Genomic DNA, 57,671 nt, shown 5'->3' on the forward strand with positions numbered 1-57,671 from the left:
ACAGGAAAAAATAAAGAAGCAATTGATTTTTTAAATAAAGAAGTTCACAAAAAAATAGACAGACTCAATTTAGCTCTTGATAATCTCGTAAAATTTCAGGTTGAAAACACAAAAACAAGTATTAAGGATATAGAATCATTCCTGAGTATTCAGTTGATTTCACTGGCCGCTATTTCTGCAGTGAGTATCGGCGTTGCATTATTTTTTGCAATTTTCATTTCAAAGTTAATTAAAAAATGTCTTAATGAACTCAAAACAACCCTTGAGAAGGTAGCACAAGGAGACCTATCAGTAGAGGCAAAAGTAGAAAGCAGAGACGAACTTGGCATGATAAGCCAGTCAGTAAACGAAGCAATAAGAAGCATTAAACGCCTCATAGCAGAGTCAAAAACCATCTCAAGCTCCCTTGCCTCCTCCTCAGAACAACTCTCAGCAACAACAGAAGAGATATCGAGGAATCTCAAATCCCAGACAGAGAGAGCAAGCCAGATAGCCTCTGCAGCAGAAGAGATGAGCCAGACAGTAGTAGACATAGCAAAGAATGCATCAAACATAGCAGAAGTAAGCGTAACAACAGCCAGTGTAGCAAAAGAAGGAAAAGACATGACCACAAACACAGCGAAAGAGATAAAAGTAATAGAGGGAGCAATAGGGAAACTATCAGAAGTAATCAACGTACTTGGTGAGCGTTCAAGGCAGATAGGTGAAATTGTCACAGTGATAAAAGACATAGCAGACCAGACGAATCTACTTGCATTGAATGCAGCCATAGAGGCAGCCCGAGCAGGAGAGCAGGGAAGAGGCTTTGCAGTAGTAGCCGATGAAGTAAGGAAACTTGCAGAAAGAACAACAAAGGCAACCGATGAGATAGCAGAGATGATAAGGGGAATACAGACAGAGGTAGATGTAGCAGAAGGTTCGATGGAAGATGCCACAAAGAAAGTGGCAAGCGGAGTAGAGTTAAGCAACAGGTCAGCGGAGATACTTGGGCAGATACTGAGCAAAGCGCAGGAGCTACAGGGGATGATACAGCAGATAGCCTCTGCGACAGAAGAGATGTCTTCAGTGACAGACCACATAACGCAGGACATAGGAAGCATAGCAGAGGGTTCAAAGGAGATATCCCTTGCAGTGGATCAGTCAGCGCAGACAGCCAGTGATATAGCAAGACTTGGCGGAGAACTCCAGACAGCTATAGGAAGGTTTAGGGTATAAGGAGAGGGGGTATATCCCCCCTCTCCCACAATAATAGAGAATTTTAAAAAACTTGGTAACTTATTGAAATTCAATAAATTACAAGCCCTAAAATTTTTTAAGCACTTCCATCTGTCATTCCAATTAATTTTACCCGATAATTTTGGTATTGCTATTTTAATTTTATCGTATTAAAATAGAAGTATGATAAAAAGAAAGCTTATGGAAGACATAAGAAAACATCTTGCAAAGCCAGAGATTACTCTTATTGTCGGTCCAAGACAGGCAGGAAAAACGACTATAATGAAAGCCCTTGAAGAAGAGCTAAAAAGAAAAGGCGAAAGAACTCTTTATCTTAATCTTGATATTGAACATGACAAGGAACATTTTCACTCTCAAACATCGCTTCTTAGACGTATTGAGCTTGAGTTTGGCAAAAATAAAGGATATGTTTTTATTGATGAAATTCAGCGAAAGGAAGATGCTGGTTTATTTCTTAAGGGAATTTATGATATGAACTTTCCCTATAAATTTATTGTTTCAGGTTCTGGAAGTGTAGAGTTAAAGGAGAGGATTCACGAGTCTTTAGTGGGCAGAAAAAGAGTTTTTGAGCTTTTAACTTTGAGTTTTGACGAGTTTATTAATTATAAAACAGGCTATAAATATGAAGAAAGACTTGCTGATTTCTTTGAGATAGAGCAAACAAAGGCTTTTACATTATTTGAGGAGTATATGAACTTCGGAGGTTATCCGAGAATTACTCTTGAAGAGGAACTATCAGAAAAGCTGAGTCTGATGAATGAGATTTATCAAAGTTACATTGAAAGGGACATTTACTATTTACTTAAAATTCAAAAACTGCCTGAATTTAGCAAACTTGTTAAATTTCTCGCTGATTCGGTAGGCAAAACAATAAATCTAAGTGAAATATCAACAACCATAGGAGTTTCATTAAAAACGCTCAAGGAGTATCTTTGGTATCTTGAAAAGACTTTCATAGTTTCAAAAATTACTCCTTTTTTTAGAAATCTAAGAAAAGAATTAAGTAAATCTCCTGTTTACTACTTTTATGACATCGGATTGAGAAACTTCTCCATTGGAGAATTTGGTAAAGTAAGAGATTATAGCTTTATTTTTCAGAACTTCGTTTATTTAGTTTTGCTTGAAAAAATTAAGAATACCGCTTTTCAGATTCACTTTTGGAGGACGAAGGACAAAGCAGAGATAGATTTTGTTCTTGATACAGGAGTTTCCTTGCTACCTGTAGAGGTAAAATATAAGAGATTAAAACATCCCGAGATACCCCGAGCATTAAGAAGCTTTATGGAAAGATACAATCCCCCAGAGGCTTTGATTGTCAATCTATCTCTTTATGAAAAGAGCTTAATAAATAACACGGAGGTTATAACAATACCATTTTATAAACTTATCGATTATAGGCTTCAAACAGTTATATAAACAAACGAATTTAAAACTTTTTTCTTGACTTAAAGGCTAAAAATGTAGTTTAATATCCTTTATGATACCGAAGACAGAAAAAATCTGGATGGATGGTAAATTCGTAAATTGGGATGATGCTAAGGTTCATGTCCTCACTCATTCGCTGCATTACGGACTTGCTGTATTTGAAGGAATAAGGTGCTACAAAACAGACAAAGGCCCCGCTGTTTTCAGATTAAAAGAACACGTAGAGAGACTCTTTAAATCTGCCCACATTTTTACTCTAAAAATTCCTTTTTCTGAAGAAGAGATTTTCGAGGCAATAAAAGAAACCATAAGGGTTAATAAAATAGATTCATGCTACATAAGACCCATTGTTTACGTAGGTTACGGTAACATGGGGCTTTATCCTAAAAACAATCCTGTGCAGGTTGCCATAGCTGTATGGAGCTGGGGAGCATATCTGGGTGAAGAGGGTCTTCAGAAGGGCATAAGAGTTAAAACATCGTCTTTTATCAGAAATCATGTAAATTCAAATATGTCCAGAGGAAAAGTTGCAGGCTACTATGTAAACAGCCAGCTTGCAAAAATTGAAGCCATATCTTGCGGATTTGACGAAGCAGTTCTTCTTGACACGGAGGGATATGTTTCGGAGGGAAGTGGTGAAAATATTTTTCTCGTTAGAAAGGGATATTTAAAGACAACTCCTCTGACTTCTATTCTTGAGGGAATAACAAGAGACTCGGTCATTACAATCGCAAAAGATTTAGGGATAGAGGTTAAAGAAGAACGGTTTACAAGAGATGAACTTTATATCTGCGACGAAGCATTTTTCACCGGAACTGCAGCAGAGATTACGCCTATAAGAGAGGTAGATGGTAGAGTCGTAGGACAGGGAAGCAGAGGGCCTGTAACAGAGAAAATTCAGAGTTTATTTTTTGATATAGTAAAGGGTAAGTCTCCGAAGTATATTCACTGGCTTGATTTTGTCTAATCTATTTTAAGTTCAGTATTTTTGATGCTTCAGAAATTTCTTGGTCGGTTAGATTCTTATGAAGTTTAGAAAATTTCCCTTTTCTCAAGAGATAAAACAACTCTTCTTTTGTCTTAATCTCTCTTTCTTGAATGAGTTTGCCGAGAGCTTTGTCATCTCTGTGGCATTTATCACATTTAAAGGCATAAACATCTCCTGCAATAATCAAAAGGACAACTAAAATTGCCATAAAACGCAAATTCTTACTCCTTAAGGGCTTTTAAAACCAGTTCATTCACCATCTTAGGATTGGCCTTTCCTTTGGTTATTTTCATAACCTGTCCTACGAAAAATCCTATTAGCTTTTCTTCTCCCTGTTTGAATCTTTCAACCTCTTTGGGATTTTTAGCAATAACTTCTTTTATGGCCTCCATTAGAATCGAATCATCAGATATCTGAGTGAGTCCCTTTTCTTGAACAATGGCAGTGGCAGACTTTCCTGTTTTGTATACTTCCTCAAAAACTTCTTTTGCCGTATTTCTGTTTATTGTTCCTTTTTCAACAAGTTCCAAGAGTTCAACAAGTTGTTGAGGTTTTAGAGAAGATTCGGTAATTTCTTTGCCTTCTTCATTGAGAATCCTTAGTAGTTCCACCATTATCCAGTTTGCTACTTCCTTTGGCTTTCCTCCAAGCCTCACTGCTTCTTCAAACCATTCAGAGAGAGCTTTCTCTTCTGTTAGGATTTCTGCATCGTAAAGAGGAAGACCATAGTCTTTCATAAGTCTATCAATCTTAGAGTCTGGAAGTTCGGGCATTTCGGTCTTTATTTTTTCTATCCATTCTTCTGAAACACTAACTGGCACAAGGTCTGGCTCTGGAAAATATCTGTAGTCGTGAGCTTCTTCTTTAGAACGCATTGATTGAGTTGTACCTGTTACAGCATCCCAGAGTCTCGTCTCCTGTATTATCTTCTCCCCCCTTTCAATTAGCTTTATTTGTCTTTTTATCTCATACTCAAGTGCTTTTTCAACAAATCGGAAGGAGTTGATGTTTTTAATCTCTGTTTTAACTCCGAATTCTTTTGAACCTACAGGTCTTACTGAGACATTGGCATCGCAGCGTAATGAGCCTTGTTCAAGATTGCCATCACATACCCCGAGATATCTTAATATAGTTCTAAGCTTTTTCATGTAAAGGGATGCTTCTTTTGGTGACCGTATATCTGGTTCTGACACTATCTCCATTAGAGGCACACCAGTGCGGTTAAAATCGACAAAACTGTATCCGGAGGCATCGTGAATGTTCTTGCCTGCATCTTCCTCGAGGTGTATTCTTTTTATTCTGATTTTTCTTTTCTCTCCATCAACATTTATCTCAAGAAAACCGTCTTCGCAGAGAGGAAGCTCATACTGGCTTATTTGATAGCCTTTGGGAAGGTCTGGATAGAAGTAGTTTTTTCTGGCAAATCTGCTGTAGGGAGTAATTTTACAGTTCATTGCAAGACCTGTTTTTATTGTGTATTCTACAGCTTTTTTATTGAGAACAGGCAGCACACCTGGCATTCCAAGACAAACTGGACAGACTTGTGTATTTGGCTCTGAGCCAAATTGAGTTGAACAACTGCAAAATATTTTGCTTTCTGTTAAGAGTTGAGCATGAACTTCAAGTCCAATTACTGCTTCGTATTGCATCTGTCTCTCTCCTATAAATTTGGTTTCATTTTATGCCACGGAGTTGATTGTTCATAGGCATATGCTAACTGAAGTAAGCCTGCCTCGTCAAAGGGTTTACCGATTATCTGAAGGCCGATGGGGAGTCCCTGATTATTAAAACCACATGGTATTGATATAGCCGGCACTCCTGCAAGATTAACGGAAATCGTAAATATGTCTGACAGATACATCTGAAGGGGGTCGTCTATCTTCTCTCCAATTTTGAATGCCGGAGAGGGTGCTGTGGGAGTTACAATATAGTCAACATCTTCAAAGGCTTTTTCAAAGTCTCTCTTTATGAGAGTTCTTACCTGTAATGCCTTCTTGTAATAGGCATCGTAATAACCTGCTGATAGGGAATAAGTGCCGAGCATGATTCTTCTTTTTACTTCGTGACCAAAGCCTTTGGAGCGAGTTTTCAAATACATATCAAGGAGGTCGTTACCCCTTGCTCTTAAACCGTACTTAACGCCGTCATATCTCGCAAGATTTGAAGAGGCTTCAGAGGTTGCAACTATGTAGTAAGTGGCTACAGCATACTCTGTATGGGGCAGTGAAACTTCAACAGGAATACATCCAAGAGTTTCTAACTGCTTTATAGCTTCTTTAATTCGCTCTTGAACTTCTTCATCCATTCCTTCTATGAAGTATTCCTTTGGAATCCCTATTTTCAAGCCTCTTACTTCCTGGCCAATATACTCTGTAAAATTCGTTGCCTCAATGGGTGCAGAGGTAGAGTCCATCGGGTCATGACCTGAGATAACATTCATCATCAAGGCTGCATCAGCTACACACTTTGTGATAGGACCTATCTGGTCAAGAGATGAGGCAAATGCAACAAGACCAAAACGGGATACTCTACCATAAGTTGGTTTTAATCCTACTACTCCACAAAAAGATGCAGGCTGTCTTATGGAGCCTCCTGTGTCAGAGCCAAGAGCGGCTATACATTCATCGGCTGCCACTGCTGCGGCACTTCCACCGGAGCTACCACCGGGAACTCTATCTAAGTCCCAAGGATTTTTTGTTATGTGAAATCCAGAGTTTTCAGTGGATGAACCCATTGCAAATTCATCCATGTTTGTTTTCCCAGTTAGGATGTATTTTTGCCTGAGAAGTTTTGAAGTAACGGTGCTTTCGTATGGTGGATAGAAGTTGTAGAGAATTTTTGATGCACAAGTAGTAAGAATGCCTTTTGTGCAGATGTTGTCTTTTACAGCTATTGGTATGCCAGTGAGTAAGCTTTTCTTACCGGTAAAAATTGCATTTTCCGCTTCTCTGGCCATTTCGTATGCCTTATCGGTGGTTAAGGTGATGTATGCCCTTACTTTAGGCTCAACTTGTTGAATCCGTTTAAACACGTCGATTATAACTTCATGAGGTCTTACCTCATCCTTACTAATCATTTTTGATATCTCAGTCAGTGTTAATTTATGGAGTTCCAAAATCAACCTCCTTTGATTTTATCAGAGACTGTTCAAAAACCTGTAACCTATTGAGATTCAATAAATTACAAGCTCTAAAATTTTTCAATTACCTCCATCTGTCATTCCGAGCTCTTCTTCTCTGTCATTCCGAGCCGAAGGCGAGGAATCTCCTCTTTCCGATTTAAGGAGAAGACCCTTCGGCTTCGCCTCAGGGTGACCCTAAGGGTCAGATTCCTCGCACCCATTGAGGGTGCTCGGAATGACCTTTAATAATTGACCAGCCTCTTTTATCAAATAAAATATAGCAATTTATCTCTTTTTTTCAAGTTGTGTGCATTTAACATATTCTAATTTCATAAATCGCATACAACCATTACAATAAATGCAATCGGCTGTGTCTTTGCCTTTTTCCCACTTTTTAGGTAAATCGGGTTCTCTAATTAGCGACCTTGAAAGAGATATCAAATCTGCCTCATTTTTCTCGAGAATATCCTCTGCGGTGCTTCTTGAACGAATTCCTCCGACAAGCATAATAGGAACTTTTATTGTCTTTTTGAACTCCTTTGAAAATTCTCTAAAATAAGCCTCTTTCTCTTTCGAATCTATTTTCGGTCTCACAGGTCTTTCATCTGGTTTTGACTCAACTATACCGCCACTTACCTCTATTGCATCAATTCCGAGATTTTCAAGCCTTTTTGCTATTCTGAGACTTTCCTCAAGAGTGAGGCCTCCTTCAATAAAATCGGAGGCGTTTAGCTTTATCATTAAAGGATAATCGTATCCTACGTTTTCTCTTATGCTGTTGTAAACTTCTTCAAGAAAGTGAAATCTCCTTTCTTCATCTCCTCCCCAATAGTCATTCCGTCTGTTCGTATAGGGCGAAAGAAATTGATTGACAAGATATCCGTGGGCACCGTGAATTTGAACGCCGTCAAAGCCTGCCTCCTTTGCTCTTCTTGCAGCTTTTCCAAAGGATTCGACTATCTCCCAGATTTCCTCTTGGGTCATTTCTTTTGGAGTAACCTTGTATACAGGTTCATATACGGCTGATGGTGCGAGAGGCTGTCTGCCATGAAGGAAAATGGAGGCACACTGCCTTCCACCGTGACTTAGTTGAATTACAATCTTACCACCTTCATCGTGCACAGCATCTGTCAGTTTTTTTAATCCTTCAATGTAAAAATCATTGTGCAAACAAAGCATTTTGGGTGCACTTCTGCCAGATATATGCACCAGGACATTTCCTGTGATTATTAAACCTACACCACCTTTTGCCAGATTTACATAGAGATTTATCAGTTTATCTGTAACAAAACCATCTTCATCTGCCATCTTTTCATAGGTTGCAGAACGAACAATTCTGTTAGAGATTTTAATTGATTTAATCTCAAAAGGCGAGAAAAGTTTCATTCCTTCACCATCCTTGCTGCAAGTTTAATAGCCTCAATGAGGCTCGTCGGAGAGGCTTTACCCTGCCATGCTATGTCATAGGCTGTTCCGTGGTCTGGAGATGTTCTGATAAATGGAAGTCCCATTGTAAAGTTTACACCTTTTTCAAAGGCTACGAGTTTAAAGGGTGCAAGTGCTTGGTCGTGATACATGGCTACGACAATGTCAAACTCGCCATTGTATGCCCTCCAGAAAATTGAGTCTGCAGGATAAGGCCCCGAGACATTTATGCCCAGTGCTTTTGCTTCTTTTATTGCTGGCGCTATTTCTTCAATCTCTTCCCTTCCTAACATACCCTCTTCACCAGCATGCGGATTAAGCCCACAGACAGCTATATGGGGATTTTCAATCTGAAGCATGGCGCAGGCTTTATTTGCAAAGAATATGGAATTTATTACTTTCTCCTTCTTTATGAGATAGGGCACATCTTTTAGGGGAACATGAATTGTTGCAAGAACTATTTTTAAGGCTTCACTGTAAAACGCCATAGCGTAATTTTCTGTCTCCGTTAACTCAGCAAGCATATCTGTATGTCCATTCCATGGAAGGCCAGCCATTTTAATTGCCCATTTTGATATGGGACAGGTTACAATTGTCTCAATTACACCAAGATTGTAAAGTTCAACAGCTTTTTTTATGTAAGAGTAAGCTGCTTTTCCGCTTTCTTCGGAGGGCATACCTTTTTTTAGTTTTGATGGATTTTTTATGGCGTTTAGATTTAGAATTTCTATGTTGTCAGGGTCAAAGTCTATTCCTATAGAGTTTATAACTTCTTTAATTATAGCCTTATCTCCTATAACCAGAGGAGCACAGATTTTATATATGTCTTCCTGAGCAAAAGCTTTAACAATTATCTCCGGTCCTACTCCTGCGGGGTCACCCATTGTTATGGCAATTCTTTTCTTGGCCATGTTGTCCTCCCTTTGTGCGAATGATTGAAGGTTTTTAATGTGTTAGAATAGTGTCATCTTTTTTGGGAATAAATTTAAATATTGAGTCCTTCAAATTTGTGTTAATTTTTACTGAATTAAATTCAATTTTTAATGAATTGTCACTGCTGTCAGTAACTTTCATTGATTTTATTGGAAACGGTTCTTCTTGAATGAGTATCTCAATTGTTTTTATATTTCCCATTTTTGTCTTTGGAATAAGCAGAAGATTGTCTTCAGATTTCTGCTTAATTTCAAAATCTCTATCAATCACTGCCATTCTTGTTAAAAGAGCAATCGGCAGTTGTCCGTATTTCTGGCTATTAAAGCTTGTTTTAATGGCTTGGTGTCTGGCTCTATCGTAAATGACAAGGGTGTCTTTATCGAGATACACTGTCTGGCTGAAATCTCCTGTGTACTGCCACCTAACTTTGTCTTCTTTAATGAAAAATCTTCCTCTGAATTTTTGCACTTTGTCCAACTCTTTTATGTAACTTGTCTGAATGAAACTACCATTGGCATCTTTAATGTTTTTATAGGCAGACTCAAGTCTGGCCAATGTATCTTCTTGGGCATAGAGAAGCCCTGTGAATAGAAAAGCAGTTAATAGCACTATCCCCATTATTAGCTTAGCATAAAAATTACGAACCATAAATTTAATTATACCAGTCCAGCCTATTTTTTGGCACGTACCAGTGGATATAGTTATACCAGATTCCTGCTGGTGCGGGCTCTATTCCTTTTATTCGCTTGTTGACCGCTATTATTGCGTCGGGAACATACAGAAATGTGTAAGGTTGGTCTTCAGTAATGAGGCTGTGAACTTTCCAGTAGAGCTTTTTTCTTTCCTCTTTATTTAATGTTTCCCTGGCTTTTTCAATCAATCTGTCCACTTCTGGATTAGTGTAACCTACAAAATTAAACTCTCCTGGTCGTGTTTTTGACGAATGGAAGATATCATAGAGGTCGGGGTCACGGGAGAGTGACCAGCCAAGAAGGACAGCCTGAAACTGTCTTTTAGTGACAAGTTCAAGAAAACTTTGCCATTCGAGAACTCTTATTTTCAGCTCTATTCCTACTTGCCTTAGTTGTTCTTTTATGATTTGAGCAGTTTTTAATCTTGCTTCATTTCCCTGATTTACAAGGAGCACGAAAGAAAACTTCAGGCCATTTTTTACCAGTATTCCATCATCACCAGCTTTCCACCCCAAATCTTCAAGTATCCTTTTAGCCAGCGTAGGAGAGTATTCAAAATCTTTCACATTAGGATTATAAGCCCACGATGCCGGAGGAAAAGGACCGGTGCAGGGTGTGCCATAGCCAAGTAGTACTCCTTCGATAATTTCTTTTTTATTTACAGCATGGGCAATGGCCTGCCTTACTTTTTTATCGGTAAATAGAGGATTTTTCAGATTATAGCCTATGTATGTGTATCCAAAAGAAGGATATCTATAGACATTGAAATATTTTTTAAAATCAGACTTTTCTCCATAGTGTTTATACTGAGCTGGAGCAAGTCCCATAAAATCAATACCTCCAAATCTCAACTCAAGAAACATCGTCGCCGGGTCAGGTATTATTCGGGATATGAATTTTTCAAAAAATGGAGTGCCTTCAAAGTAATTAACATTCCTCTCAAGAATAATCCTCTGTCCTGTAACCCATTCTTTAAACTTGTACGGTCCTGTGCCTACAGGATGTCTGTTCAAAGAGGAGCTAAAAAGTTCTTTGCCTTCAAGTAAGTGTCTTGGTAAAATTCCCATCCCCCATGATTCTAAAGCAGGAGCAAAGGGTTTTTCATAGGATACTTTCACCGTGTATTTGTCAAGAGCCTTAACTTCTTTTACAGGTCCGTAATTACTGCTGTAGGGTGTGGGATTTTTGGGATTAGTGATTGCCTTAAATGTAAATACCACATCCTCAGCGGTGAACTCCTCTCCATCGTGCCACTTTATTCCCTTTCTCAGATGAAAGACTATCTCTTTTCCATCCTTTGAAATACTCCAGCTTTCTGCGAGGTCACCGACTATGTTTAAGTCTTTATCATACTTAGTAAGACCGTTGAAAATTCTTCCACTTATGTCAGCACTTGCACTGTCGGAGGCAAAAAGAGGCAGAAGTCTCTTTGCATCTGCTGAAGAAGCGCCAGTGAGCGAAAAAGGTTCCTTTATGTCTGGCTGTCGTTGGCAGGATATTAATAGAAGGACGGCAAAGACAAGTAATCTAACATATTTTATAGACATCTATTTTTGTTGCGGTTGCTCACCTGATGGTTGTTGCGCTGGTTTTAGTGGCTGCGTTTGGGCAGGAACATTTATATCGCTTATGACAGATTTTGTTCTCGTTGTCATGTAAGTAAGAAAAAATGAAGAAAGCATAAATAGAACTGCTACTACGGTAGCAAGTTTGTTTAAAAATGTTGCTGCGCCTCTTGGTCCGAAAAGTGTCTGAGAAGAGCCTCCTCCAAAAGCAGCACCTAACTCTGCTCCTTTTCCTCTGTGAAGAAGCACAACCGCAATCATTACAAAACATAGAATTATGTGAAATACTAAAAGCAAAGTTTTCATTTTTTCCTCCTGTCTATCTCATTTTTGGTCATACTTTACAATTTTTGCAAAACTTAAAGGGTCTAAGCTTGCTCCACCAACTAAAACGCCATCAACATTGTCTAATGTTATGATACTTTTAATGTTTTCAGGGCTTACGCTTCCTCCATAAAGAATTCTTATCTCATTGGCTATTTCACCATAAATATCTCTTAGTTTTTCTCTAATAAAAAGATGGGATTCTTTTATCTGTTCTTCGGTAGCTACAACACCTGTTCCGATTGCCCATACAGGCTCATAGGCTATTGTTAAAGCCTCGACATGTTCTATATTTTTCAATCCACCTTTTATTTGAGTCTCTAAAATCTCCTTCGTCTTTTCGAGCTTTCTTTCCTCAAGGGTTTCTCCAATGCAGAGAATTATTTTTAGCTTTTCTTTAAGGGAAGCTTGAACTTTCTTGTTGATTATCTCATCTGTTTCATGAAAGTATTTTCTTCTCTCCGAATGGCCAATTATGACGTATTCAACTTCTGCATCTTTAAGCATCGATGGAGATACCTCTCCTGTATATGCCCCTTTGTTTTCATAAAAAACATTTTGTGCGCAGAGTTTTATGTTGGTATTTTTTAAGGCCTTTCCAACGGTTTCAATGCATAGAAATGTTGGAGCTATTCCAATCTCTCTGTCTTTTGTGCCTTCCACAGAGGGAATAAATTGACTTAGAAAGTTGACTGCTTCCCTGATTGTCTTGTTCATTTTCCAGTTAGCAACTATGAATTTTTGAAGCATAATTAAACAGTTTAATTAAAAAATTAGTTTTTAGTCAAATTATTCTATCCTTTTCTTCTATCTACAGCGTATCTTTTGTCTTTCTGTTTTTTAGCAAAAGATTTCATGATAGAAGCAGTCTCTGCCATTTCACTGAAGTGAGCAAAGTTTCTATGCTGATTTGATGTTATCCCTACTGACACAGTCATTATAGGAAAGGTTTGTTTAATTCCCTCTCGATTTATTGATTCAATCTGTCCCTTTCTTACGTCTTCCTCATCATAAAAATTTATTACGAGGTTGTCGAACATATCTATGATTTTCTGAGTTGTTGCTTCAATTTTGTCAGGAGACATGATGAAAACAAAGTCATCTCCTCCTATGTGTCCTACGAAACTTCCAGAAGGCTGGTCAGAACGAACAATATTTAGAATGAGTCTGCCGAGCATTTTAATTACTTCGTCCCCCCTTGAGAATCCATACTTATCGTTGAAGGGCTTGAAATTATCGAGGTCTGCATATGCTAAGGCAAATATATCTCCTCTGTCAAGCCGTTTCTGAATTTCTCTTTGTATTACCAAATTGCCGGGAAGTTTTGTAAGAGGACTTGTGGCAATTACTCTTTCCACTCTTTCAAAGGAAAGGTTCACCCGCATTAAAAGGTCTAATTCAAGGTCGTCTACTCGTATATAGTCATCAATCAGAAAATTTTTCCAGTCATTTGTATTAAAATCGGAGGATACTATGGCAATTACATTCATGGAGACAAAGAGAGGGTCACTTTTTAAGCTGTTTATGATAGATATTTCAATTAATGGATTTTGCAGAGCCTCCACAAGCACAAGCTCAGGAATTTCATCGTATATTATCTGTAGAGCTTCTCTTTCATCTTCAAATAAATATAAATCGTAGGGAGCTTGAAGAAAATTTTTCTTTATAGTTTTTTTTATTTTGGTATCTTTGCCTATAGCTATTATTTTTTTATTCATCAGATGAAAAAATGTCACCGGAACTATTGAGGGGTTCCTCTGCTTCTTTGAAGATTTCTAAAAGGTCTTTTTCTTTTAAATCTAATATTTCCCATGCAGAAGGATTTACCGCAGGAACGTACACTTCACCGGAGTAACCTATGCCCCTTGCAAGGGCAAGTATATTTGACACATGAACGATTGCTGCTTCTGTTTTAAATTTATCGCTTAACTGAGGCCTGTGATGATACATTATTGGTTCAATAAGCTTTAAGGGAAAATTCCATTTTTTTGCAACTACCCCTCCGATTTCTGCATGGGTTATGCCCAATTTTTCCCTCTCTATCTCAAAGATGTGTCTTTCATTTCCATTGATAGAGTTAACAATTTGCAAGTATTCATCTCTCAAGGCCATTATGAGAATCACTTTTCCGATGTCATGCAGTAGGGCTCCGATAGATATTTCCTCTGGAGAGGCCAATTCTTTTCTTGTTGCTATTATTCTTGCAAATATAGCACTGGAGAGAGAATGTTCCCAAAGTCCTATCATGCTTTTTTGCATTATTTCAAAGACAGACACACCTAAAAGAAGCCCTTTTACCGCATTTAGCCCAAGTATTACCATAGCATGGCTTACAGAGGATATTCTTCCAGGGAAGCCATATACAGGCGAGTTTACCATTTTTAGTATTCTTGCCGTAAGGGTGGGGTCAGAGGCTACAAAATCTGTTATTTTCTTAAGTGATACAGAAGGGTCTTCTATTAGTCCAAGAATTTTTCTTAAAATAGGTGGTATTGTCGGAAGGCTTTCTATTTTTTCAACTCTTGCAAGGACTTCTTGAGAGTTCATTTATAAAGTTCCTCTATGTGAGTGAGCAATGCTTTTTTTATGCTTAAAGTTATGGGGTCATCTATTCTTTTAAATCTAATCTCAATTTCTCTTAGAACATCGTCTTTAGGAGGTAAATCTCTTTCACCTTCCACGTAAACATGCTGTATATCCATCATGGTAAGTTTGTTTATAAGAGACTCTGTTAACTCTTTACCTGCTGGGACAACGACCATCCCTGCCTCATTTATGACTTCTTTTACGATTTTCATCCCCGGTTTTACTCGGTCAATGCTTATTTTTTTCATTTTTCTATTATAACTTAAATATCCAGTTTTATATTCAATTCCCTCAATTGTTTTACATCCACCTCTGATGGTGCTTCACTTAAGGGGCAGAAAGCTTTTTGTGTTTTAGGGAAGGCGATTACGTCTCTTAGGGAGTCTGCACCTGTCATAAGCATTACCATTCTGTCAAGTCCTATGGCAATACCTCCGTGAGGTGGCGTTCCGTATTTAAGAGCTTCAACAAAGAAGCCAAATCTTTTGGCTACTTCATCGTCTGATATGCCAAGAACTTTAAAAATTTTTTCTTGTATCTGGGCATTGTGTATTCTTATACTTCCTCCGCCAAGCTCGTATCCATTTAATACTATGTCGTATGCTTTTGCTTTTGCTTCCCTAATTGGACTGTCGGGGTCTGAAAATGCCTCTGAGGGCATATTGAGTATCTTTTCTATATAGTCATCTTGAGGGCTTGTAAATGGGTGATGCATGCTTACAAATCTTTTCTCCTCTTCATCCCATTCGAAGAGCGGAAAATCAACAATCCAAGCAAAGGAGAAACCCTTTCGTTCAACTTTGGTCATCTCTGCGATTTCGAGTCTAAGTTTTCCCAGAACTGTATTGGCAGTAGAGTTCTGGTCTGCAACAAAAAGTATCATGTCACCTTTGTCAGCTTTAACTCTTTCAGCAATTTCTTTAAGAATGTTCATTGGGAAAAATTTAGCTATTGGAGATTCAAAATCCTCTTTCACTTTAATCCAGGCAAGTCCCTTTGCGCCAAAAGTCTGAGCTTTCTCAACGAGTTTGTCTATTTCCCCTCTTGACATAGAGGCAAGACCTTTGCCAACTATGGCTTTAACAACACCTTTTTTCTGTAACGTATCAAGAAATACCTTAAATTGGCTGTTTTGCACTATTTCACTTACGTCTTCTATTTCTATTCCAAACCTTAAGTCCGGTTTATCTGAACCGTATCTGTTCATGGCCTCATCATAAGTCAATTTCTTGAATGGTATAGTCAATTCCAAGTCGAGAACATCTTTGAAAGCCCGGTAAATCATTTTTTCAACCATTTCAATGACATCTTCACTTTCAACAAAGGACATCTCGAGGTCAATCTGAGTGAACTCGGGCTGTCTGTCTGCTCTTAAGTCTTCGTCTCTGAAGCAACGGACTATCTGAAAATATCTATCAAAGCCTGCCATCATAAGAATCTGCTTGAAAAGCTGTGGAGATTGGGGAAGGGCATAAAATGTCCCCGGATTTAATCTGCTCGGGACAAGAAAGTCTCTGGCACCTTCGGGAGTTGATTTTGTGAGCATGGGAGTTTCAATTTCGATGAAGCCTTCTCTGTCAAGAAAATTTCTCACAGATAGAGTTACCTGATGTCTGATAAGAAAGTTTCTTTGCATCTCCTTTCGGCGTAAGTCAAGATATCTGTATTTTAATCTCAAGAGTTCCGTTGTCTCTTCAGCTTCGTCAAGCTGAAAAGGTAATGTTTTTGCTAAATTTAGAATCTCCAGTTCTTCTGCCCAAAGTTCCACTGTTCCTGTTTCAAGTTCTGGATTTTCCGTTCCTTCAGGTCTCTTTCTGAGAATACCTTTTACAGCAATTACATACTCACTTCGTAAGGTATGGGCTTTTTCATGGCTTTCCTTTGATATGTCAGGACTGAAGACTATCTGGATAATTCCCGTTCTGTCTCGCAGGTCTATAAAGATAAGCCCGCCGTGGTCTCTTCTTCTGAAAACCCATCCACATAGCTTGAAGCTCTTACCAATGTCTTCTTCTCTTAAGGCTGCACAGTATTTATCACGAAACATTTTTCCTCCTTTAGACCCGATTAATAAATTTTTATTATAGCAGAACAGAGATTGGATATAGAAATTGCCGAGTTAGAGGTAGTTTTGATAATGTTGAAAATTGAAAGTCTTAAAAGACTGTTTAGTTAATAAGAGCATTCCAATTGATTCGGCAAAGGCGATATTTTTCGTTGCTTATTCTCCTATGAATGACGAGGGAAGAAATTCTCTAAATGACAGAGCGTTAAAACATTGTAATGGTTCTCTGTTTTGTCACCCTGAGGCGAAGCCGAAGGGTCTCCAAAAAGATGAGATTCCTCACTGAGTTCGGAATGACATCTTGCGGTATATGAAGAGATTTCTCTTTAACCTTCCTCATCTAATGACTCAGGCCTTCCTTGACCTGTTTCAGAATGACAAATAAAGGTAATTTAGAAAATAGCCACAGGCTATGAAAAATAACCTGTGGCTAAATAATTCGATACTATTTCTTCTGCTGAAGTTCAAAGGCCTTGCCTGCTTTCTGGGATGCAGCCTCTGCTCTATTTGCTGCATCTTCGGCTTTCTTTGCAGCAGCTTCAGCTTTCTGAGCGGCGGCCTCTGCTTTGCTTACTGCTTCATCTGCTTTTTTGCAACATTCGTTAATTTTTTTATCGAGAGCATCAACTTTGCTTTCAAGCTTACCTATTCTGTCTACAAGAGGGTCAATCTCCTGTTTAACATAATCCTTAGAAGCACAACCAAAGGTAACAGCGAACATAGCAGCTAAGGCAATTGCTAAAAGTTTTCTCATGATATTTCACCTCCTTTCATGGATTAATTTTTTAATTAATACACTTTACATTAAAATTAAAAATTTTTCAAGTCTTTTTCAATATACCCCTCTATTAGGATATCGTTTCCAATTCGCTTTATTCTGAGATTATTAACCTTAAAAGCCTCGGGTATATCTCTGTATAACTTTCCTCCTACTACAGGATAAGAGTTGAAGCCACCGATAATCTTTGGTGCTACAAAAATCATTATTTTGTCTACAACTCCGCTCCATAAAGCATAAGAATTGAGAGATGAACCACCTTCTATCAACAGGGATGTTATATCTCTCTTGCCTAACTCTTTCATTAACCAGGAGAGGTCAACTTTTTCAGAAGAAAATTCAAGCAATTCAACTCCTCTTTTCATTAAATCTTTAGCTTTGTCCTGATTTATAAAGTCTGAATGGACTACAGCAATTGTTTTAGGTGGAGGATTATAAACATTGAAGTTAAGAGGTATCTTGAGTTCTGGGTCAATGATTACTCTCAGAGGATTCTTACCATTTTTTATTCTTGAAGTAAAAAGAGGATTATCATGAATGACTGTGCCATAGGCTGAAAGCAAAGCATCTACTCTTGACCTGATAATATGGACATATTTTCTCGATTTTTCAGAGGTTATCCATTTAGAATTTCCCTTTGGTGTTGCTATTTTTCCATCGAGGGTCATGGCAGTTTTCAAGATAACAAAAGGCTCGCGAGTCGTTATATATTTCACATAGAATTCATTAAGTTTTAAAGCCTCCTTTTCAAGAACGCCTTCTTTAACATCTATGCCATGAGACTTCAGAGTCTCAATGCCTTTGCCTGAAACTTTAGGATTGGGGTCTCTCATTGCCACAACAACTCTCGAAATGCCCTTTTCTATTATTGCATCAGTGCATGGTGGGGTTCTCTTGTCTCTATGGCAGCAAGGTTCGAGAGTTACATAGAGAGTAGCATCCTTGAGGGATTCTTTCGAATTCATTATGGCTTCAACTTCTGCATGAGGCAGACCAGCTTTTTTATGATATCCTTCGCCTATAATTCTTCCGTCTTTTACAACAACAGCACCTACCATTGGATTTGGAGAGGTGCGCCAGTTTCCCTTCTTTGCAAGGGTTAAAGCTCTCCGCATGAATTTTATGTCATTGTCTTCAAAAGGAGTTTTCATCTGCATAATTGTAACATAATCGTAAGACTAATTTTTAAGGATAAGAAAGGGGGTTCATGAAGTAACATTTTTATTTTTTTCGGAGCTTCTTAAAATTAGTAATCCTACGATGAAAAGTGTTGTTACAGCAAGGATTGCCGGTCTTTGACTTGCCGTGAGTTTGGATATTTCTCCAAAAAGTATTGGTCCTAATATGGAAGAGGTTTTACCAATCATAGAGTAGACGCCAAAATATTCAGATTCATGGCCAGAAGGTATAAATTTTGAAAAATATGCCCTTGACGAGGCCTGCACTGTGCCCAGTCCTGCTCCAGCTAAAGAAGCAACAACAAAAAATGTTTCTTTTGAGGTGATGAAAAAAGCTGATATGCACACTATTATCCACAAGATAAGAGATAAAAAAATAATATTTTTCGCACCCCATGAGTCCGAAGCTTTTGCAAGAAGAAAAGCTCCAAGAAAAGCTGTAAACTGAACTACTATGAAAAGCAATACAAGCTCTTTTGAGTTAAGCCCGATTGTTACGGTGGCGTAGATGCCTGAGAAAACTATGACTGTATTTACTCCATCCATGTATAAAAAATAGGCGATGAAAAATCTCCTCAGATTCTTATCTTTCCATAGTTTGAAAAAATTACTAATGATAAACTTCATTCCTTTAAATGCAGATTTTAAAAAGGCATTCTTCTTCTCGTCGCCGGGCATAATTAAGAACAAAGGTGTAGAAAAAACAAATAAAAAAATAGCTACAAAGCTCCATATTAATTCATACTGATTTTTCCGAATAAAATAAAGCCCTATTAGGAGAGAAAAAATTGAACCTACGTATCCTATTCCAAAACCCCATGAGGAAACTCTGCCCAAATATCCTTCTTTTGCTATCAGAGGAAGAAAGGCATTGTAAAATACAACTCCTGCCTCAATTGAAAAGTTTGCCAAAACTACCAGCGTAAACCCCTCAATAATGTCCCCTTTTTTTAGCAAAGAAAGAGATGCTATCGAAGAAGCAGCGATAAATACGAAGAAAAATAACATTCTTTTTCTTATTCCCGCATAATCCGCTATACCTCCTAAGTAGGGAGATAAAACCGCTACCATTAACATGCTTAGGGAGATTGCTCTACCCCACCATAAATCACCAACTCCTGAGCCTGAAGCAATATAGGTTACATAGTATACAGGAAAAATAATTGAGGCAATTACAGCGGAATAGCTTGAGGTGGCAAAATCAAAAAGACACCAGCTTAATATCTGCTTTTTGTATAGCATAAGATTTAATTCAATAGTGTAATTTAAATTGCCTATAACTTTCTAATCTTTTGTTTTTACTTTAAGAATGGGATGAATACTTGCTATAATTACTGAGATGAGCTTGGTAGAGTATTTCTTAGAAGCCTTCACTAAATACAACACTAAAACAGCATTCAATTATTTAGCCTCAACAGAAGAATATGAAAATTGGAGAAGTCTTACTTATGATGACGTTAAAAACTATTCATTTAGGCTCTGTTCATTTTTGCAAAATTACATATCTTTCGGAGACAGGGTAATAATTTACGCAGATAATTCTCCCTGGTGGTGTATCTCTTACATAGCTATTATTTTAAGTGGTGCAGTGGCAGTTCCTTTGGATGTTGAGATGGATAAACAGACAGTTGAAAGCATTGTAAAAAACTCTGAAGCAAAGTTCGTTTTCTATTCTGACAAGACAGCAGAAAACGTTAAAGATTACAAAGGATTTAATATAGAAAAAATCAAGAATTTACAATCAACGGAAAAAATTAATCCTTCCACCATTCCTGTTTATTCTACAGCATCGCTAATCTACACATCGGGCACAACTGGTATTCCTAAGGCAGTAATACTTGCCCATGAAAATTTCATTTTTCAAATAGAGGCAATTAAAAAGACCGATATAATAAAAAGCGATGAAAATATACTTTGTATTCTTCCTCTCCATCACACCTATCCCTTTGTATGCAGCTTTCTTGTTCCGTTCTGCAGCGGAGCAACGGTAACATTTCTTTCACAGATAAAGGGTGAGTTGATATTAAGTACAATTAAAAAAGCTAAGATAACTGCTTTGGTTGCAGTTCCTAAGATTCTTGAATTATTCAGTGGAAAGATATCAGAGAAAATAAGAAAAATTCCCTTTCCAGCAAACTTATTTTTAATAAGTCTCAAGAAGCTAAGCTCTTTTCTAAGGAGAAAGTTTGATATCAACATCGGCAAATTAGTATTTTTCTTTCTTCATCTCAAAACAGGAAAGCAGTTCAGATTTTTTACCTCTGGAGGCGCAAGGCTTGACCCTGAAGTTATGAAGGATATGGAGGCTTTTGGGTTTACAGTTATTGAGGGATATGGCCTTACAGAAACTTCACCTGTCGTAAGTTTCAATCCTAAAAACAAAAGAAAACCTGGTTCTGCAGGAAAAGCCCTTGATGGAGTTGAGTTGAAAATAATAGCTCCTGACAGGGAAGGAATAGGTGAGATAGCAGTAAAGGGAACTCTTGTCATGAAAGGTTATTATAAAAATGAAGAACTTACAAGGCAGTCTTTTCAGAATGGCTGGTTTCTTACAGGAGACCTTGGATATATAGACGAAGAAGGCTACCTTTACATAACAGGAAGAAAAAAGGATGTGATAGTGCTCTCCTCTGGTAAAACAATATATCCTGAAGATGTGGAGGAGAGCTACAGAAAAAGAATACCCCTAATTAAAGAAATCTGCATTCTTGACACAATGGAGGCTATCATTGTTCCTGACTTAAATTACGCAAGGCAAAAGGGCATAGTAAACATTAAAGCCAATTTGAAATGGGAGTTAGATGCTGTATCAAGAACTTTGCCATCTTACATGAGAATAATGGGTTTTCATTTATACAATAAGGAATTACCTAAAACAAGACTTGGGAAATTCAGAAGATTTTTAATAAAGCAAATTATAAAAGAAGATGCAGATAGGGAGAAACTTAAGGAAACTATCTCTGAGGTTCTTAATGAAACCGGCAAGGTAATCGAGGAAATAATAAAATTTATCATTCCTTCTGTAACATCTATTAAACCATCAGACCATCTTGAATTAGACCTCGGCATGGACTCAATTAGCAGGATAGAATTTGCTCTTGCCATTGAAAAGAGATTTTCCATAAAGCTTACGGACAGTATTACCAATAACTGGGCGACGGTTGAGGATGTTATAAGAGATGTGGATAGATTAAAAGGATTACCATTTGTTGAAAAAACAGAGATTAAAAAGCATAGAGGCAGGCTTTTTAAAATATTGCAGATTGGTATTTTAATGACAGCCCATTTGCTTTTAAGAATTTTTTTTAAGTCATTTTACAGACTTAAAGTTCACGGATTAGAGAGACTGCCTTCTAAGCCTTTTATAATAGCTCCTAACCATACGAGTTATTTTGATGGTTTTGTGCTCTTTGCTTCACTGCCTTTCAGAATTTCAAAAAATCTTTATTTCCAAGGATTGAAAAAGTTTTTTCCCTATCGATTAATATCTGAGATAATAAATGTCATACCCATAAGCAGTGATGGAGAAGTAATAGGAGCAATGGAAAGGTCAAAGGAAATCCTAATGAAAGGTTTTTCTCTCTGTATATTTCCAGAAGGTGGAAGGTCTTTTGATGGTAAACTGAGGGATTTTCAGAGAGGTTTTGCCATTCTGAGCATTCAAACAGGCGTTCCCGTTGTGCCTGTTCTGATAGAGGGAACTTTCGAGGCGCTGCCAAGAGGAAAATTTATTCCCAGTATAACTAAAATATCAGTCTTCATTGGAGCAGCTATAAACTCGGAAAAGAATTTTTCTGATGTAGAGGTGTTAGTTGAAAGAGTAAGAGAGAGTATAATTGCTTTGGAAAAAGAGAAGAGCTTAAGTTGAGATTTTGAGACTCTTTTTGTTATTTTCATTTTTAAATAAATAAAGTAGGAGGGCTATATGATTAAAGCAAAGGTAAAATGGGCAGGAGGAATGCAGTTTGTAGGACAGTCTGGCACAGGTCATGCGATAGTTATGGATGCCCATCCTGACTTCGGTGGTGAGAATACGGGAATGAGGCCTATGGAACTTTTGCTTGTGGGGTTGGGAGGATGTAGTGGTATGGATATTGCTTCGATTCTCGCTAAGAAAAAACAAGACCTTCGGGGAATTGAAATAAATATCCAGGGCAAGCAGCCTGAAGAGTATCCAAAGAGATTTACAGAAATTGAGATTGAGTTTATCATAAAGGGAAAAAATCTCTCAGAAGAGGCTGTGAAAAGAGCTGTTCAGCTTTCGATGGACAAATACTGTTCCGTTAAAGCAACGCTTGAGCATTCGGCGAAAATAACACATTCATACAGAATTGTTGAAGTAGATTAGCTCGCACCATATTTGTAATAGGCAGCACAGCTTCCCTCTGAACTTACCATACAGGCGCCTACAGGATTTTCGGGAGTGCATTTTTTAGCGAACAGGGGACATTCAGGAGGATTTTTAATTCCTCTCAGAACAAGACCACATTGACAGCCCCGTGGTTCTACTGATTTTATTTCTGGTATGTCAAAAAGCTTAAGGGCATCTCGGTGTAGGAATTCTTCTTTTAATCTTAATCCACTATTGGGAATTATACCTATTCCTCGCCAGTTACTATCACAGGGCTCAAAGTAACGATACAGAATTTCAACGGCCTTTGGATTTCCTTCAGGTTTAACAGCATCCCTATACTGAATTTCTATCTTTGGCGATTTTTCTATAATCTGCATCAGTAGCATTGCTATGGCATTTAAAATATCATCGGCATCAAATCCTGTAATTACGCAGGCTTTCTTGTATTTTGAAGCTATGAACTCGTAGACCTTGCTTCCAATAATTGTGCTCACGTGTCCGGGAAGAATAAAACCATCAAGCTTTAAGTCTTCCGTATTTATGAGAACCTCCAGTGCAGGAGGAACAAGTTTATGGACTGAGTAAATGAAGAAATTCGGAACTCCTCTTCTGTCAGCTTCGTAAAGAGTTGCGGCTATAAGGGGAGAGGTGGTCTCAAATCCAACGGCAAAAAAAACAATCTTTTTTTCACGATTTTGCTCTGCTATATTGAGAGCATCTAAAGGAGAATAGACCATTCTTATATCGGCGCCTTCTGCTTTTGCCCTGTAAAGTGAGCCATTGCTTCCTGGAACTCGCATCATATCACCAAAGGTGGTAAGAATGACCTCTGGCTTTTTTGCTATAAAGAGCATTCTGTCAATATCCTCTACAGGTGTTACACAAACAGGACATCCCGGGCCGCTTAATAGTCTTATATTTGATGGAATAATGCTTCTTATACCATGTCTGAAAATAGCTACAGTATGAGTTCCGCATACTTCCATTATGTTTATCTGCTTGTTGATTTTCTCAGAAAGTCTAAAAATCATATCTTTCAATCTCTCCAATGCCATACCTCCTTTAGATTTTATAGTTTTATCTTACCATATTGAAAGTAGGAAACTGATGGAAGAAAATCGAGATTATTAGGCAAAGTAAGTTTTCATGTGTTATAATTTTTAAATTTTACAACAAATGAGGCTGTTCAGTTACTAAGGGTCATCCCGAGGGCAAAGCCCGAGGGATCTCTTGATTTGAAAAATCTGGAGATTCCTCGCAGGCCCTTCGCCTACGGCTCAGGGCTCGCTTCGCTCGGCTCGGAATGACAGAGTGAGGTGATTGAAAAAATTTAGGGCTTGTAATTTATTGATTTTCAATAGGTTACAAGCTGATGAATACTCTCTTACAACAAATATGGAGGTGTAGAAGTGAAAATCTATTACGATATTGACGTCAACACTGAGATTCTTAAAGGAAAAAAAATTGCCATAATAGGTTATGGAAGCCAGGGACATGCCCATGCCAATAATCTTAAAGATAGCGGATTTGATGTAATAGTTGGAGTCAGAAAGGGAAAAAGTTGGCAAAAGGCTGAAAATGCAGGACTTACAGTAATGACAGTTGCCGAGGCTTCTAAAACAGCAGATATCATAATGATTCTTACTCCCGATGAACTTCAGGCAGAGCTTTATAAAAATGAGATAGAGCCGAATATAAAGAAAGGTGCTTTTCTTGCTTTTGCGCACGGATTTAATATTCACTTTGGTCAGATTGTTCCATCCTCAGATATTAACGTCTTCATGGTTGCTCCAAAAGGACCTGGCCATCTTGTAAGAAGTGAATACTTAAAAGGAATGGGTGTTCCGTGTCTAATGGCAGTCTATCAAGACCCTTCAGGGATTACCAAGGATATTGCTCTTGCTTATGCAGCTGGCATAGGTGGAGGAAGGGCTGGCATTATTGAAACAACCTTTAAAGATGAAACAGAAACAGACCTTTTCGGTGAACAGGTAGTTCTCTGTGGTGGTCTAACTTCTCTCATTACAGCAGCCTATGAAACACTTGTTGAGGCTGGCTATCCGCCTGAGCTTGCTTATTTTGAGTGTCTCCATGAGGTAAAGCTTATTGCAGACCTTATCTACGAAGGTGGTATATCAACAATGCGATACTCAATAAGTAATACTGCCCAGTATGGTGACCTCACAAGGGGTCCCAGAGTGATTAACGATTCTGTAAAGGCAGAGATGAAGAAAATTCTTAATGAAATCCAGAGTGGACAGTTTGCGAAGGAATGGATTCTTGAATGTAAAGTTGGAAAGCCAACTTTCAATGCTTTAACTAAAAAAGGCGAAGAACATCCTATTGAAAAGGTTGGAGAAAAACTAAGAGCCATGATGCCTTGGCTTAAGAGCTCAAAACTTGTGGATAAATCAAAGGCATGATTAGGAAAGAAGGATTACCTTATATAGGAGGAGCTTTACTTTTAAGCTCCTTCTTTTATTTGCTATGGCTTGAGCCAATAGCAATTGTTTTTCTCATATTAGCGTTATTCTTTGCCTACTTTTTTCGTGACCCCGAAAGAAGAGTTCCTGAAGACCCGGCTCTTTTGGTTTCTCCTGCCGATGGAAAAGTGATATTGATAAGAAAGTCCGGAGATACTCTCTGCCCAGATTCATATTCGGAAATAAGCATTTTCATGTCTCCTTTTAATGTCCATGTGAACAGAGCTCCTTTTGATGGAAAAGTTAAAGAGGTAGTGTACACACCTGGAAAGTTTTTTTCTGCTTTCAAAGAAAAGGCATACAGAGAAAACGAGAATATTAAAATCACACTTCAAACTGAAGCAGGAGACATAATAATCAGACAGGTTGCCGGAGTAGTTGCAAGAAGGGCTGTTTGCTGGGTAAAGGAAGGAGAGACTCTTAAAAAGGGACAGAGATTTGGAATGATAAAATTTAGTTCCCGGGTGGACATTTGTCTACCCCCTTCTTTTGAGGTTTCGGTAAAGGAAGGCGAAAAAGTCTTGGCAGGAAAAACAGTAATTGCTTCATTGCGAAAATGATAAAGATAAGAGGAACAAGGAAATACAGAGACCCCGATAGAAAACCTGCAAAGGGAGTTTACGTACTGCCTAATGCGCTTACTCTTTGCGGTCTTTTTCTGGGATTTTATGCAATACTTTCTGCAATTAATGGCAAATTTATACATGCCGCATGGGCAATAATAATAGCTAACATATTCGATGGTCTGGACGGACTTGTAGCAAGACTTACTAAAACAACCACAAAGTTTGGCATAGAACTTGACTCTCTCTCAGACCTTGTTACTTTTGGTGTGGCTCCCGCAATTCTTATTTATAAATTTGCTCTCTATGACTTTGGAAGAATAGGTTTTGCCGTATGTTTTCTCTTTGTTGCCTGCGGAGCTCTCAGACTGGCAAGATTCAATGTGCAGACTTCTATATTAAAGTCCTTTAAGGGCTTACCAATTCCAGGAGCTGCTACTATGGTTTCTGCATTGATAATATTTTACATTGATGTCTTAAACTTACAGCCAGAGAGGAACTTTTTTCTTCTCTCCGCAACTGCTTTTCTTGCTCTTCTTATGGTTAGCACTCTTAAGTTCCATGGATTGAAGGAAATCGACTTTAGAGAGAAAAAACCCGGTTGGATACTTTTGATTTTTATTTTTATTCTATTTTTTATATTTATCCTGCCGAATATTGCTATATTTACACTTGTAAGCCTATATGTTTTATGGGGTATAATTGAAAATATAATAATTCTAATTAGACAGAAAAGAAAAAAATCAGAGGTGCAAGATGAGGAGAATAAAAATATTTGATACTACTCTGAGAGATGGAGAGCAGTCTCCTGGAGCATCAATGAACGTGGAAGAAAAAATTCAAGTGGCCAAGCAACTAAAAAAGTTAGGTGTGGACATAATAGAAGCAGGATTTCCCATAGCCTCTCCAGGAGATTTTGAAGCAGTAAACAGAATTTCAAGGGAGATAAAGGGGGTTACAATTGCAGGACTTTGTAGAACCCGTGATGAAGATATTGAAAGAGCTGCGGAAGCTTTAAAGCCGGCAGAGCAAAGGAGAATTCATACTTTTATAGCAACTTCAGATATTCATCTTAAATACAAACTCCGTATGGACAGGCAGCAGGTAATCGAATCTGCCGTTAGGGCTGTAAAAAAGGCAAGGCAGTATACTGATGATGTTGAGTTTTCAGCGGAAGATGCAACCCGTTCAGACTGGGACTATCTTTGTAAAGTAACCGAAGAAGTAATAAAAGCAGGAGCAACAACAGTCAATATACCTGATACGGTTGGATATACAATTCCTCAGGAATATGGCGAATTGATTGAATACTTAATGAACAAAGTTCCCAATATAGACAAAGCCACAATTAGTGTTCACTGTCACAATGACTTAGGTCTTGCTGTTGCCAATTCTCTTACGGCAATTCTTAAGGGTGCTGGACAGGTGGAATGCACGATAAACGGAATTGGTGAGAGAGCAGGAAACGCAGCAATGGAAGAGATAGTCATGGCTTTGAAAGTAAGAAATGACTTTTTCAAAGCTGATACTGGAATTGTAACACAGGAGATTTACAGAACAAGTAGGCTTATAACTAAGATTACAGGTATGGTTGTTCAGCCTAATAAGGCAATTGTTGGAGCTAATGCTTTTGCCCATGAGGCAGGAATTCATCAGGACGGTGTTTTAAAAGAAAGAACAACCTATGAAATAATGAGGCCAGAGGATATAGGAATTCCAAGTTCAAAGATAGTTCTTGGCAAACATTCTGGCAGACACGCTTTCAAGAAAAGACTTGAAGAGCTTGGATTTACTCTTAACGATGAAGAGCTGAATCGTGCCTTTGAAAGATTTAAAAAGCTTGCTGACCAGAAAAAATATATATTCAACGAGGATATAGAAGCATTAGTGTCCGACGAGGTTTTAAGAATTGCCGAGGTTTATCAGCTCGTTGACCTTGAAGTGTCAAGTGGCACAAATAAAAAACCAACTGCTAAAGTGCAGATGAAAATAAACGGTGAGACTAAAGAAATTACAGTATCAGGAGACGGCCCTGTAGACTCTGTATACAAAGCCATTACCGAATTAACAGGCTCAAAGGCTGAACTAAACAAATTTGAGATAAAAGCAATAACTGGTGGCACTGATGCACTTGGAGAGGTTACTGTGATACTTGAAGAAGGAGGTCATACAGTAAGAGGGCACGGTTCTGATACTGATATAATAGTTGCATCTGCAAAGGCTTATATAAATGCCCTTAATAAGCTCGCTCTAAAGAATACTAAGGCTTAGGATGAATTGATAGGCCGACCTTCCTGTTGTGCCGTGAATTAAAGCCCATTGGCGAGCTTTTTGAGTGAGTTCATCCTCGGAAAGATTTATTCCTTCAGCGTTCGCATAATGCTTTACGATTTCAAAATACTCATCTTCGGAAAATCTATAAAAACCTATTCTTAATCCAAATCTCTCTATTAGTGAGGCTCTCTCCTGTAGGCTGTCTTCAGGAAAAAGTTCGTTTTCTGACTGCGACATGGCTGGCATAAGACTTCTTCTGTTTGAGGTAGCATATATTACCGAATTCTCTGGTATTTCTTCAATCCCGCCGTCCATTATAATTTTTAAGTCTCTGAACTCTTGTTCGTTTTCATTGAAAGAAAGATCATCGATGAAAATTATGAATCTAAATTCTCTATTCTCGTAAATCAAGTCATACAGGAAAGGTATTGTGGCTATATCGCTTTTTAGAGTCTGAACGATTTTGAGAGGAGAATTCTTAAAGTAATTAATCAATGCTCTTATTAAAGTTGTTTTTCCTGTTCCTCTCTCGCCCCATAAAAGGACATTATTTGCCCTTTTTCCCTCTAAAAAAGCCTTTGTGTTTGAAAGTAGCAGTTCCTTTTGTTTTTCAATTCCAATGAGTTTATTAATATCTACCTGAGGAATTCTTTTTACGGGTTTTACGGTTTTTTCTTGACCATACCATATGAATGCAGGCGATTCTTTAAACATAACCTTATCGTAAATACCAATCTAAAATTTTATCAGCCATGAACAGGCTTACTAAAGCTCCTATGGCAAGATAAGGGCCGAAAGGGATTTTTCTGTTGCCAGTTTTTTTGAGAATTATTATGCCAATGATAGAACCCAGAAGGCTTCCTATAAAAATGGTAAGAACAGCTGATTTCCATCCCATAAATGAACCAACTGCCGCATTGAGTTTGATGTCTCCACCTCCCATGCCTCCTCTGCTTATTATTGATATGAGTAGCAGACTACCACCACCAACGAGGATTCCTATAATAGACTCTATGAGCCCTTCTGAAAGATTTGAAAACCCATGAGGTATGAGAGATACAATAAGACCAATAGCTATTAGAGGAATAGAGATTGTATCGGGAATAATCTGGAAATCAATATCTATGAAAGATATTACTAAAAGAGCCGATATAAAGATTAAAACAAATGGTAATATCAGAGTAAGTCCAAAATTAAGAAATGCTAAGACATAAAGGACGCCATTCAAAAACTCTACCAGCGGATATCTGAGGGATATGGAATCTCCGCAGTATGCACATTTTCCCCTGAGAAAAAAGTAGCTAAAAATAGGAATATTGTGATAAGGCTTTATCTTGTTTTTACAAGAAGGGCAGAAAGAAAAGGGTTTTATTATTGATATCTGTCTTGGTATTCTGTAAATGCACACATTTAGAAAAGAGCCAACTATTAGACCAAAGACAAATAAAATCAAAACCTCCATCGGCTTATCTCCTCAAGCTCCGTCAATTTTTTCCTTTTGTCTTCTATTTCTGCCTCTAACTCCCTTACTTTTCTAATTAAAGTTGTTATTTTTTGATTTTCCCCTGTGTCTGTTTTAGAGTTTTCGCATACTTCTTTTCCTATCTCTCTTAGAAACTCATCTCTCTTTTCGGCAAAGGTATTTATCTCAGCGGTAATCTTGATTACATTTATCTCAATTTTAATTCTCTCAGAGATAATCTCTGCCCAGAATTTAATTGTTTTTAATCCTCTTAAGAAATCTTTTTTTATTGAGTTAATCACTTTATCCTACCTTGTCGAGATGCCTTATTTTTAGCTTCACACCAAGGGAATTGGCAATTTCCCTGCATTTATCTATGTCTATCTCCGGTAGATTTACAAGAGTAACCTGAACATATGGAACATTTTCCTTAGCATCTTTTATGAAATCAATAACTGCCTCGTAGGCATTTGGATACATAGGCTTGCAGATTTTATTGTAAGTTTCTCTGTCCTGAGCATTAAGGCTTATGGAGATGGAATCTATTAAACCTTTAAGTTCTGGTAAAATTCTCCTGCCGTGAATGATGTTTCCATGACCATTTGTATTAACTCTGACCCTTCCTCCTTTTTCCTTAATCCATTTTGCCACTTCTTTTATTACGTCAAGCCTTAAGAAAGGCTCACCGTAACCACAAAAAACAATTTCTCTGTAGTTTTTAGGGTTCTCTATTGCTCTGATTAAATCCTCCACAGATGGTTCATTTTCAAGTCTCAAATTATGTCCTTTTACATAGTCTGTGTGGAATCTTACACAGAATTTACATACATTGGTGCATCTGTTTGTTATATTGAGATATAGAGAGTCTCTTATTTTATAGGCTATCTCTCCTTTTGGAGTTTCTCCTATTTGGAAAAGTCTCATAGTATTGATAGTTGTTATTCTCTGAATGTCTTCAAAGGAGACCTCTCTAAGCTCTGCCAAGGCTTGAACTGTATATTTTAGGAGAGCTGGTTCATTTTTTCTTCCTCTGAATGGTTCTGGTGCAAGATAGGGAGCATCAGTTTCTACCAATAAGTATTCATCTGGAACAAATCGGGCTACTTCTTTTATCTTTTTTGAGTTTTTAAAGGTCACAACTCCTGAAATAGATATGAACATACCTAATTCAATAGCTTTTTGTGCCTGATAGACATCTCCACTGAAACAGTGCATAACTCCTCTCTTTATACCTGAAGACTTTAGAATCTCGAAGGTATCCTCAAAAGCCTCCCTTGAATGTATAACAACAGGTAAGCCAAGTTCATTTGCAACTTCAAGCTGTTCTTTAAAAGCCTTTTGCTGAGTTTCTTTTGGAGAGTGATTGTAGTGATAATCTAAGCCAATTTCTCCGATAGCCACTACTTTCGGATGTCTGCTGAATTCAAATATTTTATCCCTGAGCTCTTCATTCCAACTTACTGCTTCATGGGGATGAATTCCCGCTGTTGCATATACAATAGGATTTTTTTCGGCAATCTGTAAGATTTTGTCGAGACTTTCTGGGTCTGAAGCAACAGAAATTATTTTTGTTACGCCTGCTTTTTCTGCACGTTTTATAACCTCTGAGACTTCTTCTCCGAACATTTCAAGATGGCAGTGGCTGTCAATCATGCGCCAAACTTCCTCAGTCTGAGAGAATTGGCAAGCACGAGAGGCATTATTGCAGTTGCAGGAATTATACCAAGCTCGCCTTTCAAACACTCTCTCTCGGTGAAGGAAGATACAGTGCCACCCAGCACATAAGGAGATTTTATGAGAAGAGGAACAGGATGCCAGCTGTGTGACTTAAGAAGTGAGGGAGTGCTGTGGTCTCCTGTAATAACAAGGACATCAGGCGATAACGATAGAATTTCTGGAATAAAAGCATCAAATTCTTCTATTTTCTTCACTTTACCCTCAAAATTTCCATCTTCTCCATAGGAATCAGTCTTTTTTATGTGAAGAAAAATGAAGTCAAATTCACTGTATACCCTCTTAACCGTTTCAATCTCCTCTTTTATGTCGCCTTCTACGGCAACTGCTTTCATGCCGAGAAGTTTAGTTATTCCTCTGTACATGGGATAAACTGCTACTGAACAAGCTTTAAGTCCAAATCTCTCCTCAAAAGGAGGTATGTGTGGTAAGGCTGAAAAACCCCTTAAAAGAACAAAATTAGCTTTTTCTTCATGTTTTAATATCTCGCTGGCTTTTCTAATGAATATCCCTGCAATCTGTGCAACTCTTTTAGATTTTTCATTTAGAGGAGAGGGTTCAGCCGGAGGCTTTCCCTCTTTCTGAGGGTCTGTATCTGAAACCATTGCTTCTTCTTCGGTAATGTTGTCTGGGAATCTCATCACGAGGCAAAATCTGTGTTCTTTACCAGGGCTTAGGATGAGTCTCACCCCATCGATTTCTTCAATTTCTTTAGCAAGCCTTTCAGTGAGTTCTTTATTTTTTTCAGTTGGGATTCTCCCAGCTCTTCTGTCAGTTATCACTCCATCCTTTATGGTTGCGTAATTACATCTGATTGCAACGTCTGTTTTATGTAAATCTATACCCTGTCCTGAAGCCTCAAGCACACCTCTTCCTATTTCGTATTTCAGTGGGTCATAACCGAAAACGCCAAAATGACCAGGCCCGCTTCCCGGTGTGATTCCGTGTGAGACAGGTATGTGCAGTCCGCAAGCAGAGGTTTTTGCAAGACTATCCAGATTAGGTTTTAATGCTGCCTCCAGTTCTGTCTTGCCATTAATTGGAAGACCACCAATACCATCAAGAATTATAAAAATTATCTTCGAACTGTTCTTTTGAACTAAAGAAGAGAAGTTCATTAATATTCCTCCTGTAAAACCAATCTAAAAAGCATAATTAATAATAACAGAAAAGGCTTATTCATTTAAAACAATAACCTCAATAAGAAATAGGAAGCTCTTATGTTTTCATTTATCAGCTGATTTGTAGGAAAAAATATTAACGCTTTCCGTGTAGCAAAGTATGTTAAAATTGTAAATAACAATCAGAGGAGGTGTTTATGTTCTTTGAGACTTCACTGCTTTCATTGATTGTAATAATTTTTCTGGCTTTTTACGTTTTAAGCAGTGCAATCAAGATTCTAAAGGAATATGAAAGGGGTGTTGTTTTCAGGCTTGGAAGAGTTATACCCGTAAAGGGTCCTGGACTTGTCTTAATATGGCCTGTCATTGACAAGATGGTTAAGGTAAGTTTGAGAATCGTCACAATGGATGTGCCAGCACAGGATATAATTACAAAAGATAATGTCTCTGTTAAGGTCAATGCGGTTGTTTATTTCAGGCCAATAGACCCTATCAAAGCAGTAACAGCTGTTGAGGATTTCTACTATGCCACAAGCCAGATTGCCCAGACAACTCTGAGAAGTATACTTGGACAGAGTGAGTTGCAAGACCTTCTTACAAATCGTGAGCAGATAAATGCAGAGCTTCAGCATGTCATTGACTCTCAGACAGAGCCTTGGGGAATCAAGGTAACTGCTGTGGAAGTAAAAAATGTAGACCTTCCGCAAGAGATGCTTAGAGCAATGGCAAGACAGGCCGAAGCAGAAAGAGAAAGAAGAGCCAAAATTATTCATGCCGAAGGAGAACTTCAAGCTGCTGAAAAACTCACTGAGGCAGCAAGAATTATATCTTCTGAACCAGCGGCACTTCAGTTGAGATATCTTCAAACTTTAAAGGAAATTGCTTCTGAGAAGAACTCTACCATTCTTTTCCCCTTACCAATGGACTTAATATCACCATTTCTGGAGAATTTAAAGATTGATAAAAAATAAGATTACTCTGAAGGCACTGCTGAGGCTTTTGCTCCTTGCAGTGCTTCTTTCTTTAATCATTTTTTTTCTCTATGAGTCTGGTTTAGTTGAATTTTTTCTAAATGAGGAAAAACTCAAGAGCTTCATCAACTCTTTAGGTCCCCTTGGTTTTGCTGGATTTATAATACTTCAGGCTTTTCAGGTAGTTGCTGCTCCAATTCCTGGGGAGGTCACGGGCTTACTTGGTGGATATCTTTACGGAACTTTAGGCGGAGCAATTCTTTCAACTATCGGCCTTACTCTTGGGTCGGTTTTTGCTTTTATGCTGGGAAGAATTTTTGGAAAACCCTTTGTTGAGAGGGTTGTTGACCCGTTGATTTTAAATAAATTTGACTATCTACTTCATCATAAGGGAGCTTTTCTTGTTTTTTTTCTTTTTTTAATTCCCGGCTTTCCAAAGGACTATTTGAGTTATTTTTTGGGATTAAGTAGACTTTCCCTTCTTGAGTTTACAGTCATTGCAGGAGTTGGTAGGCTTTTAGGAACAGTTTTACTTTCTTTGGGAGGAAGCTATCTGAGGCATCACGAATATGAAAAGTTTTTCAGACTTGCCGGCATAGCAGTTGTAATAATGGTAACAGTATGGTTATTCAAAGACAGAATAGAAAGATTATTCCGAATATGGCACATCCATCGATATAAAAAAGATAAGGAAAAGAGAAAAGGCTAATTTACCATTTTATAAGTGCTGCACCCCACGTAAGCCCTGCACCGAAGGCAGCAAGCATCACATAATCTCCCTTTTTAATTTTTCCCATTTCTGCTGCTTCATCTAAAGCAATAGGTATTGATGCAGCCGATGTATTTCCGTATCTGTCAATATTTACCATGACTTTGTCCATTGGAAGTTCGAGTCTTTTTGCCATTGCTTGAATAATTCTTATGTTTGCCTGATGTGGAACAAGAAGTCCCAGTTGAGATGAAGTTATTCCTGCTTTCTTGAGAGTGGTTTCAACGACTTCCTCAAGAGTTTTAACGGCTACTTTAAAGGTTTCGTTGCCTCTCATTTTTATGAAATTTAGCCTTTCCCGTAGCACCTTCTCATCAACGGGCATTTTAGAACCACCAGCAGGCATGTGGATAAAATCCCACATTGTTCCGTCGGAGAATATGTCAATTACTTGGATTCCCTCATTTTTTCTTGTGCCTTCAAGAATTACCGCTCCTGCTCCATCGGCAAGTAAAACGCATATGCTTCTGTCTGTAAAATCGGTAAATCTTGAAAGAGTCTCTGCACCTATTACAAGAGCTCTTTTTGATGCTCCAGTCTTTATAAATTTTTCTGCTACAGACAGGGCATAAACAAATCCTGTGCATGCACCGTTTATGTCAAAGGCAACGGCATTTTTTGCACCAAGTTTCATCTGAAGTATACAGGCTGCTGACGGAACAAGCATGTCGGGAGTTACCGTTGCTAATACTATGAGGTCAATATCTTCGGGCTTCAGTCCTGCCTTTTTTAGGGCTTTTAGGGATGCTTCATAGGCAAGATCACTTGTTGCTTGCTCTGGAGAGGCTATTCTTCGTTCTTTTATTCCCGTTCTCTCTGTTATCCATTCATCGGATGTATCAACCATTTTTTCAAGGTCAAAGTTTGTAAGAACTTTTTCAGGAACATAAGAGCCTGTTGATACTACTCTTGCTTTCATCTATATCCTCCGTTGATTTTAGACTTTCTGAAATCCTTCTGTATATCTCCTTTTTTGCCATTTCTGTGGCAACTCTTATGGCATTTTTGATTGCTTTGGCTGATGACCTTCCATGACATATTAGGCTCGTTCCGTTTATTCCCAGAAGCAGAGCTCCTCCGTATTCTGAGTAGTCAACCTTTTTTCTGAAGCTTTTAACAGCTGGTTTTATCATCATGTATCCGAGTCGTCCTGTAATAAGGTCAGTAATTTCTCTTTTAAGCATTTTCATCAGTGCCTCTGCAAGTCCCTCACCTACTTTTAAAACTATATTTCCTACAAAGCCATCACATACTACAACATCAGCAGACCCAAAAAATATATCCTTTCCCTCTATGTTTCCAATAAAGTTAAGAGTCGTATTCTGAAGCATTTTAAAGGCTTCTTTTGTGGCTTCATTTCCCTTTGAGCCTTCCTCGCCTATGCTTAGCAGGGCTATTTTCGGTGATTTTGAATTGAAAAGAGCCTTATGATAGGCATCGCCCATAAAGGCAAACTGAAGAAGATGTTCGGCTTTGCAGTCTACATTTGCACCAGCATCAAGCAGTATAAAATGTCCTTTGAGACAGGGCATCACCGTTGCAATGGCAGGCCTGTCCACATTTGAAAGCTTACCAAGAAGGAGAAAGCTAAGAGCCATCATCGCTGCTGAGTTACCTGCACTGAGCACAGCGTCTGCTTTTCCTTCTCTTACGAGTTCGACAGCCTTTCTCATGGATGTATTTCTTCTTCTTATGGCTGTTGATATATTTTCATCCATGAGAATACAGTCATCGGTGTGGTGAATTGAGATTCTGCCCTTTAATTCCTTTTTTTCGGACAGAAACTCAGAGATTTTATCTTTATTGCCTACAAGGATAATCTCTATTTCATTATCTAAAGCTGCCTCGTAAGCACCTAAAATATTCACTTCGGGGGCAAAATCTCCCCCCATTGCATCAACGGCAATTTTTAACATTTTTTAAAGCTACTCTTCTACCTCTAAGAATTTTTTGCCCTTGTATGACCCACAATTTGGACAAACTCTGTGGGGAAGTTTAGGTTCCTTGCATTCAGAACACAGTGCAAGATTGGGAGCTACTGCTTTCCAGTTTGCTCTGCGTTTGTCCCTTCTTGAAGGGGTATGACGGTGTCTTGGATTAGCCATTTGCTTTTAACCTCCTTAAAAGTGATTGTAAAGCTGCAAATCTTGGGTCTATCTCTTTTATTTCACATCCACAGTCTTTTTCGTTCAAATCATTACCACAAACAGGACAGAGTCCTTTACAGTTTTCTGCACAGAGCGGTTTCATTGGTATATTCAGCAATATCTGGTCTCTTACAATGTCTTCCGTTTCAATTAGTCCATCTCTGTAAAAATCTACGTCCATCTCGTCCCTTTTAAGCTCTACAAGTTCATCCCGATTTAACTCTTCAACAGGATGATAGGTTATCTCAAATAGTGTTCTTATTGGCATAATGTAATCTTTTAAGCACCGGCTACATTGAAGTTCAACTTCTCCACTAACTACACCTTTTATGAAAACTTCTCTTTCTTTTTTTTCAACTCTCATAATAGCCTTAAAGGGCTTTAAGATTTTAATCCCTTCAAGTAAGGGCTTTTCTTCTACTTCAATATCCATACCTTCTTCTGGTATCTCAAAGACCTCGATTTTCATTTTAAGACCTCAAAAAATAAAATTCTCCCGCTTATCGGGAGATTTTTTATTGTAACAGAAAAATATTAAATTTTGTAAGCTTCGAATAGATTGGCTGAAATCAATGGATTAGGCGAAGTGTGCAAATTTTCTCAAAATCGTGTATAATTTATTGATTTAGGGTTTATCTTCTCCTATGGAAAAAGAACTTCTCAATGAGCAGGAAATAGAACGAATCCTTACAAGGATTGCCTACGAGATATTGGAAAAAAACAAAGGAGCTGAAAATATCTGTCTTGTGGGTATTGTAACGGGAGGTGTATATCTTGCCGAGAGACTTAGGAAAAAAATAAGCGATACCGAGAATATGGATGTGCCTGTAGGAGTTCTTGATATATCCTTTTACAGAGACGACATAAACCTTTCAAACAAGAGAAAATCAATTAAACCTACTAACATTCCCTTTAGCATCAATGAAAAAAAAGTTATCCTTGTTGACGATGTGCTTTACACTGGAAGGTCTACTCGTGCAGCCATGGATGCCCTTATGGATTTTGGAAGACCCGCAGAGATTCAACTGGCTGTTCTAATTGACAGGGGGCACAGAGAATTGCCAATAATGGCGAATTATACAGGAAAGTATATCCCCACTTCAAGAAATGAAAAAATAAAGGTTTATTTGAGAGAGTTTGCAGGAAAAGACTCAGTGGTACTGATAACGCCATGAAAGACCTCGTCGGAATAAAAGAACTTTCAAGGCAGACTATTGAGGAGATTCTCAATACAGCTAAGGCATTTAAAGAAGTTCTTCAGAGAGATATCAAAAAAGTTCCTACCCTTCGGGGTAAAACAGCAATAAATCTTTTCTTTGAGCCTTCTACCAGGACAAGAACATCCTTTGAACTTGCTGAAAAGCGTTTGAGCCTTGATGTGCTTAATTTTTCAGTAAGTATGAGCAGTGTTGTAAAGGGAGAGACCCTTTACGATACGCTGAAAACCATTGAAGCATACAATGTAGACTACATAGTAATGAGGCATTCTTCCTCTGGGGCAGCCAGATTTGTAGCAGAGCATACTCCTGCTTCTGTTATAAATGCCGGTGATGGAACAAACGAACATCCTACCCAGGCATTGCTTGATGCTTTCAGTATTCTTGAAGTTAAAGGAAGGCTTGATGGCTTAAAAATCGCTATTGTTGGTGATATACTTCACAGCAGGGTTGCCCGTTCTAATCTATATCTTCTTAGCAAATTTGACACTCAGATAAATTTCGTTGGTCCTCCAACTCTTCTGCCCTCCGATGCACCCGATAATGTAAGAATTTTTTATGACCTCAGAGAGGGAATAAGCGATGTTGACGTGGTGATGCTCTTAAGAATTCAACTTGAAAGACAGAAGGGCGCTTTCATACCCTCGTTGAAAGAGTATTTTCACATGTGGGGACTAAAGAGGCATGTCTTTTCGTATCTTAAAGAGGATGCTATAGTTATGCATCCGGGGCCCATGAACAGAGGTGTGGAAATTTCCACAGAAGTAGCAGACAGTTCCCGTTCTATAATACTTAGACAGGTTACAAACGGTATTGCTACAAGGATGGCTGTTATCTATTTTTTAACACCCAGGGAGGCTTAGTTGATTATCAAAATTTATAATGCCCATCTGATTGACCCATTTACAAATAAAGAAGGAATAGTGGATATAGTTATTGATAAGGGTATAATTTCTAAGGTTAGATTTAAGAGCAAATATCAGCCTTTTGCCAAAAATTTAAAAAATTCCGATTCAACCTTAGAAATAGATGCTAAAGACCTCTACGTTTTCCCTGGCCTTATAGATATGCACACCCATCTTAGAGAACCAGGCTATGAATACAAAGAGACAATCCGCACGGGTACTCTTGCTGCTGTTAGAGGCGGATTTACCTCTGTTTGCTGCATGGCAAACACAAATCCTGTTAACGACAATCCAGAGGTAACTTACTACATTCTTGCTAAAGCAAAGGAAGAGGGGAATTGCGATGTTTTCCCTATAGGTGCTGTAACAAAAGGACAGAAAAGTGAGGAACTATCAGAGATGGCCATGCTAAAGGAGGCAGGCTGTGTTGCCTTTTCTGATGATGGAATGCCTGTGATGAATTCAATGGTTATGAGGAGAGCCCTTGACTACTCAAAATCAGTAGGAGCTCCGATTATCTCTCACTGCGAAGATTTAAGCCTAAGTGAAGACGGTGTTATGAACGAAGGCAAGCTGTCTTTTCTCATGGGGCTTAAGGGAATAACGAAAGCCTCTGAGGAAGTCATGGTAGCGAGGGACATAATACTAAGTAAGTATTCTAAAGCTCCTTTGCATATTGCCCATGTATCGACACAAGGCTCTGTAGAGTTAATAAAATATGCAAAACAACACGGTATACCTGTAACAGCAGAGACTTGTCCCCACTACTTCACTCTAACAGAGGAAGCTGTGAAAGACTACAACACCAATGCGAAAATGAATCCTCCCCTTCGCTCTGAAGAAGACAAAGAAGCCATAAAAGAGGCTCTTCGGGATGGAACAATTGACGTTATAGCAACAGACCATGCTCCCCATCACATCGATGAGAAAAAAGTTCCCTTTCAGGAGGCTTTAAACGGAATATCAGGCCTTGAGACAGCTTTTGCCCTAAGCCTTGGTCTTGTTCACGAAGGAGTGTTAACTTTAAAACAGCTTATTGAAAAGCTTACTGTGAATCCCGCAAAAATCCTAAAGATTAAAAAAGAAGGTATAAAAGAAGGAGCATCAGCAGACCTTATTTTAGTCGATATAAACAGAAAATGGAGGGTAGACAAAGATAAACTGGCCTCACTTGGTAAAAATACGCCTTTTGATGGATGGGAACTCACTGGAAAGGTGTTAATAACAATAAAAGGAAAAAAATTTTTTGACATGAGGGAGTTATTGTGAAGAAAGCCATATTAGTTTTAAAAGACGGAACTGTATTTGAAGGTTTCTCCTTTGGGGCAGAGGGAGAGACCATAGGAGAAGTAGTTTTCAATACTTCAATGACAGGATATCAGGAAATCCTTACAGACCCTTCATACAAAGGACAGATTGTGGTTATGACCTATACCCAGATTGGAAATTACGGAGTAAATCATGAGGACATAGAATCCTCGGGCGTTCCAAAGGTAGAGGGTTTTGTCGTGAGAGAATACAAGGACTATCCAAGCAACTGGAGGTCAGAGGAAAGTTTGGGAGATTATCTAAGCAGGCATAAAATTGTTGGAATTCAAGGAATAGATACTCGGGCACTTACAAAACATCTCAGGGATAAAGGCGCTCAGATGGGAATTATATCAACAGAAGATACAGACCCTGTTAGTCTCCACGAAAAAGTTAAAGCCCATCCAGATATATCAGAGATTGACCATGTTAAAGCCATGATGTGCACAGAGCCCTATTGGTATCACAGGGAAGAGAACTCTCCTTTCTGTATAGTATACGATTACGGAGTAAAACTGAATATACTGAGAAATCTTAAACGAGTTGGCTTTTCTGTTTATGTTGTTCCGGGCACAACACCTGCAGAGGCTCTTTTGGAGATGTCTCCGAACTGTGTAATGCTTAGTAATGGGCCTGGTGACCCTCAGATTCTCTCCTATGCTGTAGATAATATTAAGAAAATTATTGGCAAAAAGCCTCTTTTTGGCATATGCCTTGGACATCAACTAATTGGACTTGCCTTAGGTGGAAAGACATACAAACTGAAATTCGGTCATCACGGAGGAAATCATCCCGTAAAAGATTTAAAGACTGGTAAGATTTCTATTACCGCCCAAAATCATAACTACTGCGTTGATATCGAGAGTGTAAAAGGCCAGGTAAGACTTACCCATAAAAATCTTTATGACGGAACAGAAGAGGGAATGGAGCACGTAGAGTATCCTGTTTTTTCCGTTCAACACCACCCCGAAGCAGGACCAGGACCTAATGATGCCCTTGATGTTTTTGAGAGGTTCAGGGAGATTGTAAGAGAATATGAGGGGATATAGGGAGAGTGGAGAAGGGTAATGTCAATAACCTATGATGAAGTATGGATTTCAACGATGCGGGAAATCAAAATATGCAAAGACTACATAAAGAGCTATGAAAAGCAGCTAAACGAGCTTGAAGAAAGGCTTAAAATAAAAGCCTCAGACATAACAGAAGACTTACTGAGCAATAAAGAGATTAAAAAACTTTATGAAACCAAGCTTGCTCTTGAGAGAGAAATAAAAAGACTAAAAGGATTGGAGGAGCTTTTAAGATAGTATGCCAAAAAGAACGGATATAAAAAAGATAATGATAATCGGTTCAGGTCCGATTATAATCGGACAAGCCTGCGAGTTTGATTACTCCGGTGCACAGGCCTGTAAAGCTCTTAAACAGGAAGGTTACAAGGTTGTTCTTGTGAATTCAAATCCTGCAACAATTATGACAGACCCCTCAATGGCAGACTCTACCTACATCGAGCCCCTGACTGCCGAAATTCTGGAGCTTATTATAAAAAAGGAAAGGCCTGATGCCTTACTTCCAACCCTGGGTGGACAGACAGCCCTAAATCTTGCCGTAGAGCTTGGTAATGCCGGTGTGCTTGATAAGTATTCGGTCGAGTTAATTGGCGCAAATCTTCAGGCTATAAAGAAAGCAGAAGACAGGCAGTTATTTAAAGATGCCATGGCAAAGATAGGTCTTGACCTACCTCGCTCAGCTGCTGTATGTAGCCTCAAAGAGGGACTCGAGGTAATAGATTGGATTGGTTTTCCAGCCATACTGAGACCTGCCTTTACTCTGGGAGGCACAGGAGGTGGTGTGGCATACAATATTGAGGAATACAAAGAACTTCTTGACAGGGGGCTCAAACTTAGTCCGGTAAGTCAGGTGCTTGTTGAGGAAAGCTTGTTAGGCTGGAAGGAGTTTGAGCTTGAAGTAATGAGGGATAGGGCAGACAATGTAGTAATAATCTGTTCCATTGAAAACTTTGACCCCATGGGAGTTCACACAGGCGACTCCATAACGGTTGCGCCTGCCCAGACACTTACAGACAGAGAGTATCAGATAATGCGTGACAGCGCCATAAAAGCAATAAGAGAAATCGGTGTTGATACAGGAGGAAGTAACATTCAGTTTGCCGTAAATCCTAAAAATGGCAGGATGGTCATAATAGAGATGAATCCTCGCGTGTCCCGTAGTTCTGCCTTAGCAAGTAAAGCCACAGGCTTTCCAATAGCAAAAATAGCTGCTAAGCTTGCTGTAGGCTACACCCTCGAGGAAATACCAAATGATATTACTAAGGTTACACCCGCAAGCTTTGAACCCACCCTTGACTATGTGGTTGTTAAAATTCCCCGTTTTACCTTTGAGAAATTTCCCGAGGCAAATCCTATTCTTACAACGCAGATGAAATCTGTAGGCGAGGTAATGTCAATAGGAAGAACTTTTAAAGAAGCAATTGGCAAGGCAATTCGTTCTCTGGAAATAGGTTCCTATGGATTTGAGGAAGTTGAGGCTTCCTCTGATGAGATAAGATGGAGAATTAAAAATCCTAATGCCGAAAGACTCTGGTATATTGCTGAGGCAATAAGAAGAGGATTTAGTATAGATGAGATATATGAACTTAGTGGAATAGACCGATGGTTTCTTAACAACATAAAGGAGATTGTGGAGATTGAAGGCCGTCTTAGAAAACTTCAATTCAGTGCGACCGATGAGACTCTCAAAGAAATTATATTTGAAGCCAAGCAAAATGGACTTTCAGACAGAAGAATAGCCTCACTTTTAAAGAAATCAGAGGAAGATATAAGGCAGCTAAGAGAAAGGCTTGATATAAAACCTGTCTACAAACTCGTTGATACCTGTGCAGCCGAGTTTGTTGCATATACACCTTATATGTATTCAAGTTATGAGAGAGGTTTTTACACAATAGCTTTAAGTCATCAGAGTGAATTCCTAAAGGATTCCGATGCTCCACCGACGGAAAATAAAGATAAAGTAATTATTCTTGGTTCAGGTCCGAACAGAATAGGTCAAGGAATTGAGTTTGACTACTGCTGTGTTCACTCAGTATTTGGCTTGAGAGAACTTGGATATGAAACAATAATGATTAACTGTAACCCCGAGACAGTAAGCACCGATTATGATACCTCCGACAGACTTTACTTTGAGCCTCTCACCCTCGAAGATGTTTTACATATAATTGAGAGAGAAAAGCCTTTAGGTGTGATACTTCAGTTCGGTGGACAGACACCTCTTAAACTTGCAAAAGCTCTCGAAGCTCATGGAGTTAATATTCTCGGAACAAAGGCTGATGCTATTGACAGAGCAGAAGACAGGAGACGTTTTAAAGAGCTTGTTGATAAACTCGCTCTTAGACAACCTCCCAGTGGAACGGCAACTTCTCTTGATGAGGCTCTTAAAATTGCCAGTGAGCTTGGCTATCCCATATTGGTTAGACCTTCTTATGTTTTAGGTGGACGGGCCATGGAGATAGTATACGATGAAGAGTCTTTGAGAAGATATATGAGAGAAGCAGTTAAAGCCTCTGAAGACCATCCAGTGCTCATTGATAGATATCTTGAAGATGCTATTGAAGTAGACGTAGACGCAATCTCCGATGGAGAGGATGTGGTTGTAGCAGGCATAATGCAACATATTGAGGAGGCTGGAATTCACTCGGGAGACTCAGCCTGTTCTCTGCCACCTTATTCACTTTCCAAGGAGATTATAAATAAGATAAAAGAGGAAACGATTGCCATAGCAAAAGAGCTTGAAGTCAAGGGGCTCATGAATGTTCAGTATGCAATCAAAGACTCTGATATATATGTCCTTGAGGTAAATCCAAGAGCATCAAGAACCATTCCGTATGTTAGCAAAAGTATAGGCATTCCACTTGCCCAGCTGGCAGCCAAGATAATGGTTGGCAAGACTCTTAAAGAACTTGGGTTTACGGAGGATATAAAAACTCCCTATGTAACAGTAAAAGAAGCCATATTTCCTTTTGATAAATTTCCCGAGGTTGACATAATACTCGGTCCTGAGATGAAGTCAACCGGTGAGGTAATGGGAATAGATGAAGACTTCGGTCTTGCCTATGCTAAGGCTCAGATGAGTGCTATGGGCAAGATTCCTCTAAACGGCAAAGTCTTCATAAGCGTAAAAGATAAAGACAAGGCACAGGTATTGAACATTGCAAAGGAATTTATAGAGCTTGGTTTCACAGTAATAGCAACGCACGGAACAGCAAATTATCTGATAGATAAAGGTTTGACTGTGGAAAAAATCAACAAACTTCAGGAAGGAAGACCAAATGTTCTTGACCTGATTAAAAACAGGCAGATAAGCTTTATTATAAATACAGTTTTTGGAAAGCAGGCGCAGCGAGATTCAATGTACATAAGAAGAGGAGCTCTTCAGTATAAAATTCCCTATACAACAACTATCTCTGGTGCAAATGCAATTGTAAGGGCAATAAGAAGATTAAAAGAACATCCTGTAAGTATAAAATCAATTCAGGAATATCACAGGGAGGTGCGGGGGTGATTAAGAGGGCTTTAATTAGTGTGTCTGACAAAAGGGGCGTAGTTGAGTTTGCAAGCGAATTAAGCAGATTAGGCGCAGAGATACTTTCAACAGGAGGAACAGCTAAGCTTTTAAGAGAGTCTGGAATTAGAGTAATAGACGTCTCTCAGCACACAGGCTTTCCAGAGATAATGGACGGAAGAGTGAAAACTCTCCATCCACTAATTCACGGAGGCATTCTGGCAAGAAGGGATAACAAAGATGATATAGAAGCTATGGACAGGCTTGGTATTAAGCCAATTGACATGGTTGTGGTTAATTTATATCCGTTTGAAGAGACAATAAGCAAGGAAGGAATAACACTCGAAGAGGCCATTGAAAACATTGACATCGGTGGTCCTACAATGCTTAGGGCTGCAGCAAAAAACTACAGAGATGTAGTAGTTGTTGTTGACCCCGATGACTATCCTTCAGTAATTGAGGATTTAAAAAAAGAAGGACTATCCCTTGAAAGAAGATTTGAAATGGCAAAGAAAGTTTTTGCTCATACGGCAAGATATGACGCTATAATAGCTGATTACTTTGAAAAAACAGTCTCTCCAATGGCAGACTCATTAGCCTACAGAGATGAATGGACAGTTCCGCTAAAAATGGTAAGAACTTTGAGATACGGAGAGAATCCCCATCAGAGCGCAGCTCTATATGCTCTAAGGGAAAAGCCTTCTTTGATAGATGCGGAAATCCTTCAGGGAAAAGAGATGTCTTTCAATAACTATCTTGACACCCATTCGGCTGTTCTTCTCGCTGCCGAGTTTGATGAACCCGTATGCGTAATAGTAAAGCATAACAATCCCTGCGGAGTTGCAATAGGAGAAAACCTGTATGAAGCTTATAAGAAAGCTTTCGAATGTGACCCTGTAAGCGCCTTTGGTGGAATAATTGCCTTTAACAGGACAGTTGACAAAAAGACAGCTGAAGAGGTTGTTCTTACTTTCTACGAGGTGGTTGTAGCGCCAGATTTTAAGAGAGAAGCCGTTGAAGTTTTTGGAACAAAGAAAAACCTGAGAATTCTTAAATTTCCTGCTTTGAACGGAAAAATTGTTCCTTCTGGTTTTGACCTGAAACGCATACTGGGTGGCTTCATTGTTCAACAGTGGGATGCGCATACTGATGAGCTGTCACAGCCTAAAGTGGTTACCAAAAGGCAACCAACAGAAGATGAGTGGAAGGCTCTTAAGTTTGCCTGGAAAGTATGTAAGCACGTAAAATCCAATGCCATTGTCTATGCCAGAGAGGACAGGACAGTAGGTCTTGGAATTGGTCAGACAAGTAGGGTGTTTTCGGTTAAAATCGGAGCAATGCACGCTTTGAGTCCCCTGAAAGGGACAGTAGTAGCCTCTGACGGATTTTTCCCTTTCAGAGACAACATTGACGTCCTTGCACAAAATGGCGTAACTGCAATAATTCAGCCTGGTGGTTCTGTAAGAGACCAGGAAGTCATTGATGCAGCAAATCAATACGGTATGGCAATGATATTCACTGGAATTAGACATTTCAGGCACTAAGATGAGACCGTTTAAAGAGATTAAGGCAAACTATTATTTTACAAGAGACGATGAAAGAAGGCTTGTTGAACTTAAGCCTTTGATGGAGAAAAGAGTTGATAAGGCCGTAGAAGCTCTTTATCAGTGGATAAACACTACCGAGTCAGCAAAGAGAGTTTTTAAAAATGAGTCTCTCCTAAGGCATGTAATGAAGCTTATTCGTGTGTGGTTTATTAATCTTTTCTCTGGAAAATACGACAACTACTACTACGATAACCTAATCCGAATAGGGCAAAGACATGAAAAAGTAGGCGTAGAACCCCATTTCATGATAAGAGCTATCAACATAATCAGAAATGCCTGTGCCGATATAGTATGCGAAGAAGTTGACCTAATAGAAGACAGAGATAAATATCTGATAACAATCAATAAAATTCTTGACATAAACCTGGATGTAATAACCTCGGCATATCTTGAAGAAGAAGTAAAGGGATATTCAGCAGCATACAGGGTTAGGGGAAGAATTGTAAGATTCGGCGAGATGTTTGCTCAACTGACAAGTGTAGCGTTAATCTTAGGGTTAATTTTTCTTACAGGAGCTGTAATGTATCTCTGTGCGAGGGATATATACGAAATATTTACAGGAAAGCTTGAACAAACAATAGTCACAGCCCTCGGCTCTGTTTTAATCCTCTGGGTCATGCTTGAGTTAATAAACACAGAGATAGCCCATTTACGAGGCGGAAAATTTAAGATAAGCGTATTTGTTGGTGTTGCCCTTGTTACAACAATAAGAGAGGTTATGATTGCCACTTTGAAACACGAAAGCATCGAATTCATAGCTGCCCTTGTGGCATCGGTTCTTGTCATAGGTGTCATATTCTGGTTAGTCAAAAAGACAGAGGAGGATAGAAGATGAAAGTTTTAGTTATAGGCTCGGGAGGAAGAGAACACGCAATAGCGTGGAAACTTTCTCAATCGAGAGTTGTCGATAAAATATACTGCGCTCCCGGCAACGCAGGAATTGCCGAGATTGCCGAGTGTGTAGAGGTAGAGAGCAAAGACTTATCATCTCTGCTTGATTTCGTTAAATACGAATGGATTGACTTAACTGTTGTTGGTCCTGAAGAGCCTCTTGCTAAGGGTATAGTTGATATTTTTCAGAAAGAAGGACGAAAAATAATCGGGCCTACCAAGGCAGGCGCTCAGCTTGAAAGCAGTAAAGTCTTTGCAAAGGAGTTTATGAAAAGGCACAAAATTCCAACGGCCGAATACAAAGTCTTTACCTCTTATACGCATGCAGAAGAATACATCAGGCTTAAAGGAACGCCGATAGTAATAAAGGCTGATGGACTTGCTGCCGGTAAAGGTGTTTTTGTCTGTGAGAAATACGAAGAAGCCACAGAGGCTTTAAGATTAATAATGAAAGAAAAAATTTTTGGCGCTGCTGGTGAGAGAGTTGTAATAGAGGAATGTTTAAAGGGAAAAGAAGTGTCTTATCTTGTATTTACAGATGGTAAAAACATCCTGCCCATGGTAACTTCGAAAGACCATAAAAGACTTCTTGACGGCGACGAAGGCCCGAACACTGGAGGAATGGGAACATTAAGTCCAAATCCCATAATCACAGCTGAACTCGAAAAGGAAATCTTAAATACTGTAATAAAGCCAACTATAAAGGGATTGAGAGAAGAAGGAATAATTTACAGAGGAATTCTTTATGCGGGACTCATGATTGTTGAAAACAAGCCATATGTTCTTGAATTCAACTGTAGATTTGGAGACCCTGAAACACAGGTAATACTTCCTCGTCTCGAGACAGACTTACTTGATATTTTCATGGCCGTATGGGAGGGCAAACTGAATAAAATAGATGTGAAATGGAAACATGATGCCTCCGTATGTGTTATACTCGCCTCTGAGGGATATCCGGGTAAGTATAAAAAGGGCTCTCCTATAAAAGGTCTTGAAATGATAAAGGGCATTAAGGACATTGTTGTTTTTCATGCTGGAACGAAGTTTAATGAAAAAGGTGAAATTGTGACAAACGGAGGAAGAGTGCTTGGAGTTACAGCAATAGGGAAGGACATAGCTGAAGCAAGGCAGAAAGCATACGGAGCTATTGAATTAATAAAATTTGAAGGTATGCAATACAGAAAAGACATCGGATTGAACATTTAAGTTTATTTCTTGACACAAATATCGGCAATCTGTTAATGTTCATAGTATGAACAATGATAATTACAGCGACGAAATCTCTCTGCGGATTCTTGAGCAAATACAGAGTGACCCTGCAATCACACAAAGAGACTTGTCTTCAAAGCTTGGAATAGCACTCGGCCTTACAAATGCTTACATAAAAAGACTTGTAAAGAAAGGCTACATAAAGATAAGAAATCTCAACGGTAGAAGAATCATGTATATCCTCACACCTAAAGGAATAGTTGAAAAAACAAAGCTTACCTGTAATTACATGGCAAGGTCTTTTAACTATTTCAAGGAAATTAAGCATAAAATAGACAAGACATATGCACAGGCTCTTGAGGCTGGTGATAAAAGAATTATTCTTTGGGGAAGTGATGAGCTTGCAGAGCTTTGCTATATTGCATCCAAAGGTTTACCTGTAGGTATTGTTGGAGTTGTAAGCCTAAATGGAAGAGAGAGGTTTTATGACTGTGAGGTTTACGGAAAGGATATGATAAATAATATTGATTTTGACGCAATCTTAGCGGCAACTTTTGAGCCAAAAGAGCTTGCGGAGCTTGAAAATATAAAAGCAAAGGTGTACTACCTGTGGCAGAATTAGGAGCAAACTGGTATTGTATATACGTCAAATCAAGGCATGAGTTTAAGGTTTTTGACAGACTAACAAAAGCTGGAATAGAGACATTTCTTCCTGCTGTCGAAAGGCTTAGAAGATGGAAGGACAGGAAAAAGCTTATTAAGTTTCCTCTTTTCCCGGGCTATGTTTTTGTATGTTTAGAGAAAAGCTATGAATTGATACTTAGAGTGCTTAAAACGCCAGGTGTAGTCTGTTTCATAAAAAACCCTTGCGGTGAACCAGAGCCTGTGCCAGAGGAGGAAATAGTTCCACTTAGAAAGGCAATAGAAAACGGAAGAGAAATAGACCCGTATCCCTATATTAAAGAGGGACAGACAGTAAGAATAAAAAGCGGTCCTCTTGCAGGAGCAACGGGAATACTGAAGAAAAAAGAGAAGCAACATTATTTTATTCTCTCAATACATATGCTTCAGAGGTCTGTAAGTGTTAAAATAGATGCCTCTGAAGTAGAACTGGCTTAATACGTTTTTAGCCTGCTCGGTTACTACGGCTTTATCTTAATGCCCATGTAACTGAGGAGGCGGAGCATTGGGTAAAGAGAAAAGTAATAAGTAACTAAATAAGCTTTTTGGGGAGGAAAATAATGGCAAGTACTCATATTGTACTCATTGATAAGATAAAATCAAGAGATGCTAAGATAGCATTAATTGGTCTCGGGTATGTAGGATTACCTCTCGTAATTGAGTTTTGTAAGGCAGGATTTAAGGTAATTGGTTTGGACATTGATGAAGAAAAGATCAAAGTACTTAAGGAAGGAAAAAGTTATATCAAACACATAAATAGTGACAAAATTAAAGAGATTCTCCCAAGATTTGAGCCTTCAACTGATTTTTCTAAATTAACTGAAGCGGATTGTATTTTAATTTGTGTTCCAACCCCCTTAAATAGGCATCGCGAACCAGATATGTCTTATGTTTTCAATACTTCAAAGACTATCGCCCAATATCTAAGAAAAGGTCAACTAATTGTTCTTGAATCAACCACATATCCGGGCACAACTGATGAGGATATGCGAGCAATACTTGAAGACACAGGACTCAAGGCAGGAGAAGACTTTTATCTTGCCTACTCCCCTGAAAGAGAAGACCCCGGCAATATAGAGTATAGTACTTCCAAAATACCTAAGGTTGTAGGAGGGTATACTTGTAAGTGTCTTGAAATTACTAAAACTCTTTATGATGCAATCGTAGTTAAGACAGTTCCGGTTTCTTCTACAAAAGTTGCAGAGGCTGTGAAACTTCTTGAGAATATCTATAGAGCAGTAAACATAGCACTTGTTAATGAGCTTAAGATATTATTTGACAGAATGGGCATAGATATATGGGAAGTAATTGAAGCAGCAAAGACAAAGCCGTTTGGTTTTCAAGCCTTTTATCCCGGACCTGGATTAGGTGGGCATTGTATTCCTATAGACCCTTTTTATCTGACATGGAAAGCAAGAGAATACGATTTCCCAACCAGATTTATTGAACTTGCTGGAGAGATAAACACTCACATGCCTTACTTTGTGGTAGATAAGACCATAGAAGCTTTAAATAAAAGAAGAGTGTGCATAAAAGATGCAAAAATTTTAATACTTGGGCTTGCATATAAAAAAGATGTGGATGACGCAAGGGAATCCCCATCTTTCAAACTCTTTGAACTGTTTGAGAAAAAGGGAGCAATAGTTGATTACAATGACCCCTATATTCCTAAAATGCCAAAAACAAGAAGATTCAAATTCAGCAAAGTTTCAGTGGAGTTAACTCCTGAGAATCTTGCAAAATATGACTGCGTTGTTATTGCTACCAATCATAGCCAGTATGACCCTTCATTTATAGTTGAGCATTCTAATTTTGTTGTTGATACAAGAGGGTTGATAAAGGAGATTAATAGATACCAAGGTAAGGTTATCAGAGCTTAGGAGGACAAAAAGTGAAAGGACAAAAATTTATTGCTCAGATAGGGCTTGGATATTGGGGTAAGAACATACTTCGTAATCTCCATGAACTGCGAGTTTTACACACGGCCTGTGAAGTCAATCCATCTACACTAAAACAATTTAAGAAACAGTACCCAGAAATAAATTTTACAGATTCGTTTGAGCATATTCTCTCTAACCCCGAGATTAAGGCTGTAGTAATATCAACTCCAGCAGCCACTCATTATGAAATTGTAAAAAGAACACTGCTTTCAGATAAAGACGTTTTTGTTGAGAAGCCTCTTGCATTGAAAACAAGTGAAGGTGAGGAACTCGTTAAACTCGCAGAAAGGAAAGGCAGAGTTTTGATGGTTGGGCATATTCTACAGTATCATCCTGCTGTAAGAAAACTTAAAGATTTGATATCTACGGGAGAACTCGGCAAGGTTCAGTATATCTATTCAAATAGGTTAAACATAGGAAAACTTCGCACAGAAGAGAATATCCTTTGGAGCTTTGCTCCTCATGATATATCTGTCATATTAATGCTTGTAGAAGAAGAGCCTGCAAAAATATACGCTACAGGAGGCGACTATATTAATAGGGGTATATATGATACAACTATTACAAATCTTGAATTCAAGAGCGGCATAAAAGCACATATTTTTGTAAGCTGGCTTCATCCCTACAAAGAACAAAAGCTTATAGTAGTTGGCTCAAAGGCAATGGCGGTTTTTGACGATGTGAGCAAAGAAAAACTCTTCATTTATCCCCATAAAATTGAATGGAAAGAGGGTAAAATACCTGTTGCACAGAAGGCTGATTATGAGATTATTCCAGTCGAAGTTTCAGAACCTCTTAAACTTGAATTGATGCATTTTATTGAGTGTGTGCAGGAGAGGAAAAATCCTCTCACTGATGGATATGAAGGACTTAAGGTTCTAAAGATACTCGAACTGGCTGAAAAATCTATAATTAATGGCATGCCAATAACTTATCTATCTGAAAATAAAAATTATTTCTCTCATGAAACAGCCATCATAGATGATGGAGTAGAGATAGGTAAAGACACAAGAATATGGCATTTTAGCCACATACTTAAAGGTACGAAGATAGGAGAAAAATGCATCATTGGACAGAATGTCGCAATTGGACCTGATGTCATTATTGGCAATCGCTGCAAAATTCAGAACAATGTATCTGTATATAAAGGTGTGACTCTTGAAGATGAAGTTTTTTGTGGACCTTCGTGTGTATTTACAAACGTATACAATCCGAGGGCTTTTATTGAGAGGAAGCATGAATTTAGGCCAACTCTTGTAAAAAGAGGAGCTACAATAGGAGCAAATGCCACCGTGGTCTGCGGGATAACAATTGGAAAATATGCCTTTATTGGAGCAGGTGCGGTAGTAAATAGAGATGTGGAAGACTATGCACTCGTTGCAGGTGTTCCAGCAAAAAGAATTGGGTGGGTTTGTAAATGTGGAGTAATACTGATTAATAAAGATAAAATAAATGGAAATGTTTTAGGAGAATCAGACTCAGAGAGAAAGATTATTTGTCCAAATTGTGGAAGTATTTATAGATTAAAAGATAGCATATTTAAACCTTTGGAGGAAAGAATATGAGATTAAAAGCAAAGAGAGTAAAAGGAGGATTTATGATACCCATGATTAAAGGTTTTGAAAATAAAGAAGAAATAGAGGTAGAGATTAGAAATGAATTGGGAATAGAAAAAACCTTTACTGAAAAATTATGGGAAACAGTGGGAGAATTTCCTCAGAAAAAAATTAATTGGAAAAAGAGATGGAATAAGCATTTAGAGGATAAATATGGATACTAAAATTTTAGTGGATATTAATGTAATTCTCGATGCGGTATTGCTTAGGGACAAAGTCTCAAAGCAACTTCTTGATAAATTAGCATCTTCAAATGTTGAACTTTTTATTACTGCTTCAATGATACCTACGCTTGATTATTTTCTAACCAAATATAAAATTGACAAATTAAAATTTAAGGAAATCTTTTTTTCAAGATTTTCTGTAATAACCTCCTCCGGTTATGAGGCACTTAAATCAATGGATGCTGACGATTCAGAAGATGCTCTTATTGCAGAATCTTTCAGAAGAATTGCCCCAGATGGAATAATAATTAGCAGAGATAAAAACCTCAATAGATATGGTTTAAAGGTAATGACTCCAAGACAGGTTCTTTCAGACATTGATAATATTCTCAAGAGAGAAGGAGAAATATCAATATTGAATTTACAAAAACAATATAGACATATCATGGAAACGATAGATAATTCAATATTATCATCTATAGCAGAAGCTAAATATATCTTAGGTCCGCAGGTAAAAGAATTTGAAAATAAGCTTGCAGAATATATAGGTACAAAACATGCTATTGGTGTTGCCTCAGGGACAGATGCACTTCTTTTAAGTTTAAGAGCTCTGGCTATCAAGAAAAAGGGTGAAGAATATTGGTCAAAAGACGATTTGGTTATAACTACGCCTTTTACCTTTACAGCAACAGGAGACACAATCTTAAGAAGTGGAGCAACTCCGCTTTTTGTAGATATAGATTTAGATACTTACAACATTGATACATCAAAAATAAAAGATGCTATTAAATTTTATGGGAAAAAGGTTGTTGGCATTTTACCGGTTCATCTTTACGGTTTGCCCTGCAATATGGATGAAATAATGGAAATTGCCGAAGAGAATGATTTATTCGTAGTAGAGGACTGTGCGCAGGCATTTGGAAGCATTTTCAAAGGCAAAAAGGTTGGCAGTTTCGGTGACACAGGAGCCTTTAGTTTTTTTCCTTCAAAAAATTTCGGAGCCTTTGGAGATGCTGGAGCTGTCACAACAGATGATGATGAACTTGCAGAAATAATAAGAATGCTCAGGGTGCATGGAGGTAAAGACAAATATAATGTAGACCACATTGGCTATAAAGCAAGACTTGACACTTTGCAGGCTGCGGTTTTACTTACAAAGCTCCCGTATATAGATGAGTTTAATGAAAAAAGAAGACAAATTGCCAAATCATATATTGAGGGCTTAAGAAATGTAAACAATATAAAGCTTCCATTCACACCATCAGAAGATTATTATCACAATTTTCATCAGTTTACAATTTTTGTAAAGGATGGCAGAAGAGATGCATTGCAAAGGGATTTGAAAGAAAAAGGTATTCAAACTATGATTTATTATCCTGTGCCTCTTCATAAAATGAAACTATTCCGGAGTAGGTCTGAGATTTTTGGTAGTCTGGACAACTCAGAAATAGCAAGTAACAGTGTATTGAGCTTGCCAATCGAGCCGTTGATGGGAGACAGTGAAATTTCAGAAGTAATCAGTGCGTTTATGTAAATAGATAAAAAGGATAATTTAGGAGGTTAAGTAATGGAGAAAGACAAATTAGAAAATGCTCGGATACTGGTAATTGGAGGAGCTGGATTTATTGGGAGTTTCGTGGTAAGTGAACTTTTAAAACATCCTATCAGGGAGGTAATTATCTATGATAATTTTACAAGAGGAAAATTTGAAAACATAAAGGCCTCTCTTGAAGATCCAAGATGTGTAATATTCCCTTATGGAGGAGATATTAGAGATATAGATATTTTAGATAAGGCATTTGAAGGAATTGATTATGTTTTCCATCTTGCAGCCATGTGGCTTTTACATTGTAAAGATTTCCCACGAACTGCCTTTGAAGTAAACATAGCGGGAACCTTTAATGTATTAGAAGCATGTGTGAAACATAAAGTAAAAAAATTAATTTTTAGTTCTTCTGCTTCTGTTTATGGTGATGCTTTAGAGACACCTATGACAGAAAACCATCCTTTTAATAACAAAAATTTTTACGGAGCGACAAAAATTGCAGGAGAAGCCATGTGTACAGCTTTCAATGATAGGTATGGGCTTCCTGTTATAGGATTAAGGTATGCCAATGTTTTTGGCCCGAATCAGGATCAGAAGGCTGCCTATACCGGTGTGATTCCAATAATGCTTAACAAAGTTGAGACTAATGAACCAATTTACATTAATGGTGACGGTTCTCAGGCTTATGACTTTATATATGTTGAAGACGCTGCAAGAGCTAATATATGCGCATTGATATCAGATACACCTTTTGGGTTTTACAATGTTGGTACAGGCGTTCAGACTTCTATAAAAGAACTGGTCAATTTAATTCTGAACTTAACAGGAGCAAAAAATGAAATTATATATAAACCATACAGTCCAGACGATGCGAGGCAGTTTGTAAAAAATAGAGTATTATCTCCTGAAAAGGCGGAAAAGGAGATTGGCTTTAAATATAAATACACTTTAGAAGCAGGGCTCAAGAAATTGATAGAGTGGAAAAAAATTAATGTTTTATAATGTGACAATAGATTAATTTATTTACCATGTGCGGAATAGCGGGTTGTGTTGCTTTAAATCATAAAACAGTTCATTTCCCATCAACTAAAAAAATGGTAGATGTAATATCTCATCGGGGTCCAGATGATGCTGGATACTTATATTTTCATACAGGATGCAGACACATTAAAGGGCATTCTTTTCACATGAATCTATCTGACAAAAGATATTCTAAGCTCGCCCCTTTGATACCAGACATTCAAGATGAACCAGTTATTAGAGAATTAAATAGACATGACTGGGACATTTTCCTTGGACACAGAAGGCTTGCCATTTTAGACCTGACTGAGGCAGGTCATCAACCCATGAGTGACTTATCACAAAATATTTGGATAGTTTACAATGGAGAGATATACAACTTTCAAGAATTAAGAGCAGAACTTGAAAAATTAGGACATAAGTTCAAAAGCCATACCGACACTGAGGTAATAATTTATGCTTACATAGAATGGGGAATATATTGTATTGAAAAGTTTAATGGTATGTTTGCCTTTGCACTTTATGACAACTTTCAGAAAAAATTTTATCTTGTGAGGGACAAGTATGGAATTAAACCACTTTATTATTCTCTAATTAAGGAACCTGCTGGCTGGACATTACTCTTTGCAAGTGAAATAAAAGCTCTTATGCAATATGACTACTTTCAAAAAGATATGGATTTTAACGGCGTTGTTGAGTACTTCTCATTTCAGAATTTTTTCACAGATAGGACTTTCTGGAGGGATGCAAAAATACTTCTGCCAGGACATTATATTGAAATTAGCCTTGGAAAAAAAGAAATAGGAAAAACTTATTTTCATTCTCGTCACAAATCTTTAATAACAGCTATAAGCGATTTCAGCGCGATTATCTCACAATCTAATCTTGAAGCAAAAATTCAGCAATACTGGGATTTTGAGCCATTTCAGGTAAAATTTAAGGGCAAAGAAGCAGATTTAATAAAAAATTTAGAAGAGGTTTTTGAGAGGGCGGTAAATCGACAACTCTTGAGTGATGTAGAGGTAGGTAGTTACCTTAGCGGTGGAATGGATAGTGGTTCCATCTCCGCTATAGCATCTAAGCATTTTAGACAAAAAAAGGGCTCTTTTAAAACTTTTACCATAGGATTTGACCTTCATAGTGCCAGTGGTTTGGAGATAACTTTTGATGAAAGAGAAAAGGCTGAACATATGGCATATCTCTTTGAAACAGAACATTACGAAATGGTTCTTAAAGCCGGAGATATGCAAAGATGTATCTATGACCTCGTTTATCATCTTGAAGATACAAGAGTTGGACAGAGCTATCCAAATTACTATGCTGCTAAACTTGCAAGTAAATTTGTTAAAGTTGTTCTTAGTGGATGTGGTGGCGATGAACTCTTTGGAGGTTATCCTTGGAGATATTACCATGTATTAAATGCAAAAACTTTTGATGAATTTGTGGAAAAATATTTCAAATTTTGGATTAGATTGCTTCCATTTGGAGTAATTCATAACGTTTTCTCACCAATTAAGGGACAATTCACTGTTAATCCAAGAGAGATTTTTGTCTCGGTTATTCCTGAGAATTTTAGAAAAAACAACTATTCTTCAGATGAAAATATAGAGTTAGCTATGTATTTTGAACAAAAAACTTTTTTACATGGATTACTAATAGTTGAAGACAAATTAAGTATGAAACACAGCCTTGAATCTCGCGTTCCATTTCTTGATAATGAATTAGTTGATTTTGCACAAAAAATACCAGTTAATCTAAAGATTACAAATATTGAAAACTTTGCTAATTTAGATGAAAATGATTTAAGAAATATCAAAAAAACCAATGATGGCAAAGTCATCCTACGCAAGATGATGAAAAAATATGTCCCCGAAGAAATTAGCAACTCAGTTAAACAGGGCTTCTCAGCCCCTGATAGCAGCTGGTTTAGAGGAGAAAGTATTGATTTTGTTAGAAAAGTTCTATTAAATCCCAAGGCAAGAATTTACGAATTTTTAGACAGGAAAATAATTCAAGATTTAATAGATGACCATTTTAGTGGTAGAAAAAATAGAAGACTTCTAATTTGGAGCTTATTGAGTTTTAAGGCTTTAATAGAAGTTCATTCTTAGGATTTGCTTTAAATAGATGATTTTGATGTTATTATAATAAATAATGTTTGAAAAAATGAATTTTTCTATAGAAAATGGATATTTTATTGACGTAAAAGGTCAAAAATTTAAAACTATTCAGACTGAACTAATTGATGATTTAAGTTGCCTAAGCAAACAATTAGCTTCAGAACAAGAATATTTAGAGACTCAATTTAATGAGAAAATTAATGAAGAGGTATTATATTTGATGAGAGATTTCCAATCATTCATAGCTAAAAATTTAATTCAATCTAAGATAAACAAAGGAATAATATTAGATGTAGGTTGCGGTTCGTATATTAAAGTACCTCCTTATTTAAGAGATTTAGTATCAAATAATAGATACATATACATAGGATTAGATCCTCTGAAAATTACACAACTAACTCGAGATTACCTTTTTATTAACGGAAAATTTGAGAATTTACACAAATATATTAATCAAAAGTTTGATATTTTAGTTTTTTCAACTAGTTTAGACCACTTTGAAGATTTAAAGGCTGTTGAGAATGAAATTAAATTAGTAACTCATAAAGATAGCATAGTGTTTTTCTGGGTGGGATTACATGATCCTTGTATTGTTTGGGAGCATAGCATGACAGCTTTCATCAGGAGAAATTCATGGTAAGGAAATTTATTTTCATTTATGAAAACTTTTCTGAGGAT

55 protein-coding genes (1 of these 55 only partly in view) are annotated in these 57,671 nt (G+C 38.0%); 29 read left to right on the forward strand and 26 right to left on the reverse strand.

Annotated features, from left to right (window positions below; translation table 11 throughout):
• From ACZ430_RS09720 to ACZ430_RS09730, 3 genes are all read left to right on the forward strand, one after another.
• Positions 1 to 1,215, forward strand: partial view of a methyl-accepting chemotaxis protein gene (locus ACZ430_RS09720; RefSeq protein WP_464910584.1) — the 3' portion only. It extends 393 nt beyond the left edge of the window; only the last 1,215 of its 1,608 coding nucleotides appear in the window; its start codon lies beyond the left edge, outside the window; its stop codon occupies positions 1,213 to 1,215.
• 183 nt (positions 1,216 to 1,398) lie between these two features.
• On the forward strand, positions 1,399 to 2,652 hold the full coding sequence (locus tag ACZ430_RS09725) for an ATP-binding protein (protein WP_297211441.1): 1,254 nt from the start codon (positions 1,399 to 1,401) through the stop codon (positions 2,650 to 2,652).
• A 61-nt stretch (positions 2,653 to 2,713) separates the two neighbouring features.
• Positions 2,714 to 3,628, forward strand: coding sequence for a branched-chain amino acid transaminase (locus ACZ430_RS09730; RefSeq protein WP_297211444.1), 915 nt, complete (start codon positions 2,714 to 2,716; stop codon positions 3,626 to 3,628).
• A 1-nt stretch (position 3,629) separates the two neighbouring features.
• Here ACZ430_RS09730 and ACZ430_RS09735 read toward each other — a convergent pair whose 3' ends face one another.
• The 16 genes from ACZ430_RS09735 to ACZ430_RS09810 all read right to left on the reverse strand — a co-directional run bounded on the left by ACZ430_RS09735 (position 3,630) and on the right by ACZ430_RS09810 (position 19,558).
• Entirely contained in the window at positions 3,630 to 3,857 is a 228-nt protein-coding gene (locus ACZ430_RS09735; protein ID WP_297211446.1) for a hypothetical protein, read from the reverse strand.
• Positions 3,858 to 3,870: 13 nt separating this feature from the next.
• Positions 3,871 to 5,298, reverse strand: coding sequence for an Asp-tRNA(Asn)/Glu-tRNA(Gln) amidotransferase subunit GatB (gene gatB / locus ACZ430_RS09740; protein WP_297211449.1), 1,428 nt, complete (start codon positions 5,296 to 5,298; stop codon positions 3,871 to 3,873).
• A gap of 11 nt (positions 5,299 to 5,309) precedes the next feature.
• Positions 5,310 to 6,764, reverse strand: coding sequence for an Asp-tRNA(Asn)/Glu-tRNA(Gln) amidotransferase subunit GatA (gene gatA, locus ACZ430_RS09745; RefSeq protein ID WP_297211452.1), 1,455 nt, complete (start codon positions 6,762 to 6,764; stop codon positions 5,310 to 5,312).
• Between the two features lie 291 nt (positions 6,765 to 7,055).
• Positions 7,056 to 8,156, reverse strand: coding sequence for an NADH:flavin oxidoreductase (locus ACZ430_RS09750; RefSeq protein ID WP_297213364.1), 1,101 nt, complete (start codon positions 8,154 to 8,156; stop codon positions 7,056 to 7,058).
• The gene (pdxA, locus tag ACZ430_RS09755) at positions 8,153 to 9,106 is read right to left on the reverse strand and encodes a 4-hydroxythreonine-4-phosphate dehydrogenase PdxA (protein WP_297213361.1); all 954 of its coding nucleotides are present in this window, start codon (positions 9,104 to 9,106) and stop codon (positions 8,153 to 8,155) included. Before pdxA ends, ACZ430_RS09750 begins: the two co-directional genes overlap by 4 nt.
• A gap of 34 nt (positions 9,107 to 9,140) precedes the next feature.
• Entirely contained in the window at positions 9,141 to 9,776 is a 636-nt protein-coding gene (locus ACZ430_RS09760) for a LolA family protein (protein ID WP_297213358.1), read from the reverse strand.
• Positions 9,777 to 9,780: 4 nt separating this feature from the next.
• Positions 9,781 to 11,367 (reverse strand): peptide-binding protein, encoded by a 1,587-nt coding sequence (locus ACZ430_RS09765; protein WP_297213355.1) that lies wholly within the window; start codon positions 11,365 to 11,367, stop codon positions 9,781 to 9,783.
• On the reverse strand, positions 11,368 to 11,691 hold the full coding sequence (secG, locus tag ACZ430_RS09770; RefSeq protein WP_297213352.1) for a preprotein translocase subunit SecG: 324 nt from the start codon (positions 11,689 to 11,691) through the stop codon (positions 11,368 to 11,370).
• Positions 11,692 to 11,709: 18 nt separating this feature from the next.
• A complete protein-coding gene (tpiA, locus tag ACZ430_RS09775) occupies positions 11,710 to 12,459 on the reverse strand; it encodes a triose-phosphate isomerase (RefSeq protein ID WP_297213349.1) in 750 nt (249 codons plus the stop codon).
• Positions 12,460 to 12,503: 44 nt separating this feature from the next.
• Positions 12,504 to 13,427 (reverse strand): GGDEF domain-containing protein, encoded by a 924-nt coding sequence (locus tag ACZ430_RS09780; protein ID WP_297213346.1) that lies wholly within the window; start codon positions 13,425 to 13,427, stop codon positions 12,504 to 12,506.
• Positions 13,420 to 14,256, reverse strand: coding sequence for an HDOD domain-containing protein (locus ACZ430_RS09785; RefSeq protein WP_297213342.1), 837 nt, complete (start codon positions 14,254 to 14,256; stop codon positions 13,420 to 13,422). Before ACZ430_RS09785 ends, ACZ430_RS09780 begins: the two co-directional genes overlap by 8 nt.
• Entirely contained in the window at positions 14,253 to 14,543 is a 291-nt protein-coding gene (locus ACZ430_RS09790) for a hypothetical protein (protein ID WP_297213339.1), read from the reverse strand. Before ACZ430_RS09790 ends, ACZ430_RS09785 begins: the two co-directional genes overlap by 4 nt.
• 14 nt (positions 14,544 to 14,557) lie before the next feature.
• Positions 14,558 to 16,342, reverse strand: a complete 1,785-nt coding sequence (gene aspS, locus ACZ430_RS09795; RefSeq protein ID WP_297213336.1) for an aspartate--tRNA ligase — start codon at positions 16,340 to 16,342, stop codon at positions 14,558 to 14,560.
• A gap of 463 nt (positions 16,343 to 16,805) precedes the next feature.
• Positions 16,806 to 17,114 carry an Lpp/OprI family alanine-zipper lipoprotein gene (locus tag ACZ430_RS09800; RefSeq protein ID WP_297213332.1) on the reverse strand — a complete coding sequence of 103 codons (309 nt, stop codon included), beginning with the start codon at positions 17,112 to 17,114 and terminating at the stop codon, positions 16,806 to 16,808.
• A gap of 56 nt (positions 17,115 to 17,170) precedes the next feature.
• Positions 17,171 to 18,295, reverse strand: coding sequence for a bifunctional diaminohydroxyphosphoribosylaminopyrimidine deaminase/5-amino-6-(5-phosphoribosylamino)uracil reductase RibD (gene ribD, locus ACZ430_RS09805; protein ID WP_440871066.1), 1,125 nt, complete (start codon positions 18,293 to 18,295; stop codon positions 17,171 to 17,173).
• 48 nt (positions 18,296 to 18,343) lie between these two features.
• Entirely contained in the window at positions 18,344 to 19,558 is a 1,215-nt protein-coding gene (locus ACZ430_RS09810) for an MFS transporter (RefSeq protein ID WP_297213325.1), read from the reverse strand.
• Between the two features lie 97 nt (positions 19,559 to 19,655).
• Here ACZ430_RS09810 and ACZ430_RS09815 point away from each other — a divergent pair, with 97 nt between their 5' ends.
• The gene (locus ACZ430_RS09815) at positions 19,656 to 22,184 is read left to right on the forward strand and encodes an AMP-binding protein (RefSeq protein ID WP_297213323.1); all 2,529 of its coding nucleotides are present in this window, start codon (positions 19,656 to 19,658) and stop codon (positions 22,182 to 22,184) included.
• A gap of 57 nt (positions 22,185 to 22,241) precedes the next feature.
• Positions 22,242 to 22,664, forward strand: a complete 423-nt coding sequence (locus ACZ430_RS09820; RefSeq protein ID WP_297213320.1) for an OsmC family protein — start codon at positions 22,242 to 22,244, stop codon at positions 22,662 to 22,664.
• Here the strand turns inward: ACZ430_RS09820 and hypD are convergent.
• Positions 22,661 to 23,725 (reverse strand): hydrogenase formation protein HypD, encoded by a 1,065-nt coding sequence (hypD, locus tag ACZ430_RS09825; protein ID WP_440871065.1) that lies wholly within the window; start codon positions 23,723 to 23,725, stop codon positions 22,661 to 22,663. The genes ACZ430_RS09820 and hypD overlap by 4 nt on opposite strands.
• Before the next feature lie 354 nt (positions 23,726 to 24,079).
• Here hypD and ilvC point away from each other — a divergent pair, with 354 nt between their 5' ends.
• Genes ilvC through ACZ430_RS09845 form a run of 4 tightly spaced genes read left to right on the forward strand, consistent with a single transcriptional unit; the run spans position 24,080 to position 27,987 of the window.
• On the forward strand, positions 24,080 to 25,093 hold the full coding sequence (gene ilvC / locus ACZ430_RS09830; RefSeq protein ID WP_297213316.1) for a ketol-acid reductoisomerase: 1,014 nt from the start codon (positions 24,080 to 24,082) through the stop codon (positions 25,091 to 25,093).
• Entirely contained in the window at positions 25,090 to 25,713 is a 624-nt protein-coding gene (locus tag ACZ430_RS09835) for a phosphatidylserine decarboxylase family protein (RefSeq protein ID WP_297213313.1), read from the forward strand. Before ilvC ends, ACZ430_RS09835 begins: the two co-directional genes overlap by 4 nt.
• A complete protein-coding gene (gene pssA / locus ACZ430_RS09840; protein WP_297213311.1) occupies positions 25,710 to 26,495 on the forward strand; it encodes a CDP-diacylglycerol--serine O-phosphatidyltransferase in 786 nt (261 codons plus the stop codon). Before ACZ430_RS09835 ends, pssA begins: the two co-directional genes overlap by 4 nt.
• The gene (locus ACZ430_RS09845) at positions 26,473 to 27,987 is read left to right on the forward strand and encodes a 2-isopropylmalate synthase (protein WP_297213308.1); all 1,515 of its coding nucleotides are present in this window, start codon (positions 26,473 to 26,475) and stop codon (positions 27,985 to 27,987) included. The genes pssA and ACZ430_RS09845 overlap by 23 nt, the downstream gene beginning before the upstream one ends.
• On the opposite strand, the gene ACZ430_RS09850 is transcribed toward ACZ430_RS09845, so the two are convergent.
• Genes ACZ430_RS09850 through ACZ430_RS09870 form a run of 5 tightly spaced genes read right to left on the reverse strand, consistent with a single transcriptional unit; the run spans position 27,967 to position 32,304 of the window.
• Positions 27,967 to 28,704, reverse strand: a complete 738-nt coding sequence (locus tag ACZ430_RS09850; RefSeq protein WP_297213305.1) for an ATP-binding protein — start codon at positions 28,702 to 28,704, stop codon at positions 27,967 to 27,969. The genes ACZ430_RS09845 and ACZ430_RS09850 overlap by 21 nt on opposite strands.
• Before the next feature lie 4 nt (positions 28,705 to 28,708).
• On the reverse strand, positions 28,709 to 29,452 hold the full coding sequence (locus ACZ430_RS09855; RefSeq protein WP_297213303.1) for a prepilin peptidase: 744 nt from the start codon (positions 29,450 to 29,452) through the stop codon (positions 28,709 to 28,711).
• On the reverse strand, positions 29,440 to 29,754 hold the full coding sequence (locus tag ACZ430_RS09860) for a hypothetical protein (RefSeq protein ID WP_297213301.1): 315 nt from the start codon (positions 29,752 to 29,754) through the stop codon (positions 29,440 to 29,442). Before ACZ430_RS09860 ends, ACZ430_RS09855 begins: the two co-directional genes overlap by 13 nt.
• Before the next feature lies 1 nt (position 29,755).
• Positions 29,756 to 31,105, reverse strand: coding sequence for a TatD family hydrolase (locus ACZ430_RS09865; protein WP_297213298.1), 1,350 nt, complete (start codon positions 31,103 to 31,105; stop codon positions 29,756 to 29,758).
• On the reverse strand, positions 31,102 to 32,304 hold the full coding sequence (locus ACZ430_RS09870; RefSeq protein WP_297213296.1) for a 2,3-bisphosphoglycerate-independent phosphoglycerate mutase: 1,203 nt from the start codon (positions 32,302 to 32,304) through the stop codon (positions 31,102 to 31,104). Before ACZ430_RS09870 ends, ACZ430_RS09865 begins: the two co-directional genes overlap by 4 nt.
• 200 nt (positions 32,305 to 32,504) lie before the next feature.
• Between ACZ430_RS09870 and ACZ430_RS09875 the strand changes: the two genes are divergently transcribed.
• Together ACZ430_RS09875 and ACZ430_RS09880 are read left to right on the forward strand one after the other, a co-directional pair.
• A complete protein-coding gene (locus ACZ430_RS09875; RefSeq protein WP_297213292.1) occupies positions 32,505 to 33,278 on the forward strand; it encodes a slipin family protein in 774 nt (257 codons plus the stop codon).
• Complete coding sequence (locus ACZ430_RS09880; protein WP_297213289.1) at positions 33,265 to 33,987, forward strand: TVP38/TMEM64 family protein; 723 nt, start codon at positions 33,265 to 33,267, stop codon at positions 33,985 to 33,987. The genes ACZ430_RS09875 and ACZ430_RS09880 overlap by 14 nt, the downstream gene beginning before the upstream one ends.
• 1 nt (position 33,988) lies before the next feature.
• On the opposite strand, the gene ACZ430_RS09885 is transcribed toward ACZ430_RS09880, so the two are convergent.
• From ACZ430_RS09885 to ACZ430_RS09900, 4 genes are read right to left on the reverse strand one after another with little or no spacing between them, the layout of a single operon-like run.
• On the reverse strand, positions 33,989 to 34,966 hold the full coding sequence (locus ACZ430_RS09885) for a beta-ketoacyl-ACP synthase III (RefSeq protein ID WP_297213286.1): 978 nt from the start codon (positions 34,964 to 34,966) through the stop codon (positions 33,989 to 33,991).
• Positions 34,926 to 35,963, reverse strand: coding sequence for a phosphate acyltransferase PlsX (gene plsX, locus ACZ430_RS09890; protein ID WP_297213283.1), 1,038 nt, complete (start codon positions 35,961 to 35,963; stop codon positions 34,926 to 34,928). Before plsX ends, ACZ430_RS09885 begins: the two co-directional genes overlap by 41 nt.
• Before the next feature lie 9 nt (positions 35,964 to 35,972).
• Complete coding sequence (gene rpmF, locus ACZ430_RS09895; RefSeq protein WP_297213280.1) at positions 35,973 to 36,152, reverse strand: 50S ribosomal protein L32; 180 nt, start codon at positions 36,150 to 36,152, stop codon at positions 35,973 to 35,975.
• Positions 36,145 to 36,663 (reverse strand): YceD family protein, encoded by a 519-nt coding sequence (locus ACZ430_RS09900; RefSeq protein ID WP_297213277.1) that lies wholly within the window; start codon positions 36,661 to 36,663, stop codon positions 36,145 to 36,147. Before ACZ430_RS09900 ends, rpmF begins: the two co-directional genes overlap by 8 nt.
• Positions 36,664 to 36,838: 175 nt before the next feature.
• Here ACZ430_RS09900 and pyrR point away from each other — a divergent pair, with 175 nt between their 5' ends.
• The 18 genes from pyrR (at position 36,839) to ACZ430_RS09990 (ending at position 57,633) form a co-directional block, all read left to right on the forward strand.
• Positions 36,839 to 37,369 (forward strand): bifunctional pyr operon transcriptional regulator/uracil phosphoribosyltransferase PyrR, encoded by a 531-nt coding sequence (pyrR, locus tag ACZ430_RS09905; RefSeq protein ID WP_297213274.1) that lies wholly within the window; start codon positions 36,839 to 36,841, stop codon positions 37,367 to 37,369.
• The gene (locus ACZ430_RS09910; RefSeq protein WP_297213271.1) at positions 37,366 to 38,274 is read left to right on the forward strand and encodes an aspartate carbamoyltransferase catalytic subunit; all 909 of its coding nucleotides are present in this window, start codon (positions 37,366 to 37,368) and stop codon (positions 38,272 to 38,274) included. Before pyrR ends, ACZ430_RS09910 begins: the two co-directional genes overlap by 4 nt.
• Positions 38,275 to 39,585 carry a dihydroorotase gene (locus tag ACZ430_RS09915; RefSeq protein WP_297213268.1) on the forward strand — a complete coding sequence of 437 codons (1,311 nt, stop codon included), beginning with the start codon at positions 38,275 to 38,277 and terminating at the stop codon, positions 39,583 to 39,585.
• Positions 39,582 to 40,673: a glutamine-hydrolyzing carbamoyl-phosphate synthase small subunit gene (gene carA, locus ACZ430_RS09920; protein WP_297213265.1), complete on the forward strand. Its 1,092-nt coding sequence runs from the start codon at positions 39,582 to 39,584 to the stop codon at positions 40,671 to 40,673. The genes ACZ430_RS09915 and carA overlap by 4 nt, the downstream gene beginning before the upstream one ends.
• An 18-nt stretch (positions 40,674 to 40,691) precedes the next feature.
• Positions 40,692 to 40,931, forward strand: a complete 240-nt coding sequence (locus ACZ430_RS09925) for a hypothetical protein (protein ID WP_297213262.1) — start codon at positions 40,692 to 40,694, stop codon at positions 40,929 to 40,931.
• A gap of 1 nt (position 40,932) precedes the next feature.
• Positions 40,933 to 44,199 (forward strand): carbamoyl-phosphate synthase large subunit, encoded by a 3,267-nt coding sequence (gene carB / locus ACZ430_RS09930; RefSeq protein WP_464910585.1) that lies wholly within the window; start codon positions 40,933 to 40,935, stop codon positions 44,197 to 44,199.
• Positions 44,196 to 45,743 carry a bifunctional phosphoribosylaminoimidazolecarboxamide formyltransferase/IMP cyclohydrolase gene (purH, locus tag ACZ430_RS09935; protein ID WP_297213256.1) on the forward strand — a complete coding sequence of 516 codons (1,548 nt, stop codon included), beginning with the start codon at positions 44,196 to 44,198 and terminating at the stop codon, positions 45,741 to 45,743. The genes carB and purH overlap by 4 nt, the downstream gene beginning before the upstream one ends.
• A 1-nt stretch (position 45,744) precedes the next feature.
• The gene (locus tag ACZ430_RS09940) at positions 45,745 to 46,641 is read left to right on the forward strand and encodes a protoglobin domain-containing protein (RefSeq protein WP_297213253.1); all 897 of its coding nucleotides are present in this window, start codon (positions 45,745 to 45,747) and stop codon (positions 46,639 to 46,641) included.
• Positions 46,638 to 47,903: a phosphoribosylamine--glycine ligase gene (purD, locus tag ACZ430_RS09945; RefSeq protein ID WP_297213250.1), complete on the forward strand. Its 1,266-nt coding sequence runs from the start codon at positions 46,638 to 46,640 to the stop codon at positions 47,901 to 47,903. The genes ACZ430_RS09940 and purD overlap by 4 nt, the downstream gene beginning before the upstream one ends.
• Before the next feature lie 46 nt (positions 47,904 to 47,949).
• Complete coding sequence (locus tag ACZ430_RS09950) at positions 47,950 to 48,528, forward strand: winged helix-turn-helix transcriptional regulator (protein WP_297213247.1); 579 nt, start codon at positions 47,950 to 47,952, stop codon at positions 48,526 to 48,528.
• On the forward strand, positions 48,516 to 49,025 hold the full coding sequence (locus tag ACZ430_RS09955) for a UpxY family transcription antiterminator (protein WP_297213244.1): 510 nt from the start codon (positions 48,516 to 48,518) through the stop codon (positions 49,023 to 49,025). Before ACZ430_RS09950 ends, ACZ430_RS09955 begins: the two co-directional genes overlap by 13 nt.
• Positions 49,026 to 49,147: 122 nt before the next feature.
• Positions 49,148 to 50,467: a nucleotide sugar dehydrogenase gene (locus tag ACZ430_RS09960; RefSeq protein WP_297213241.1), complete on the forward strand. Its 1,320-nt coding sequence runs from the start codon at positions 49,148 to 49,150 to the stop codon at positions 50,465 to 50,467.
• An 11-nt stretch (positions 50,468 to 50,478) separates the two neighbouring features.
• Positions 50,479 to 52,092 (forward strand): Gfo/Idh/MocA family oxidoreductase, encoded by a 1,614-nt coding sequence (locus ACZ430_RS09965; RefSeq protein WP_297213238.1) that lies wholly within the window; start codon positions 50,479 to 50,481, stop codon positions 52,090 to 52,092.
• Complete coding sequence (locus tag ACZ430_RS09970) at positions 52,089 to 52,307, forward strand: hypothetical protein (protein WP_297213235.1); 219 nt, start codon at positions 52,089 to 52,091, stop codon at positions 52,305 to 52,307. The genes ACZ430_RS09965 and ACZ430_RS09970 overlap by 4 nt, the downstream gene beginning before the upstream one ends.
• Entirely contained in the window at positions 52,297 to 53,841 is a 1,545-nt protein-coding gene (locus ACZ430_RS09975) for a DegT/DnrJ/EryC1/StrS family aminotransferase (RefSeq protein WP_297213232.1), read from the forward strand. The genes ACZ430_RS09970 and ACZ430_RS09975 overlap by 11 nt, the downstream gene beginning before the upstream one ends.
• A 33-nt stretch (positions 53,842 to 53,874) precedes the next feature.
• On the forward strand, positions 53,875 to 54,855 hold the full coding sequence (locus tag ACZ430_RS09980; protein ID WP_297213228.1) for an NAD-dependent epimerase/dehydratase family protein: 981 nt from the start codon (positions 53,875 to 53,877) through the stop codon (positions 54,853 to 54,855).
• Positions 54,856 to 54,881: 26 nt separating this feature from the next.
• Positions 54,882 to 56,984 (forward strand): asparagine synthase (glutamine-hydrolyzing), encoded by a 2,103-nt coding sequence (asnB, locus tag ACZ430_RS09985; protein WP_297213224.1) that lies wholly within the window; start codon positions 54,882 to 54,884, stop codon positions 56,982 to 56,984.
• 43 nt (positions 56,985 to 57,027) lie between these two features.
• Positions 57,028 to 57,633, forward strand: coding sequence for a methyltransferase domain-containing protein (locus ACZ430_RS09990; RefSeq protein WP_297213221.1), 606 nt, complete (start codon positions 57,028 to 57,030; stop codon positions 57,631 to 57,633).
• Positions 57,634 to 57,671: the final 38 nt, after the last annotated feature.

The sequence above is a fragment of the Thermodesulfovibrio sp. TK500a genome (assembly GCF_055381765.1).

Bases quoted from the DNA above. Each gene is read 5' to 3' on its own strand.
- ACZ430_RS09725 (WP_297211441.1), top strand. From the start codon at position 1,399: ATGATAAAAAGAAAGCTTATGGAAGACATAAGAAAACATCTTGCAAAG.
- ACZ430_RS09730 (WP_297211444.1), top strand. From the start codon at position 2,714: ATGATACCGAAGACAGAAAAAATCTGGATGGATGGTAAATTCGTAAAT.
- ACZ430_RS09735 (WP_297211446.1), bottom strand. From the start codon at position 3,857: ATGGCAATTTTAGTTGTCCTTTTGATTATTGCAGGAGATGTTTATGCC.
- gatB (WP_297211449.1), bottom strand. From the start codon at position 5,298: ATGCAATACGAAGCAGTAATTGGACTTGAAGTTCATGCTCAACTCTTA.
- ACZ430_RS09750 (WP_297213364.1), bottom strand. From the start codon at position 8,156: ATGAAACTTTTCTCGCCTTTTGAGATTAAATCAATTAAAATCTCTAAC.
- pdxA (WP_297213361.1), bottom strand. From the start codon at position 9,106: ATGGCCAAGAAAAGAATTGCCATAACAATGGGTGACCCCGCAGGAGTA.
- ACZ430_RS09760 (WP_297213358.1), bottom strand. From the start codon at position 9,776: ATGGTTCGTAATTTTTATGCTAAGCTAATAATGGGGATAGTGCTATTA.
- ACZ430_RS09765 (WP_297213355.1), bottom strand. From the start codon at position 11,367: ATGTCTATAAAATATGTTAGATTACTTGTCTTTGCCGTCCTTCTATTA.
- secG (WP_297213352.1), bottom strand. From the start codon at position 11,691: ATGAAAACTTTGCTTTTAGTATTTCACATAATTCTATGTTTTGTAATG.
- tpiA (WP_297213349.1), bottom strand. From the start codon at position 12,459: ATGCTTCAAAAATTCATAGTTGCTAACTGGAAAATGAACAAGACAATC.
- ACZ430_RS09780 (WP_297213346.1), bottom strand. From the start codon at position 13,427: ATGAATAAAAAAATAATAGCTATAGGCAAAGATACCAAAATAAAAAAA.
- ACZ430_RS09785 (WP_297213342.1), bottom strand. From the start codon at position 14,256: ATGAACTCTCAAGAAGTCCTTGCAAGAGTTGAAAAAATAGAAAGCCTT.
- ACZ430_RS09790 (WP_297213339.1), bottom strand. From the start codon at position 14,543: ATGAAAAAAATAAGCATTGACCGAGTAAAACCGGGGATGAAAATCGTA.
- aspS (WP_297213336.1), bottom strand. From the start codon at position 16,342: ATGTTTCGTGATAAATACTGTGCAGCCTTAAGAGAAGAAGACATTGGT.
- ACZ430_RS09800 (WP_297213332.1), bottom strand. From the start codon at position 17,114: ATGAGAAAACTTTTAGCAATTGCCTTAGCTGCTATGTTCGCTGTTACC.
- ribD (WP_440871066.1), bottom strand. From the start codon at position 18,295: ATGCAGATGAAAACTCCTTTTGAAGACAATGACATAAAATTCATGCGG.
- ACZ430_RS09810 (WP_297213325.1), bottom strand. From the start codon at position 19,558: ATGCTATACAAAAAGCAGATATTAAGCTGGTGTCTTTTTGATTTTGCC.
- ACZ430_RS09815 (WP_297213323.1), top strand. From the start codon at position 19,656: ATGAGCTTGGTAGAGTATTTCTTAGAAGCCTTCACTAAATACAACACT.
- ACZ430_RS09820 (WP_297213320.1), top strand. From the start codon at position 22,242: ATGATTAAAGCAAAGGTAAAATGGGCAGGAGGAATGCAGTTTGTAGGA.
- hypD (WP_440871065.1), bottom strand. From the start codon at position 23,725: ATGGCATTGGAGAGATTGAAAGATATGATTTTTAGACTTTCTGAGAAA.
- ACZ430_RS09835 (WP_297213313.1), top strand. From the start codon at position 25,090: ATGATTAGGAAAGAAGGATTACCTTATATAGGAGGAGCTTTACTTTTA.
- pssA (WP_297213311.1), top strand. From the start codon at position 25,710: ATGATAAAGATAAGAGGAACAAGGAAATACAGAGACCCCGATAGAAAA.
- ACZ430_RS09845 (WP_297213308.1), top strand. From the start codon at position 26,473: ATGAGGAGAATAAAAATATTTGATACTACTCTGAGAGATGGAGAGCAG.
- ACZ430_RS09850 (WP_297213305.1), bottom strand. From the start codon at position 28,704: ATGTTTAAAGAATCGCCTGCATTCATATGGTATGGTCAAGAAAAAACC.
- ACZ430_RS09855 (WP_297213303.1), bottom strand. From the start codon at position 29,452: ATGGAGGTTTTGATTTTATTTGTCTTTGGTCTAATAGTTGGCTCTTTT.
- ACZ430_RS09865 (WP_297213298.1), bottom strand. From the start codon at position 31,105: ATGATTGACAGCCACTGCCATCTTGAAATGTTCGGAGAAGAAGTCTCA.
- ACZ430_RS09870 (WP_297213296.1), bottom strand. From the start codon at position 32,304: ATGAACTTCTCTTCTTTAGTTCAAAAGAACAGTTCGAAGATAATTTTT.
- ACZ430_RS09875 (WP_297213292.1), top strand. From the start codon at position 32,505: ATGTTCTTTGAGACTTCACTGCTTTCATTGATTGTAATAATTTTTCTG.
- ACZ430_RS09885 (WP_297213286.1), bottom strand. From the start codon at position 34,966: ATGAAAGCAAGAGTAGTATCAACAGGCTCTTATGTTCCTGAAAAAGTT.
- plsX (WP_297213283.1), bottom strand. From the start codon at position 35,963: ATGTTAAAAATTGCCGTTGATGCAATGGGGGGAGATTTTGCCCCCGAA.
- rpmF (WP_297213280.1), bottom strand. From the start codon at position 36,152: ATGGCTAATCCAAGACACCGTCATACCCCTTCAAGAAGGGACAAACGC.
- ACZ430_RS09900 (WP_297213277.1), bottom strand. From the start codon at position 36,663: ATGAAAATCGAGGTCTTTGAGATACCAGAAGAAGGTATGGATATTGAA.
- pyrR (WP_297213274.1), top strand. From the start codon at position 36,839: ATGGAAAAAGAACTTCTCAATGAGCAGGAAATAGAACGAATCCTTACA.
- ACZ430_RS09910 (WP_297213271.1), top strand. From the start codon at position 37,366: ATGAAAGACCTCGTCGGAATAAAAGAACTTTCAAGGCAGACTATTGAG.
- ACZ430_RS09925 (WP_297213262.1), top strand. From the start codon at position 40,692: ATGTCAATAACCTATGATGAAGTATGGATTTCAACGATGCGGGAAATC.
- carB (WP_464910585.1), top strand. From the start codon at position 40,933: ATGCCAAAAAGAACGGATATAAAAAAGATAATGATAATCGGTTCAGGT.
- ACZ430_RS09940 (WP_297213253.1), top strand. From the start codon at position 45,745: ATGAGACCGTTTAAAGAGATTAAGGCAAACTATTATTTTACAAGAGAC.
- purD (WP_297213250.1), top strand. From the start codon at position 46,638: ATGAAAGTTTTAGTTATAGGCTCGGGAGGAAGAGAACACGCAATAGCG.
- ACZ430_RS09950 (WP_297213247.1), top strand. From the start codon at position 47,950: ATGAACAATGATAATTACAGCGACGAAATCTCTCTGCGGATTCTTGAG.
- ACZ430_RS09960 (WP_297213241.1), top strand. From the start codon at position 49,148: ATGGCAAGTACTCATATTGTACTCATTGATAAGATAAAATCAAGAGAT.
- ACZ430_RS09970 (WP_297213235.1), top strand. From the start codon at position 52,089: ATGAGATTAAAAGCAAAGAGAGTAAAAGGAGGATTTATGATACCCATG.
- ACZ430_RS09975 (WP_297213232.1), top strand. From the start codon at position 52,297: ATGGATACTAAAATTTTAGTGGATATTAATGTAATTCTCGATGCGGTA.
- ACZ430_RS09980 (WP_297213228.1), top strand. From the start codon at position 53,875: ATGGAGAAAGACAAATTAGAAAATGCTCGGATACTGGTAATTGGAGGA.
- asnB (WP_297213224.1), top strand. From the start codon at position 54,882: ATGTGCGGAATAGCGGGTTGTGTTGCTTTAAATCATAAAACAGTTCAT.
- ACZ430_RS09990 (WP_297213221.1), top strand. From the start codon at position 57,028: ATGTTTGAAAAAATGAATTTTTCTATAGAAAATGGATATTTTATTGAC.